The sequence below is a fragment of the Pseudoalteromonas luteoviolacea H33-S genome (assembly GCF_001625695.1).
In the GTDB taxonomy this organism is placed as follows: Bacteria; Pseudomonadota; Gammaproteobacteria; order Enterobacterales; family Alteromonadaceae; genus Pseudoalteromonas; species Pseudoalteromonas luteoviolacea_B.
The window spans coordinates 1-45,550 of sequence record NZ_AUXY01000068.1 but is presented as its reverse complement, the minus strand read 5'-3'; the positions used below and the strand labels follow the sequence as shown (position 1 = coordinate 45,550).

General features: G+C 43.5%; 40 protein-coding genes. 5 read left to right on the top strand and 35 right to left on the bottom strand.

Features of this window, described 5'->3' with window-relative positions; genetic code table 11:
- Positions 1–212 (top strand): hypothetical protein (locus N477_RS26455; protein ID WP_231102116.1); only part of this gene is annotated, 212 nt, incomplete at its 5' end.
- 29 nt (positions 213–241) lie between these two features.
- Here the strand turns inward: N477_RS26455 and N477_RS09920 are convergent.
- The 3 genes from N477_RS09920 to imuA are packed head-to-tail and all read right to left on the bottom strand — an operon-like array spanning position 242 to position 5,417.
- The gene (locus tag N477_RS09920; protein ID WP_063362036.1) at positions 242–3,310 is read right to left on the bottom strand and encodes an error-prone DNA polymerase; all 3,069 of its coding nucleotides are present in this window, start codon (positions 3,308–3,310) and stop codon (positions 242–244) included.
- Positions 3,310–4,722, bottom strand: a complete 1,413-nt coding sequence (locus N477_RS09915) for a Y-family DNA polymerase (protein WP_063362037.1) — start codon at positions 4,720–4,722, stop codon at positions 3,310–3,312. The genes N477_RS09920 and N477_RS09915 overlap by 1 nt, the downstream gene beginning before the upstream one ends.
- 5 nt (positions 4,723–4,727) lie before the next feature.
- Entirely contained in the window at positions 4,728–5,417 is a 690-nt protein-coding gene (gene imuA, locus N477_RS09910; protein WP_063362068.1) for a translesion DNA synthesis-associated protein ImuA, read from the bottom strand.
- 133 nt (positions 5,418–5,550) lie between these two features.
- On the opposite strand from imuA, the gene N477_RS09905 reads away from it, so the two are divergent.
- The 3 genes from N477_RS09905 to N477_RS09895 all read left to right on the top strand — a co-directional run bounded on the left by N477_RS09905 (position 5,551) and on the right by N477_RS09895 (position 10,247).
- A complete protein-coding gene (locus N477_RS09905; protein ID WP_063362038.1) occupies positions 5,551–6,246 on the top strand; it encodes an SOS response-associated peptidase family protein in 696 nt (231 codons plus the stop codon).
- Between the two features lie 147 nt (positions 6,247–6,393).
- Positions 6,394–7,923 carry a hypothetical protein gene (locus N477_RS09900; RefSeq protein ID WP_063362039.1) on the top strand — a complete coding sequence of 510 codons (1,530 nt, stop codon included), beginning with the start codon at positions 6,394–6,396 and terminating at the stop codon, positions 7,921–7,923.
- Positions 7,924–8,531: 608 nt separating this feature from the next.
- On the top strand, positions 8,532–10,247 hold the full coding sequence (locus tag N477_RS09895) for an alkaline phosphatase D family protein (protein WP_063362040.1): 1,716 nt from the start codon (positions 8,532–8,534) through the stop codon (positions 10,245–10,247).
- A gap of 56 nt (positions 10,248–10,303) precedes the next feature.
- Here N477_RS09895 and N477_RS09890 read toward each other — a convergent pair whose 3' ends face one another.
- The 13 genes from N477_RS09890 to N477_RS09830 all read right to left on the bottom strand — a co-directional run bounded on the left by N477_RS09890 (position 10,304) and on the right by N477_RS09830 (position 29,127).
- Entirely contained in the window at positions 10,304–11,512 is a 1,209-nt protein-coding gene (locus N477_RS09890) for an MFS transporter (RefSeq protein WP_063362041.1), read from the bottom strand.
- A 131-nt stretch (positions 11,513–11,643) separates the two neighbouring features.
- Positions 11,644–14,079 carry an ATP-dependent helicase HrpB gene (hrpB, locus tag N477_RS09885; protein WP_063362042.1) on the bottom strand — a complete coding sequence of 812 codons (2,436 nt, stop codon included), beginning with the start codon at positions 14,077–14,079 and terminating at the stop codon, positions 11,644–11,646.
- Positions 14,080–14,156: 77 nt separating this feature from the next.
- A complete protein-coding gene (locus N477_RS09880; RefSeq protein WP_063362043.1) occupies positions 14,157–16,004 on the bottom strand; it encodes a GGDEF domain-containing protein in 1,848 nt (615 codons plus the stop codon).
- On the bottom strand, positions 16,001–16,894 hold the full coding sequence (locus tag N477_RS09875) for a hypothetical protein (protein WP_063362044.1): 894 nt from the start codon (positions 16,892–16,894) through the stop codon (positions 16,001–16,003). The genes N477_RS09880 and N477_RS09875 overlap by 4 nt, the downstream gene beginning before the upstream one ends.
- Positions 16,895–17,131: 237 nt before the next feature.
- The gene (locus N477_RS09870) at positions 17,132–18,340 is read right to left on the bottom strand and encodes an ABC transporter permease (protein WP_063362045.1); all 1,209 of its coding nucleotides are present in this window, start codon (positions 18,338–18,340) and stop codon (positions 17,132–17,134) included.
- A 9-nt stretch (positions 18,341–18,349) separates the two neighbouring features.
- Positions 18,350–19,684 carry an ABC transporter permease gene (locus N477_RS09865; RefSeq protein ID WP_063362046.1) on the bottom strand — a complete coding sequence of 445 codons (1,335 nt, stop codon included), beginning with the start codon at positions 19,682–19,684 and terminating at the stop codon, positions 18,350–18,352.
- A 10-nt stretch (positions 19,685–19,694) separates the two neighbouring features.
- Positions 19,695–20,378, bottom strand: coding sequence for an ABC transporter ATP-binding protein (locus N477_RS09860; protein WP_063362047.1), 684 nt, complete (start codon positions 20,376–20,378; stop codon positions 19,695–19,697).
- A 318-nt stretch (positions 20,379–20,696) separates the two neighbouring features.
- A complete protein-coding gene (locus N477_RS09855) occupies positions 20,697–21,908 on the bottom strand; it encodes an ABC transporter permease (protein ID WP_063362048.1) in 1,212 nt (403 codons plus the stop codon).
- Positions 21,909–21,920: 12 nt separating this feature from the next.
- Positions 21,921–23,252 carry an ABC transporter permease gene (locus N477_RS09850; protein ID WP_063362049.1) on the bottom strand — a complete coding sequence of 444 codons (1,332 nt, stop codon included), beginning with the start codon at positions 23,250–23,252 and terminating at the stop codon, positions 21,921–21,923.
- A gap of 713 nt (positions 23,253–23,965) precedes the next feature.
- A complete protein-coding gene (metH, locus tag N477_RS09845) occupies positions 23,966–26,593 on the bottom strand; it encodes a methionine synthase (protein ID WP_063362050.1) in 2,628 nt (875 codons plus the stop codon).
- An 11-nt stretch (positions 26,594–26,604) separates the two neighbouring features.
- Positions 26,605–27,627 (bottom strand): homocysteine S-methyltransferase family protein, encoded by a 1,023-nt coding sequence (locus N477_RS09840; RefSeq protein WP_419555238.1) that lies wholly within the window; start codon positions 27,625–27,627, stop codon positions 26,605–26,607.
- Positions 27,628–27,685: 58 nt separating this feature from the next.
- A complete protein-coding gene (locus N477_RS09835; RefSeq protein WP_063362052.1) occupies positions 27,686–28,633 on the bottom strand; it encodes a homoserine O-succinyltransferase in 948 nt (315 codons plus the stop codon).
- 299 nt (positions 28,634–28,932) lie between these two features.
- A complete protein-coding gene (locus N477_RS09830) occupies positions 28,933–29,127 on the bottom strand; it encodes a hypothetical protein (protein ID WP_063362053.1) in 195 nt (64 codons plus the stop codon).
- A 233-nt stretch (positions 29,128–29,360) separates the two neighbouring features.
- Here N477_RS09830 and N477_RS09825 point away from each other — a divergent pair, with 233 nt between their 5' ends.
- Positions 29,361–30,248 carry a DMT family transporter gene (locus N477_RS09825; protein WP_063362054.1) on the top strand — a complete coding sequence of 296 codons (888 nt, stop codon included), beginning with the start codon at positions 29,361–29,363 and terminating at the stop codon, positions 30,246–30,248.
- A 158-nt stretch (positions 30,249–30,406) separates the two neighbouring features.
- Here N477_RS09825 and N477_RS25625 read toward each other — a convergent pair whose 3' ends face one another.
- The 19 genes from N477_RS25625 to N477_RS09735 form a co-directional block, all read right to left on the bottom strand.
- A complete protein-coding gene (locus N477_RS25625; RefSeq protein ID WP_081216468.1) occupies positions 30,407–31,417 on the bottom strand; it encodes a phage late control D family protein in 1,011 nt (336 codons plus the stop codon).
- Positions 31,418–31,423: 6 nt separating this feature from the next.
- A complete protein-coding gene (locus N477_RS09815; protein WP_039608581.1) occupies positions 31,424–31,636 on the bottom strand; it encodes a tail protein X in 213 nt (70 codons plus the stop codon).
- Positions 31,636–32,088 (bottom strand): phage tail protein, encoded by a 453-nt coding sequence (locus tag N477_RS09810; protein ID WP_063362055.1) that lies wholly within the window; start codon positions 32,086–32,088, stop codon positions 31,636–31,638. The genes N477_RS09815 and N477_RS09810 overlap by 1 nt, the downstream gene beginning before the upstream one ends.
- A 37-nt stretch (positions 32,089–32,125) precedes the next feature.
- A complete protein-coding gene (locus N477_RS09805) occupies positions 32,126–36,010 on the bottom strand; it encodes a hypothetical protein (RefSeq protein WP_063362056.1) in 3,885 nt (1,294 codons plus the stop codon).
- Positions 36,011–36,156: 146 nt separating this feature from the next.
- Positions 36,157–36,282, bottom strand: a complete 126-nt coding sequence (locus N477_RS26590; RefSeq protein WP_256370531.1) for a hypothetical protein — start codon at positions 36,280–36,282, stop codon at positions 36,157–36,159.
- A gap of 5 nt (positions 36,283–36,287) precedes the next feature.
- A complete protein-coding gene (locus tag N477_RS09800; protein WP_039608579.1) occupies positions 36,288–36,545 on the bottom strand; it encodes a phage tail assembly protein in 258 nt (85 codons plus the stop codon).
- Between the two features lie 3 nt (positions 36,546–36,548).
- Positions 36,549–37,064: a phage major tail tube protein gene (locus tag N477_RS09795; protein ID WP_023397066.1), complete on the bottom strand. Its 516-nt coding sequence runs from the start codon at positions 37,062–37,064 to the stop codon at positions 36,549–36,551.
- Positions 37,064–38,227, bottom strand: coding sequence for a phage tail sheath subtilisin-like domain-containing protein (locus N477_RS09790; protein ID WP_063362057.1), 1,164 nt, complete (start codon positions 38,225–38,227; stop codon positions 37,064–37,066). The genes N477_RS09795 and N477_RS09790 overlap by 1 nt, the downstream gene beginning before the upstream one ends.
- 168 nt (positions 38,228–38,395) lie before the next feature.
- Positions 38,396–38,731, bottom strand: a complete 336-nt coding sequence (locus tag N477_RS09785; RefSeq protein ID WP_063362058.1) for a GPW/gp25 family protein — start codon at positions 38,729–38,731, stop codon at positions 38,396–38,398.
- Positions 38,731–39,033 carry a PAAR domain-containing protein gene (locus N477_RS09780; protein ID WP_063362059.1) on the bottom strand — a complete coding sequence of 101 codons (303 nt, stop codon included), beginning with the start codon at positions 39,031–39,033 and terminating at the stop codon, positions 38,731–38,733. The genes N477_RS09785 and N477_RS09780 overlap by 1 nt, the downstream gene beginning before the upstream one ends.
- Positions 39,034–39,036: 3 nt before the next feature.
- Complete coding sequence (locus tag N477_RS09775) at positions 39,037–39,867, bottom strand: phage baseplate assembly protein V (protein ID WP_063362060.1); 831 nt, start codon at positions 39,865–39,867, stop codon at positions 39,037–39,039.
- 8 nt (positions 39,868–39,875) lie between these two features.
- On the bottom strand, positions 39,876–40,448 hold the full coding sequence (locus N477_RS09770) for a hypothetical protein (protein ID WP_039608574.1): 573 nt from the start codon (positions 40,446–40,448) through the stop codon (positions 39,876–39,878).
- A gap of 94 nt (positions 40,449–40,542) precedes the next feature.
- On the bottom strand, positions 40,543–40,770 hold the full coding sequence (locus N477_RS09765) for a phage tail assembly chaperone (RefSeq protein WP_063362061.1): 228 nt from the start codon (positions 40,768–40,770) through the stop codon (positions 40,543–40,545).
- Positions 40,771–40,772: 2 nt separating this feature from the next.
- On the bottom strand, positions 40,773–41,549 hold the full coding sequence (locus N477_RS09760; RefSeq protein ID WP_063362062.1) for a hypothetical protein: 777 nt from the start codon (positions 41,547–41,549) through the stop codon (positions 40,773–40,775).
- A gap of 19 nt (positions 41,550–41,568) precedes the next feature.
- A complete protein-coding gene (locus N477_RS09755) occupies positions 41,569–41,799 on the bottom strand; it encodes a tail fiber assembly protein (protein ID WP_063362063.1) in 231 nt (76 codons plus the stop codon).
- Positions 41,800–41,802: 3 nt separating this feature from the next.
- Entirely contained in the window at positions 41,803–42,504 is a 702-nt protein-coding gene (locus N477_RS09750) for a hypothetical protein (protein ID WP_063362064.1), read from the bottom strand.
- A 16-nt stretch (positions 42,505–42,520) separates the two neighbouring features.
- Positions 42,521–43,087 carry a phage tail protein gene (locus tag N477_RS09745; protein WP_063362065.1) on the bottom strand — a complete coding sequence of 189 codons (567 nt, stop codon included), beginning with the start codon at positions 43,085–43,087 and terminating at the stop codon, positions 42,521–42,523.
- Positions 43,087–44,391, bottom strand: a complete 1,305-nt coding sequence (locus tag N477_RS09740) for a phage tail protein I (protein ID WP_063362066.1) — start codon at positions 44,389–44,391, stop codon at positions 43,087–43,089. Before N477_RS09740 ends, N477_RS09745 begins: the two co-directional genes overlap by 1 nt.
- Positions 44,384–45,283, bottom strand: a complete 900-nt coding sequence (locus N477_RS09735; protein ID WP_063362067.1) for a baseplate assembly protein — start codon at positions 45,281–45,283, stop codon at positions 44,384–44,386. Before N477_RS09735 ends, N477_RS09740 begins: the two co-directional genes overlap by 8 nt.
- Positions 45,284–45,550 lie beyond the last annotated feature (267 nt).

Here is a 45,550-nt window from a genome sequence, read left to right as displayed (position 1 = left end):
TTACGCCATATACGAGTCCTGCCGCTTTACGCCAAATACGAATCCTGCCGCTTTATGCCAAATACGAATCCTGCCGCTTTATGCCAAATACGAATCCTGCCGCTTTATGCCAAATACGAGTCCTACCGCGTAATACTAATAAGAGCTCTCTCATTACATTTAATAAACGACCTTACTTAATTAAAAAAAACGCAATAAAAAACAAAAAATAACACGCTACTGAAATTAATTTTGAAAAAGTTTAATGAAAGTTCCTAGACTTGCTTTCAAAGCCTTGCAATAACTGGCTTTGGTCAATCAGCCTACCTGCAATAACATGAATAACCTCCCCTTCCTTTTCTAAAATTCCTTTAACTTCTAATAACTTTGCTCCCAAATAAGCCTGCTTTTGAGCCCGCGCAGTGCCAGCCCATACCACAACATTAATATTTCCCGTATCATCTTCAAGAGTAAAAAAAGTCACGCCCGCTGCGGTTCCAGGAGACTGCTTGCCTGTGACAACGCCTATTACAGTGACCAAGCTTTTATGCTGTTTTTTACAAAGCGCATTCATGCGCGTAAACGCACTCAGTTTGCCTTGCTCATCCAGTAAAGTGATAGGGTGTTTATTCAAGCTAACCCCAGTTGATGTCTGATCTTCCAATAAATCCTCAAATGCGCTTGGCGTTTGAATCTGCGAGGTTTGCAGCAATGGCAGGTCACTAAAGAGCGGCAGTGTCGCTTCTTGGTTCATCAACTGCCATCGAGCTTGATATCTATTATCGCTAAACTGTTTTAACGCATTGGCCGATGCAAGACGCTCAAATGTGCCTTTATCTACCCCTAACTCACACAAGCTCTGGATACTGGTAAAACCCTGTTTAGGACGTTCATCCACTATCAAGATTGCCATTGTTTGATTCAGCCCTTTCACTATTCTAAGCCCTAATTGAATCGCCCATTGCCCTTCAAACTGGCAAACCGTATGGTCATAACTTGATTGATTCACGCAAACCGGAAGAATTGTGACGTGGTGACGCTTTGCATCCTGAAGCAGCTGCGACGCGCTATAAAACCCCATCGGCAAACTGTTGAGTAAAGAGGTATAAAACATGGCCGGATAATAATATTTAAGCCAAGAAGACGCATACGCCAGCACAGCAAAAGAGGCAGAATGACTTTCAGGGAAACCATATTCTCCAAATCCACAGATCTGCTCAAAAATACGCTCCGCAAACTGATACTCATAGCCTCGCTCAGTCATACCTGTCAGTAACTTATCTTTAAACTGCATCAGCTCACCGGTTTTTTTCCAAGACGCCATTGCCCGCCTTAACTGGTCAGCTTCTCCCCCTGTAAATCCAGCTGCCACCATAGCTAGCTTGATCACTTGCTCTTGAAAAATAGGCACTCCCAAAGTCCGTTCCAAAACAGCTTTAACCGCCTTAGATGGGTAAGAGATTTTCTCTTCACCACGACGACGCTTTAAATAAGGGTGCACCATATCACCTTGAATTGGACCTGGTCGCACAATGGCAATTTGTACGACCAAATCATAATAACAACGAGGCCTTAACCTCGGGAGCATGCTCATCTGCGCACGAGATTCAATTTGAAATACCCCCACAGTGTCTGCTTTTTGTATCATCTCATAGACTTTGGGGTCATCTTGTAACCGAGTCAGTTTTGCAATACTCAAACATTGCTCGGTGTGTTTTTTAACTAACTCAAATGTTTTTCTAATCGCGCTGAGCATACCCAGTGCCAATACGTCCACTTTTAGCAGGGCGAGGCTTTCTAAATCGTCTTTATCCCATTGGATCACAGTACGCTCAGGCATAGATGCATTTTCAATCGGAACCAGATCATGCAAAGGACCTGCAGAAATCACAAAGCCACCCACATGCTGGGATAGATGTCTTGGAAATCCCATTATTTCATTGACCAGCTCAATAAACTGCGCACCTTTTAACGAGTCTGGCTCAAGCCCCAATTCAACAATTTGCGCCTGCCAATTCAGCCCTCGGTCACGGCGATTAACATTTTTAATAAAATATGTCAGTTGCGACTCGCTTATTCCCAGCGCTTTGCCCACATCGCGCACTGCGCTTTTAAAGCGATAAGTGATCACTGTCGCAGCCAATGCGGCTCGTTTTCGACCATATTTTTGATAAATATATTGAATCACTTCTTCGCGCCTTTGATGTTCAAAATCAACATCAATGTCCGGCGGCTCATTTCGCTCTCGACTAATAAAACGCTCAAAAAGAACTGCCACTTGCCGAGGGTCAACCGCTGTGATCTCCAAGCAATAACACACGACTGAATTCGCCGCAGATCCTCGCCCTTGATATAAAATACCCTGTGCTTTAGCAAACATCACAATGTCATAAATCGTCAAAAAAAAGTACGGATAATCGAGCTCTTCTATTAAATCCAATTCTTTTTCTATGGTCAGGGCAATGTCTTTTGGCACCCCTGTTGCAAACCGGCGCTTAACCCCCTGTTCAACCAACTCACGCAGATAATCCATCGCCGATTGGCCTTTTGGTACTAACTCGCTCGGATACTGATACCGTAATTCATCCAGACTGAACTCACATAGCTGGGCTATTTTGTTGGTTTCAGCCAGCCATTGCGGCTTAAATAACTTCGCGATTTTGTCTTTTGCACGCATCGCGCGCTCACAATTAACCAATAACTCTGCTTTGCTTTTTTCAACACTTTGATTTGCTTTGATAGCTCTTAAAACATCTTGTAGTGGCTTTCTTTTTGCAACATGCATGAGCACAGCCCCCACCGCACACACAGGCAAATCAAACTGCTCAGAGAGCATTTCGCAGTGCTGGGTATATCGTTTTTCAAGATTGCTTAGCTCTCTTTGAACACCAATCCAAGTGCGTTTTTGGTGATGGCGAGTAAGTAATTTTCCCCACTCCTCATCTGCTTTATTACCTGTCGGCAACCACAAAATAAAGCAGTGTTTTAATGACAATAAATCCCACTTTTCAAGTTGATATTCTCCTTTGCTCGCTCGGCGTCTGGCATTGCTAATCACTCGGCATAACTCGCTGTAAGCGACTTTACTTGGACAAAGCAATACGACCCTGAGCGACTCAAAACGCAGCACACTACCCACAATTAACTTTAAATTAAGCTCAGTGTTTTTAATTAAGGTATGTGCTCGAACGACACCCGCTAATGAACATTCATCGGTGATCGCCAACGCTGAATATCTTAGAAAATGCGCTTGCTTGACAAGCTCTTCAGGGTGAGAGGCTCCCTCCAAAAAAGAAAAGTTGCTCTGGCAAAAAAGCTCTGAGTATTGCATCAGCTAAATATCCCATGTATGAACCAGCGCTTTTGCCTATCTCTGAACACCCACAGCTGTCTAAATTGCATGTCTTGTGCAACAAAATAATCCCGTTCAATGTCATCACCATCCCACCAGCCAGTAGAGATCCGCTCAGGTCCTTGAAGTAAAACAACCTTATCATTGAGCGGTTGAATGTCATTGAGCAACAAGTTGGGTCTAAACAGCGGTGCGGTATGCTTAGATGGCTTTACTGATGCTGTATGTAAAACGGGTTCACTTCGAACTGTGGCGTACTCAGGGCGAGCATCAGATGTAGTTTGAATACCAAATACGGACTCTTCGCCGAGTTTTGCTTGTAGCATAGAAAGCAAGTCAGCACGTGTCATAGTGCCAACGCGCTCAGAAAATAAGTCATCACTGTGCGCCGGAGGCTCACAGAATGAGTCCACCTTTAAAGCCACAGCTTGTAACGGCGCTGATAATTGCGTGCGCGTTAATACCAACTGACATAACTCTTGCCATTTTTGTGCTCGATACTCTCCATGTGCACAGCCGATGGTTAAACAAAGCGGCTCTATATCTCGTTGTATTAATACTAATGCGATCGATGATGTCAGCTTATCGCGCAATTTTAAAAATACTTCTAGCTGTTTTAGTAATTTAAATAGAGGCTTTATCAGATAATCGAGATTTTCTAATTCATACAACAAGGTGACCTCTCGTTCAAATACCTCAGGTGGCTGATAAAACTCGACCGGGTGATGCAGCTTGCCTTGCAGTCGGCCAATATACTGCACCAATTCATTATCAAAACGCCGCCCCAGTTCAACCAAAGGGAGTTCAAAGAGGGCTTGCACTGTGTGTATACCAACTCGATTAAGTTGTTGCTTTTGACGTTCACTCAATGAAAGCGACGAAATAGGTAATTTACCAAGCTCAGTTGCCAGTTGTACTCGGTCGTCACAAAGCCGATTAAAACCCGATTGTGCGAGTAACTGAGCCGCCAGTGGTGAATAACCGAAGCTGTAGTGATACTGAACATTTTGCGTTTCAAGGCGGGTTTTAATAAGTTGCCAATAATGTGCTAAATCAGTATGTAAAGACAGCATGTTAGACACTTTGAGAAGTAAACCACAGGGCGTCGAAATATGAATTTCAGCGGTATCTAAATACAACCACTGAGCCAGCTCTAGCAGTCGCTTTTGCTCATAACAGGCTTTAAATTCATACACATTTAATGACGTACTCATTGATGAAGCGGCGCCAAGCCCCATCCCTTGCTTCACACCAAGTTCATGAGCTGACACATCTAATTGCACAACCGTATTGTTACTACCGGACACAATAATGGTCGGTGGGAGCTGTTCATCTTGAGCTAACAAACCATCTAACTGTAACTGAGGAAAATATAAATAAAGCCAAAGCACCGTAATTACCTGCTACCACTGTGCTTAAACGGCAATACCTGCCCATGCACAGGCTCAAAATGGCTAACAAGTTGCGGCCAAAGTAATGACCATGCAAGCATCATGTTAGGCTTTGCCCATCCCCCTTTTAACTTATTTACTTTGATATTTAACCCTGTAGAGCTAGGTACCAGCTGCATAGACAAACTGACAGGCAGTGCGCCACCTTGCACCATGCTATGACGTAACAGGCAACACATGCTTTGCCCAGTTTGCGCACTCAATAACAATCGTTTTGCTTGATGGATCTGTACTTCTTGGTGCCATAACAGCACACTGCTGCACACGCCACTTTTTAAACATTGCTCAGCCGCCCAAAGCGCTTCAATAGGATTGGAGGTGGTCACCCCCCATATTAATTCTGTAGATATATTTTGATGCATCAATGCATGTGCATTCACATTAGCGGGCGGGTTTATCATCACACACAAACGTGTTCGCGAACGAATAAAAGGCAATAGTAACTGCAGCTCACCAATGCCTGTTTCGCTTTGCATATCCACTACTCCAGGGAAAGGAAAGCCACCATCAAGGTGATTATCTAAGGCCTCATAGCCTGTGCTGTGCTTTTCACTCACGCATTGAGACAAGGGCGCATTATCGGTGCCTTGCCAAACAAGGTTCTGATGCTGTAAAAAATCAATTAAATTGGCCATATCACACACTTTGCTGTATATATATACAGTATTATAGATCATAACTAAAAGTGCAAGTATGATCATTTTTTATCATTCACCGCTAAACTCAAGTGAGTGTCACTGATGTGTGAAGTGGAGATGAGGAGTGAATATGTGTGGCCGACTCAATATCACTGACGACCCATTTGTGATCCAAATTCTATTGGATTTAGGCATTGAAAACCCAGCAGAAAAAATACAGTTTTCACGCTTCAAACGGGCGACAGATAAGATAAGTATCCTATATCAAGAAAATAATCAGCGTCAGCTCAGCGATGCCATTTGGTGGTTGTTACTATCAGAAACGGCGACAGGATTTAAACCTTCAAAATATACGTCTTTTAACAGCCGGTACGATAAGCTCAATGTGAAAGGCAGCGCTGCATACCATTCATATAGGTACCACCGCTGCATTGTGATTGCAAAAGGGTTTGGTGAAACCCAATATAGACATGGAAAACCAATCCACTATCATGACTTTCAAGCGTATAATGCAGCATTGTGCTTCGCTGGATTATATAAAAAGTGGCTGCATCCAATGACAGGCGAATACACTTTTTCTTGTTCAATTATTACTCTTCCACCTCACCCCAAGCTCACACATTTTCACGATAAAGCCAGTCCATTGATATTGCCACAACAGCCTGAACTCCTTAATAAATGGTTAGATAAGCGCTATCATGAAGTCAGTGCATTTTCCCACCTACTTATACCCTCTCTGCCACAAACACTCATTGCTCAGCAAATTGATAAACCAAGTTTGTATAACCCAGTTAGCGAAAAAATTTTTATAGAACCTGATAGATAGCATCTCTTTACTGTATAAAAAACATACTCACCATAAAAAAAACAATACTAAATCAGTATTTTTATTTTAAATTTAGAATAAATACTAAATATTTTATTTAACCTACCGACAAGTGCTTTGAAATTACAACTAAATAAGGAAAGGAAAATGAAAATTAAGCCTTTAGTGCTTGCTTTGGTCAGTATATGTAGCTGTCAATCTTATGCTCAATCAGTCGCCCACCTTAACTTTGAACAGTCTCTGGAGAATATAAAAGTAAACTATGGCGATGTGACGTCGATTACTAGGACAAATATCAGCCCGATATCTGGCGAATACAGCTTGCAAGTAAACGCACAAAGTCATTTTGAAATTGAGCGAGCGTTCGAGCTTAATCAAACATTTGTACAATCGACGCCATTCAAAGTCAGCTTTGACGTGCAGCTACCAGCGCTTGCACATGCGCAATTTGCTCAAGACATTTTATTCTATACCTCATTTACCATTGAGTTTAGTGATGGCAGCGAAATGCAAGTCTATGGCTCTGACGCACATGTTATCCCGCCACAAGCGCAAAGCATTCACTCTTTTGATGCTAAAACCACATTGCCAAAAGACAAAAAAATCAAACAAGTGTCCGTGCAATGGAGCATGCATCTACTCGAAGAAATGCCCGTCATCCTTGATAATATTTCAGCCATATTGGGTGAAAACCAAGGTGAAACCAGTACGGTGATCACCCACTTCCCAATTCAGGGTGACTTTGAGTCTGCTACACAGGCGCAGTTGAATCAGCATTTCAGTGGTGCTCCCTCACTCATTCACCATCCAACGACATCAGGTCAAAATGCGGTGCAAATTAATGCAGATGACAATGGCCGTTTTAAATTGAAATTTGAAAAAAATAATCTGTTTATTGTCCATTCAACACCTGAATATCTAGCCACATATATCACTGTACATAACCCTGGCAATGAATCACTTGCAGTCAATTTTTCTGGTCGAGCAGACTACACCAAAGCGTTTTCAGGGGCTGCGAATACCATCGCAAACTACAACACACTTGAACTCGCTGCAAACGAAACAAAACGCGTGCCTTTGGTGCTCGATTTTAGTGATGACTATGACACTTTAGCCATTTCATCTGTATATTTTGAGATTGAATCAAACGATCTCATTGTGATCGATGACATTGATATGTACAGTGCATCGACAAAAGTTGACGGGGCCATGCATCAGGTATTGAATGATTATGAATCTGGCCAAATTGATTTCACAACACGCTACCCGGATGACGTCTCAATCGCCATTAACCAAGACGCACCACTTTATGGCAACAAGAGCCTTGCACTCTCTCTATCACCATGGCGACAAGCAAGCTACTCACATTTTATCCCTTGGGGCCAAGCGGTGTTTGCAAGTCAGATCCACACGCAATTAGACCTCAATGCCACCCAAGCTGAGTATGGGAAACCAATCCAAGTGTGTACGGATATTTATTACCATGGCGGGGAACGTACGTCATTTTGTGAAGAGCGCATATTAGGTAATGGCAGCTTCCAAATAAACGAGCTATATCAGCTTGACCAGAGTAAAGCACTATATCGTTTACTAGTTAGAGTCAGATCATTTAGTAGCTCACCAGCTGAGGTAAATATTGATAATTTCTCATTAAAATACTGGCGTCATTTTCAATAAGTCTAGGTACTGAACAGGCAACACACGTAAAGATTTTGATATTTAAAAACAAAAAGCGGCACCGTAAGGCGCCGCTTTTTTTTAGCAAATTTCATTTCTTAACACGATAAATTCAAATTAACTTTGACTTATCGTACCCGCAACCACTTACACAATTGTGCAAAAATGCCTCTTGCCAATTTGAACTGAGTCCTCAATGGGCAAGTTAACGTTCTTGTTATTCAATTAAGCGAGTTTGTGATTTTTAGTTTTAACTTTATTTGCAAAATCCTTTTACTTTGCAACTTTGTAAAAGTACGCGGAAAATACAATTACCAGCTAAAAATACCCAAAATTGACGACAAACACAAGCAAACAAGGACCAAATAAAAAATAAAAATTGTTTATAAATAAAATAATAAAACTCAAATTTTCATAACCTTACAAACATATTTCCGCATTTTACAAGTCTAAAAAAAGACCTTAGACATAATTTTGCCATGTTTCTGACAACGCAGTTTCACTTTTGGGAAATACACTGCTTTTTGTCAAGCAGGAAGCACCCCACCTACATATCTCTAAGGGCCAAATCAACAGGGAGGACGAACAATAATTTTTTAGGAATTACAATGAAGCAATCTAAATTAGCATGCGCAAGCATACTTTTAGGGAGTATGAGTTTACATACCGTCGCCGCCCCTGAAGTACCTTATAAGCAGTGCCAATCCAACTTTAGCTACCAACTTGCTCGCTATCAAGGCACTACAGATAAGAATAATAGTAATAGCCAGTGGTGTTATTTAAAACAAGCTATCGATGGGCAAACTTGGGGCAATGTTCGCACTGAAACCATCCCAGAATTCAAAACAGTATCTGGAAAGTCATGCCTAACACCTTCCATATTTCAAGGTGAGCGCTTTTATGGGTGTGCGACCATTAACAATGATGAGCCATGGTGTTATACCGATGAACAAGGAAGTTGGGAAGCATGCGCTCCCGTTGAAAATGAACCGCTGTTATCACATACCCATCCTCAAGCAAGTAAACGTTTAGACAGAGTTGCACTGGGCTCGTGCTTTAAAACCAAAGGCGATATGCCTCAAGCGCTGGCTAAATTAATTTCACATCAGCCAGATTTATTTCTTTGGTTAGGTGACAACATTTATGCCGATACCACAGATATGGATACCATGCGGCAAAAATATGATGATAAAAAACGTAACATCGATTATCAAAAATTTTTGGCTGCTCAAATTCCTGTCATGGCAACATGGGACGATCATGATTACGGCGCGAATAACGACGGTAAACATTATCCTCAGCGTGTCGCCAGCCAAAAAGAATATCTTCGCCACTTTGATGCACCAGCAAATGATCCAAGGTTAAATGGTCAAGCTGGTGTTTACGAAGCAAAAATGCTTGGACCTGCAAATGAGCGTACCCATGTGATCACTTTAGATGCCCGTTATTTCCGCTCACCGACATTTACTAACTATGGTACGTGTGAAGGAGATAAAACCACCATATTAGGTGAGCAGCAATGGCAATGGCTTGAGCAACAGCTCAATACGCCGTCTGAGATAAAGCTCATCGCCAGTGGTATTCAGTTTTTACCACCGCTTTATCAAGGCCGCAGTCGAGACAAATATTGTGCATATGGTGATGGACAACAATTCGAACAAGCCATTGCTGAGCTGAATGAAACAGGCCTGTCGGGCACCAGCTACGAATCATGGGCAGAGGTGCCAACAGAGCGTGCTAAACTACTGCGTTTAGTACAAAAATCGATAAATTCAGGCAAGACCAAAGCGGTTATTTTCCTCTCCGGCGATCAGCATTGGGGTGAGTTGTTACAAAAAACAATTCCCAAAAGCGCAGAACACGGCGATGCTGTCACCGTCTATGAAGTGACCGCTTCAGGTTTTGGTCAAAATTGGCCATATCACATTGAAAACCCGTTAAGACTCCCTGTTTACGCGGATACCAAAGGCAATGGCCAATATGACCAAGCGTGTCAATTCCCATTTACTTATGGCGGAACCACCTACCGAGGCTGTACCACAAAAGATCATGACCAGCCTTGGTGTTACACCCAAGTGGATGACAATGGTAAAGGTATTGCTGGAGAATGGGGAAACTGTGCGCCTTCAGGTGCCACTATTCCTACAGGTCAAGTGGGTATTGTGAGTGATAACGTCAGTAACTTAACCACCAGCGACAGGCATCTGATTAATAAGTCGGGTAGCAACTATGGTATGGTTGATATCGACTGGCAAAACAAACAAATTAAACTGTCGATTCAGACCACTGAAGAAGAAGCCGTATCGACCATCATCAACTTCTAATACATAAAAAAGCTCCCATCACGGGAGCTTGAATCCTTGGCACTTTAACCTGCCCCCTATTCACTTGCACTTTCTGCTAACTTGTAAAGGTAAAGTGCTTTTACACTGGCAATTGCCATCGCAATGAACAACACAGCGCCACTGCCCCAATCAAGTAGTACACCACCAACAAGTGGCGCAAATGCAAAGCCCAATGAACATAAACCTGCCGCGCCAAAATAACTCGCTTTTAAATGGGACGGTGCCATACGGTCAATAGAAATATTGATATTTGAAAACATAATGGCTTCACTGAAACTCAATACTGCGATAGCACCAATCCAGCCCCAAAAGCCATAAACGGGATTTATCGCCATCATCACTTGCGATAAAACCAAAATACCACCGCCACAATATAAGCGAGACTGAATACTCCAATTGCGCATCACATGTAATAAAGGGAATTGGAAAATAACAATGACCAGTGAGTTGGTAATAATCAAACTTGAAACCAGTACTGCAAGTTCAGGAACCTCAGCGCGAGTCAGATACTGAACTAAGCTTGAATCGCCCTGCCCATAAACCAAATACACCAAGAATGTCGCCAATAAAACCCATAAAAAACGCGTGTCTTGACGCAAAATAGCAAGCCAAGATTTAAAGCTTGGTACATGAGCTTGCTGCGCACTGTCCTCGTTTTTCACCGCACCTGATTGCTTTAAAATTAATGCCAGTAACAGTCCTAAGTACGCAAATGCAGTGTAAATAAAGCTAAACTGTTCCCCATTGAGTCCAGCCCATAGACCAAACAGAGGGCCAATTGCTGCGCCCACATTCACTAAAAAGTACAGTAAATGCAAGGCAAGCTCCCTATCTTGGCCATTGCTGAGTTCATCACTTAACAGTGCTTTACTGGGCGCATCCCACAATGTTCTGGGCATACATGCAAAAAAAACAGCGAGGCAAAATGCCCATAGTTGCTCTGCTAATGCTAAGGCTGTAAAAGCGAGCACACCAACGCTGGCTGCCGTGTATAACAACGCAAACCGACCAAACCTATCCGCTAGATTACCCGTATAAAAACCAAGTAATACCGCAAACACCGCAGATCCTGTGAGCAGTACACCGACCTCTGTGGCACTTAAACCATATTTGCTGTAAAGAATTACCGCGAGAAAAGGCCAAACCATATAGTAGCTGGCTCTCACAAAAAAATTGCCAAGTAACATAACCCATACGAGCGGCGTGAATCGACCTATTTGCGAAGAGAATTGAGTGAGTTCCATCTGAATATCCTGTTGTTTATTATTTATCTTTTACGGCCAGACTAAAACCTCAAGTTAAGTTTAGGTAAAGGTGTTTTTTCGTTTTTTCTAAAAAAATTCCCCCGCAGATTAACAAACGGGGGAATGCGCTTTTACATACGGCTTTTAACTTTATTCGTGGCAGTCGCTGTCGCGGGGTCATCGGGCCAAAAATGCTTGGGGTACCTGCCCTTCATTTCCTTTTGTACGTCTTTGTAGCTTGATTGCCAAAAGTGTGCGAGATCTTGCGTCAATTGCAACGGCCTTTGTGCAGGTGATAACAGCGCCATCAAGACGCTCACTTTCCCCTCGCAAAGTGTTGGGCTTTGCAACATCCCGTAGACTTCTTGCATTTTAACTGCCAAGCGCGCGGGCCCCTCTAATTGATATTCAACTCGGATCTGAGAACCACTAGGCACCTTAATTCTCTCTGGTAACAACGTATTTAATTGTTGCTGCTTTTGCCAATCTAGGCGAGTAAGCAAGGCATTTTTCAAATCGAGTTTTTTAAGCTGATTATACTGTTTAACCTCACTCAAAAATGGCGCTAACCACTGTGATAAATCTGCAATTAAGTCTGACTCAGTGCTGGTTGGAAATGTATCTGGACAATGCTGTGCAGCCAATTGCATGCGTATCAGCAACTGCTCAACGTCGCCATAAGCAGAGAAGATGCTTAAGCCCTTTTCTTTAATAATTGACACCCATGCCTGTGTTCTTGCTGCTTCATTTAACGGTGATGAGCTCGGCTTAGCACTGAGCACCCATTGCCCTAAGTACACTCTGTCTTGATGTAAAAACTGGGTCTGCTTTTGATCAAACTCACAAACCGTTTTTTGCTTAAATAAGTAAGGTAAAACCGCTTCAAGTAAAGTCGGTTGGAACTCAGTTGCACTAAAAATGGTTTGACCTTGTTGACCGCCCAGCTCTGCAATGGCCAAATAGTCACAATCTTGCCAAAACTCATTGTGGGCGTTTACACCCGCACCATTTGCTAAAACAAACCCATTTCCACGTCGCTTTGCCAACCTATCAGGGTAAGCGAGCGCCACAACAATGGCCAAATGCTCAAGTGCGAGCTCATTGGTCTTATACGATATATCGGCACGCTTACACCAGTATTTCAACTGCTTAGTAAATGTTTGAGGCGCATTGTGGTGCAATTGATTGAGCGCAAGGCTGAGCTCCGGCGCACATTTCACTCGGCTATCTTGTAGCGCCATAAAATAACAGGCCAATAAAGTGATGCCGGGTAGTTGTGTTTCAAGCGCTTGTACTTTGAGCAGCATATGCGCAAACCTTGGCTCACTGCCCATTTGCTGCATGCGCTTACCAAGGGTCATTAGCTTCCCTTGATTGTCAATGGCCTCCAAATCTATCAGCAATTGCTCAGCTTGCTTGCGCTGAGCATCCGTTGGCATATCCAATAATGGTAAATCAGATATCTGAGTCCCCCATACTTTGGACTCTAAAATCAGTCCACTAATATCTGAGCTCAAAATATCCGGTTTATCATGTGCATCGCGCCGCTCAAACAGTGCTTGGCTACCTAAACGATACACCACGCCTGACTCTATTCGTCCTGCACGACCCGCTCGCTGCACTGCGGATGCTCGCGAAATGGAGACGGTTTTTAGTTCAGTCACGCCCGTTTTTAAATTGAATACGGCTGCGCGGCGCTTTCCAGAGTCGACGACAACTCGGATCCCTTCAATCGTTAGTGATGTCTCAGCCACATTCGTTGTCAGCACGATTTTACGCTCACCGTCAGGTGCTGGCGCAATGGCTGCTTGTTGTGCGCTTTTATCTTGCTCACCGAATAGGGTCGCTATATGCACTTTAGGCTCGCTATCTAACACGCCTTGCAATGCATTAGCCACGTGACGTATCTCTTTTTGACCGGGTAAAAACACCAAAATACTGCCATTTTCTTCTTTTAAAGCTTGGCGTATCACCGGGGCGATTTGCATCAACCACTGGCTTTCGTCTTTGACTGGAATATATTTTTGCTCGATTGGGAAACTGCGCCCTTCAGAGCAGATCAGCGGGCATTGTAAAAATGTTTGATAACGTTCACTATCAAGCGTTGCTGACATGACTAAAATCTTCAAATCATCTCTCAGCGCTGCTTGCGTTTCTAACGCAAATGCCAAAGCCGTGTCTGCAGCCAGTGAGCGTTCATGAAACTCATCAAAAATCAGCAGATCAATACCCGTTAGCTCAGGGTCTTGCTGTATCATTCGCGTCAGCATTCCCTCAGTGACAATTTCCAACCGAGTTTGTTCAGATATTTTGACTTCTTGGCGGATCCTCAGTCCCACTTGCTGACCTAACGACTCATTCAGCTGACCTGCTAAAAATTGGGCTATATTACGGGCAGCTAAACGCCGAGGTTCCAACATCACAATGCGTTGATATTGACCTGACTTCATTAGATTAAGAGGTAACCAAGTGGATTTACCAGCACCAGGTGGAGCTTGTAATAACACGGTTTCATGGGTATTGAGGTGGTCGACTAACTCGGAAAAAACAGCTTCAATTGGGAGCACAGCGGACTCAAGTTTTTACAATTTATAGATGCAACTAGTTTATCATGCTACTAGTCTTGTTATGCCAATTTTTACGCTTAATAGCTGGTTGACGCGATCACTTGACCACTATTTATCAAGCTTCGATAGTCTTCATTTAACTGTTTAATAGACGAGTTTAACGGCTGATTAAGGCTTTGTAACCCGACCCAAGCATTGCGATGCTCTTTTTTCGCCATATATAAGCCATTATCAGCAAGTTCAATAACTTGCTCCCAACTCAAAGCATTATTCACACCATTCGTCAGTGGGTACGGCGCAAACCCGATAGAGCAAGTGACTTGAATAGGCTGCTCATTAACCACAAATGGAAAACACTCCACTTGTCTGCGAACTCGCTCTACTGCCTCTATGGCCTCATTGTGCGTCATATTCGGCATCACGATTAGAAACTCTTCTCCGCCCCAGCGGATCACCAAATCACTTTCTCGGGTGCACTGCTTTAAAATATCGGCAACCGTTTGCAGCACAATATCCCCTGCTGCGTGGCCATAGGTGTCGTTTACTCTTTTAAAGTGATCGATATCCAGCAAGCAAAATATCATTTCTTGTTTGTCGCTGTTCATAGACACGTCGGGCTTAATTTGAGCATCAATCACACTAAAAAAGTAATGACGGTTATTTAACCCTGTTAAGCTATCAGTAAAACTCAAAGCTTGCAGACGCTTATTTCGCTCCGCAAGCTCTTCTGTGCGCTCTGCAACCTGTTGTTTAAGTGTGATGAGATAACGCTTGTTTTGCCAGCGCCAATAACCAAAACCAACCACCAATGCAATTAACAACAGACCAAGTACGCCTCGCTGCTGCGCAAGATGTGCATTATCAATTTGCTGCTGGTGCTGAATAAGTTGTTGCGCTTGAAGGGTATTGTCTTTTTCCAATACGCTCAACTGCTGCTTTTGTGCCGCGAGTGAATACTGGGCCTCTAGCTGCAAAAGCTTATTGTTACGCTTTTGCAAATTAAGCGCTTGCTGAGACAATGCAAAGCGCTTTAAATACAGATGCGCTTGCTCAAAATCACCGAGCTGTGCATACGCCCCTGCTAAGATATTTTGCAACAAGGATTGCTCAGTTAAAAAGCGAGTACCAAAGGTGTCATTCAATGCCTGTTTAGCTGTATCAATGGCCAGCGCAAAATCTCCTGCTTGCAAGGCTGCCGTTGCCCCCATCAATTTATAACGGACCCGTAAATGCAAGTTACGTTTAAGTACCGGCTGCTTTACTAAGTCAGAATTGATAAGTTGACGGGCCTTTTGATACTCCCCAATACTCAAATGTGCCCAAGCTCGTGCTAACGCGAGTTTGCTTGTCAGCAATGTATATTCAGTTAATGTAGCATCACTTAAAGTCATCAGCGCTTGGCGGTAGCTGCCTTTGAGTAAATATAACGACCCCTGCCAAAGCACATACTCACCCATTAACGCGTGGGCTTTATCGGCTGCAACCTGTTTTGTTATTAAAAAATAAGCTTGGTCAAGCAGCTGCTGAGCATAGCGGAATCGTTCCAAATCCATTTCAAGCTGTGCCATCGCAAGGTAAATTTGTACTTCTAAAGTAGGTAAGTTTAGAGGTTTAGCGATATTCAGTGCATCATTATGCAAGACCAAACTGTGCTTGTAATCTCCGAAGTGTTGGCGAATTAACCCTTCTAACAATAAAGACCGCGCTTGTAAGTCTTTTGCACCCAGTTGCTTTGACTGCTCTCTGAGCACTCGCACTTGCGGTAATAAATTAAGATCATAATCTTCTTTGAGGCTATCTGTTAAATGCATCAGCATTTTTGACAAGTCTTCACGCTGTGAGGAATTGGGCTCTAGACTTATATTTGCCCAAGCCCCAAAGCTCAACACACAGCACCCCAATAAAAAGTACAGACTTTGTTTCATCGTGCTGCCTGACTCGGATACAGCATTTGCTGATTCACATATTGCCAGTCCTCAACTAGGTGATTAATAAACCCTGACTGTTGCAGCGCTTTATCCAACACGCCTTGAGCACGTAATATTTTTAAGCCGCGATTGAGCGCAGCAAAAATCATTTCGCCCTGCGGATGATTCTTGCTTACGATAAAATGACGAGAATCAGGCAACATCATTTTAATATTTTGAATAGGCACATACTCTCGGCCTTCAAAGTTGAGCAACAGATCTTGGCTGACACTAAAGTTAATAAGCATGGCATCCACAACCTCCGTTTCAACCATATTCAGCATAGTCTCCCAAGGACCTATGAAGCTCACAATATTAATATCTGTGTTATTTAAAGCACGCCAATCAACCCGCCACCTTGGATTAGCGACCACAGTTAATTGCTCTAGCTGCTCTTGTGGCAAGTTTTGCAAAGCCACATTGCGCCTAGTCACATACAAACCGGCCTCGTACTGGCCAAATTTAACCAGTGCATCACTCACATAGAGCGACCCTCTATAATTAATAATATCTTCATGCCAAACACTGCGTGCCAAAATTAGGCTATCTCCCGAAATCATATCCGAAAATTCAATGATATTTACCGACGGTTTAGGATTAAAAACCACCTCACGGGTTTCTCCTCCCAAAAACAGCGCTTGCTGGAGCAAGACCATTTCAATAATTTCAATATGGGAGCCTTTTGTCGTGGGATAAAATGATTTGACGTCCAGAGGGGAGCGGCCATTAAGAAATTCATTATAACGCTGACTGAAGTTTTCACTGCTCATAATATCAACAACTAATTGATTATGAGCATAGAGATGACACGTATATAAACTGAGTATCCCCCAGATCAGCCACTTCATGTTTACCCCGCAATTTCTTACCAACTCTTCTAAGAGTATACTAAAACCAACGGCTAAATGTTAACTTAAAGCAAACACAAAAATAAGCTTTTTTTACTACTTTATAAAATTAGACTCAATAACAAGCACATAAAAACCAAACTCATTCATTCGTCTCGTTTAATAAATATTGAAATAGATTATTGATAAGCCACTCTATCAAAGAAAACGAATTACTTTGATAGAGTGTGAGGAGAATTAGACAGAACGCGTTGCCGTTGCAGGGGAAATATTAGCTGCACTATACGCTGTAGGGATCACTGCGACTAGGCTAGCCACCAAGACACTTAAGCCTCCATAAAGAAAATACTCAAATGGTACTGAGTCCACTCGGAAAATTTCCATCAGTTTGACATTTAATAGCACAGCCATAAGACTGCCTACGATTACACCTGTGCCTGCAACCAAAATACTTTCAATAACGTAATACCTCATAATATGAGATTTACTTGCACCTAATGCTCTTCTTGTGCCAATTTGACGACGGCGTTTCATCAAGGTAAAACGTGCTTGTCCAAACACGCCTAACATAGTCAACATTATCAGCCCCACCGTCACGCTCATAAGAATAATGAGTGATGACTCCATACCCTTATAGCCTTTTTCTCGCGTGTCCTTAAACTTCTCCAGATCTGTAACAAATCGACCAGGTAGCTGCATCAGTAAGCCATTAACATCTTCCATTGCTTGTTCAAGTTGGCCTGGTTTTGCTTTAATCATAAGCTTACCTTCATTAGCATAATGATAAGTTGGCAATACGATGCTACGCTCATTCCCAGTCCAATCAGGCCATACAGCAACCAGCTCCTTGATTACACCGACAACCTGATAAGGTTGTCCATTAATATACACTGTCATACCTGCTGCCCCAGCCCAATCCTCTCGTGATATCCACTTGGCCAAGCCTTGTGTCACTAGGATTGAATTTGGACGTTCGTGGTAGTCAAGTTGCGCAATTTGTACTTCGCTATCTTCAAACCCTCGACCAGCAACGATCTCTAGACCAAGCGTATCGATAAACTCTTTTGAACCAGTATAAGTACCCGCCTGAGCGATATAACTGTCTGGATCTATCGTCGCGTTTATCGAGTCAAATAGCCCCCAGCTAGTCAGTGGGATTGAATTCACGGCAGTCGCATTATCAACACTATCTAGAGTTTGAATTGCCAATAAATCTTGTTGTATCCGCGCTGCATTTTCATCAGGGGCAACTGGAAAATTTGTTCGTAGGGAAAACAGGACTTCTTCGTCAAGACCGCTTGGCACTTTCAGCTCATGTAATTTAGATACCGCCATAAAAGAGATATTTATCAAAATAGTGAAAGCCACCGCAATTTGCATGATCAATAGCATTGGGCCGGTTTTATTCTTCCATAACGTTTTAAGTATGGGTGCGAGATCCTTCATCTTACGCTCCTATAAACTTTTAAGTTGACTGGATAATTGAACTCGAACTGCACGATAAATCGGCCAAAGTCCAAATAGTAAAGACGTCCCAACTGCAAGCAAAATAGTACTCACCATTAAGCTAAAATTCATCGTCATCACGTTTGCATGATACTCTGGGTACATCTCCGTCAAGACTGAAAGTCCCAGCTGCGCCAGTATCAAGCCTATCACTCCTCCAAAGAAACCTAGCAAAGCAGACTCATAGCCAAATTGTATTGCTATGTTTTGCTTTGTGGCACCGACAGCACGGCGTAAGCCAACTTCGCCCCCCTTGCCATGAAACTTAGTAATCATTAAGCTCATTACATTGCACAGACAGGCAAATAAAAATGCTAACGCAAAACCTATCCCGATTTTATTTTCTTCACTGACCGCCCCTTCTTCTTCTAAAAACTCTGTTACAGACATGAGTCGATTAGGTTCAGGCCGGTTAAAGCGTCCCATTTTTCTTTGCTCCTCAGTGTAATCCTCCATAAACTCGAAATATTCATGCTTTTGTTCTTCAGTTTCAAACTCTAGCCAAAGCTTTATCCAGACACATTCAGAGAGCATGACTTCTTGTAAAGTTGAGGTTGGCCCATCCCCCCAGCAATCCCAAGGCATAGACGTTGGCGAAAAGAGGTTATTTCTCATTTGTGATTCGAAAGGGACAAAGTAGGGTGAAGTCGATTTATACATTTCGTGCGCGTTGACATAAAATCTAGGTGTCGGTTGCCAGTCGTCTATGACACCCACTACTCGATACAAATGTGAGCCGACAATAACATGTGCACCAGTTGAATCAGCCCCCTGAAACAAGCGATCATTTTCTCTTTTTGATAATACGATAACAGACTCACCTTGTGTATCAGCCTCTTCACTCCAGGTTCCCCCATAAATGAAAGGCGCACCAAAAACACTAAAAAAATGACGACTCGTAGAACGGACTTCATGCAATTGTGCTGTTCTTACATCAGCATCTTCAACTCTTATCGTAGCTGCAAAGTTTGTAAAAGGGACATGTTTATCGGCTCTGTCAGCAGCGATAAGCGCCATAGTATCTCGGTAAGTCAGCATACTAGGAACGTCTGGCTCACCATTTCTTCTATGACTGATTGGCTCAGCTGGATCCCAAGCATTTAAATGCACCATAGCGACACGTTCACTTTTGTGAGGTAGAGGATTTTTACCCATCATATATCCTACCGTGATAGTGATCATGGCGGCAGCTATCCCAATGGCGATTGTACCCACCATCAATAAGCTCAGCAGAGGCGTTTTTTTCAAACTGAGCCAAGCTAACTTAAAGTAATAATTACCCATTAGCCTCCCCCTATGCAGTCATTGCAACTTTTTGCTCGCTTAGGTGGCCATCTCGTATCTCTACAATTCGACCCGCTTGCTGCGCCTGCTCCATGTCATGGGTCACCATTAAAATACTGGTGCCTTGTTTATTAATATCTTTGAGCAGAGACATAATGCCGTCTGCCATTTTTGAATCGAGATTTCCGGTCGGTTCATCGGCAAGTAAAAATGAAGGGCTGCCTGCCAAGGCTCTTGCAATCGCAACACGTTGCTGTTGGCCGCCCGACAACTGTTGAGGGTAATGAGATTTACGTCCGGCAAGACCAACCTGCTCTAACGCATTTAACACTCTTTCTGAGCGTTCTTTCGCGTTAAAATCTCGATATCTAAGCGGCATTTCAACATTGTCAAACAGATTGAGCTCTGGGATAAGGTTAAAACTCTGAAAGATAAACCCGATTTTTTGATTTCTTAGCGATGATTTTTGTTTATCAGATAATCCGGTGGTCTCTTTTTCATCTAAAAAGTATTGCCCCTCAGAGTGCTCCTCTAGCAAACCCGCAATATTTAAAAATGTCGTTTTTCCGGAACCAGAAGGCCCAACTACAGCAACAAACTCCCCTTGCTTAATCTCAAGATCAAATGGCTGCAACGCCTGTGTTTTGATCGTATCAGTGATGAAAGACTTAGCAACTCCCCGCATTTTTAACATGGCATTTCCTTTAACTCTATATTAATTACTTTACACTACTTAGCTATTACTCCTGACGCCGAAGCACAAAGAAAGCAATGCAGTAACCTGATTTTTATAGCTTTATTTATCTTCATTATTCCATTGGGACATTTAGTACCCAAAAAACAAACTGAATTTATTGTAAAACAAATCAGATAAAATAAACACAAAATTAATATAAAATTCACCAAAAAAATCAATGATACAACACGCTAAGCAGGGAATAAATTTACTAATATTTCACCATCAAAGGTAAGCAGGTAAGAAGCTCACATATAGCAAGCTTCTTGGTGGAAGTTACACAGCTCGTGTTGCTTCTGCTGGGGAGACGTTTGCTGCTCTTACTGCCGGCTGAATTACCGCAACGAAGCCTGCAACAAAAATAATAATTCCACCATATATAAGATACGGCATAGGAACTGGAGATAGTTCAAAGTGTTCAACAATTAAGTTGTTCGCCAAGATTGTCAGCACCATACCAATAGCAATACCACATACAGTTAAAACCGTATTCTCAAGGGTAAAATAGCGAATTATCTCCGCTCTGCTCGCACCAAGCGCACGTCTAGTACCTATTTGTTTTCGGCGCTTTAAAACCGCGAATCTGGCTTGACCAAAAACCGCCAGCATGGTGATGAGTGATAAGCCTATTATGACCGCCTGTAACGTCGTATAGGCCGCATTTTGTGCTTGGTAGGCAGTTTCCTTCAACTCATTCATCGATTTTAACTCATCTATATAGCGCGTTGGATCCTGCATCAACAATTCCACTACATCCCGCATACTGTTCTCGAGCTGTCCTTTATGCGCTCTGACCAGCACGTTCATATCACTCATCACGAAAATGGTAGGATAGATCACATTATTATTCTTCTGCGGCCAAAAATTCCAAGGGCCAACCAAATATTCTACGATCCCGCGAACATTTTGCGGTGATTGATCCAGATATACCGTTTTCCCAAGTGCTTTGTGCCAATCTTCGGGGTACAGTTCTTGCGCAAGCGCTTTTGTAATTACAATGTCTACAGCTCTATCTGCGGTAAAAACACTCACAACATCTTCATCGACCGGCGAAAACCCCTCTCCGGCAATCAAATTTAGTCCCATTGTGTCGATTATTTGATGCCCGCCGGTAAAAAATGCAGCTTTCGTTATATAGCCTGTCTCATTTGGGTCTACCCTAATTTCAAATCCACCACCTCGATGGGAAAGCGGAATTGAACTCACGGTTGTCACTTCTGCAACACTATCAAGTGCTCTGATTGACTCTAAGTCTCTATACAGACTTGCCACTCTTTCCTCCGTATTTTCGCCGTTGAGTGACATTTGAAATGAGAAAAGGCTATCTTCTGCTAAACCACTTGGGTTATTAAGTTCTGTGCGCTTTTCCACCATCAAATAAATCGAGTTGACCAAAATTGTAAACGTAACTGCAACTTGTAAAATAAGTAGCAACGGGGTCATTTTTGAGTGTAAAAGAGACTTGATAATGGGTTTAAGATCTTTCATTTTCGTCCCTTTTTATAAACTTTTTAACTGACTAGATGGTTGGATTTGACATGCTCTATATATTGGATAACCACCAAATAAGATACTCGTCGTAACAGACATTAATATCGTTATCATCACAAGTTCAACATTCATTGTCATCAACTGAGCATTCAAATGACTATATACTTGCGCGGTCACTGATAAGCCAATATTGGCCAGAACTAGCCCCACAACTCCACCAACAAAACCGATGATCATCGCTTCAAAACTAAACTGCCACGCAATATCCTGTTTACTCGCCCCTATAGCGCGCCTCAAGCCAACTTCAGACCCCTTACCATGAAACTTTGTCATCATTAAACTCATACAGTTCAATAAGCAAGCGATTAAGAATGCACCTGCTAGCCACACAGCAATCTTACTATCACTGCCAACGATTTTACTGTATTTAATAAACTCATTCACATCTAACACACGGTTCATTTGCTCTCTGGGAAAGCGCCCTAATTCTTGTTGCTCCATCGCATAATTATTTACAAAGTTTAAGTAATCGCCGCGTTGTTCTGCCGAGTCTAATTCAACCCAAAAATACAGCCAGACACATTCTGAATTAAGCACAGAGCTCAGCTCACTTAAGTCATAGCTGCCCCAGCAATACATACTGGTATCTTTTGTCGATAACCATTCATTATTTATCTGAGCACGAAAAGGAATAAACATATCTCGAGCTTCCGCAAACATTTCTGGCCCCTCTAGATAGAACCTGGGTATTAATGGCCAATCATCCAAAACCCCCACCACACGATGCAAACGACCACTAATTAATACTTCTTTACCTATAGAATTCTGCCCGTCAAATAATCTCTCATTGCGCTGTTTTGATAAAATCACCACTTGTATCCCTTGTTCATCATCAAGTGACGTCCATGGAGCGCCATATAAAAAAGGCGCTTCGAACATGTCAAAAAACTCACGCGTTGTAGGCCTGATATAGGTAGATATAGCTTCATTAATAGGCTGTGTAGAGCTGCGTGCCATTGCTTTATGGCTGCTAATAATGGTCTGATTCACGCCAGCTTTTTGCCTATATAAATTCATCGCATCTTGGTATGTGACGAACACAGGAATATCTTCCTTACCATCTCGCATCCGAAACATTTGCTCCTGACTCCATGAGCTTAAATGCACCGTGAACAAGCGGTCGCTCTTACTTGGAATAGGGTCCTTATTCATCATGTAGCTGACTGTATAAGTAATCATGGTTGCTGCAATGCCGACTGAAATCGTCGCAATCATCAAAAAGCTTAAAAGAGGCGTTCTTTTTAAGCTAAAAACTGCAAGCTTTATATAATAGAACAGCATACTCACTCCTAATATCTGTTAACTTTTTTTATATAACAAGACGGAAAAGCGTACTCACCAGCTAACACTGAGTTGTATGTAGGTAATAAAGTTTGACTTTGAGGCGTATTAGACGAGTTTTCAGACATGAGACTTAGCTTGTGTAACATTATTATTGTTCCTGATAATTCCTTGATTCTTTGTGAATTAATCCATTAATCCCTTATGAGTAGGTTACTCTACTTTGCTTCCAACCTCTCCCAAAATAGTAAAAATCACTTATTTGTTAAATAAAAGGTTGGAAAACAGGAAAGATACATAATAATCACCAAAAAGTCACCACATCAACCCTTCAATTGTTAATTTTCAGTTGAAAAGTAACTTTTCAGGCAAATAGTACCTAAGGTGCAATGCTGGTAAATTTAATGTTGAATAGATAAATCATGCAGCGTTTTATGCTTAGCCATTCAAATCGTCCTCCCCTGTCAGTTCGTCAGCTGAGTAACTGTGAATTGAGTTACGAGAGTACGTGCTATGGCCGATTATTAATGTTGCCCACCTGATAGTTGAGATGGTTTAAAACTTGTAAATTCGCTTTAGCCCTCAACTTTCACAACCTCAAAGCTAAGACCTGGATTGATTTAATTACTGAAATAAACCACTTTTAGATAATAAGGACGTAGAGTATGAAAGTGCGCTAGGTAACAATACAAAGCGCACATGAAGAATAATGATTAATTGTCATAACCTAAATTAGGAGATAACCACCGCTCGGCTTCTTCTAAAGACATATCACTTCTGCGAGCATAGTCTTCAACCTGATCTTTTTGAATTGCGGCAACGGCAAAGTACTTTGAATCAGGGTGTGAGAAATACCAACCTGAAACCGCAGCGCCCGGCCACATGGCATAAGAGCTAGTTAATTTCATATTGATACGGTTTTCAACATCCAGTAGCGCCCAGATTTTTTTCTTCTCTGTATGCTCAGGACAAGCAGGATAACCTGGTGCAGGACGAATACCTTGGTAATTTTCACGGATAAGTTCTTCGTTGGTCAGCGATTCACCCGCCGCAAATCCCCAGTATTCTTTTCGCACCTGTTCGTGCAAATATTCAGCAAAGGCTTCTGCTAATCTGTCAGCAACCGCTTTAACCATGATCTTGTTGTAGTCATCTTGCTGCGCATCAAACGCATCCGCTAAGTCATCCTCTTCAAGCCCCCCTGTCACCGCAAATGCGCCAAAATAATCATCTATACCTTTTGGCGCAACATAGTCTGCTAAACAATAATTCGGAAAATCCGTTTTTTCTGTTTGTTGACGTAGCTGACAAGATTTTAAAATGACTTCTGAACGAGACTCATCAGTGTAAATTTCAATATCATCATCCACACGGTTTGCAGGGAATAAACCAATGACGCCAAGCGGTTGTAATTTGCCTGTTTGCTCCAAGTCATCGAGCATGGCATTGGCATCAGCAAATAACTTTTTAGCTTCTTCACCGACAATGTCGTCTTCTAAAATACGCGGATATTTACCCGCTAAAGACCATGTCATGAAGTAAGGCGTCCAATCTATGTATTTACGCAATGTAGCAATGCTGACATCTTTAAACTCAGTAATACCCAACTTTTTAGGTTTTGGTGGGGTATAGTTATCCCAATCCAGTTTTGTCGCATTGTCACGCGCACGGGCGAGCGTCACCGGCTTTGAACGCGGCTTTTTACGCGCTTGTTGCTCACGCACTTTGACATATTCATTGGCTGTTTTCTCTAGGAACACAGGTTTTTGAGTATCACTTAGTAGGCTAGACACCACCCCAACAGCTCGGCTGGCATTGTTCACATAAATAACGCCTTTGTCATACTGAGGCTCAATCTTCACCGCAGTATGGGCTTTAGATGTGGTTGCCCCACCAATTAATAATGGAATATCAAAGCCGCGACGTGTCATTTCTTTCGCCACATGTACCATTTCATCCAGTGATGGAGTAATAAGGCCAGATAAGCCAATGACATCTGCTTTTTCATCAATGGCCGTTTGCAAGATCTTTTCAGCAGGGACCATGACACCTAAGTCAACCACTTCATAGTTATTACACTGCAACACAACCCCCACAATATTTTTACCAATATCGTGAACATCGCCTTTTACGGTAGCCATAACGATTTTACCGTTACTTGCGCCCTCTTCTTTTTCCGCCTCAATAAACGGGTCAAGATAGGCTACAGCTCGCTTCATTACACGGGCCGATTTAACCACCTGAGGCAGGAACATTTTACCGGCACCAAATAAGTCACCGACCACATTCATACCATCCATCAGTGGTCCTTCGATCACTTGGATAGGCTTATCAAAGCTTAAACGACACTCTTCTGTATCTTCATCGATATACTCAGTGATCCCTTTTACAAGGGCATGCTCTAACCTTTTCGCAACCGGCCATGTACGCCACTCTAAATCCTCTTTTTTCTCAGCTTGAGCCATACCAGAGTATTTAGGGGCAATATCCACTAAGCGCTCACCTGCATCTGGATCAGTATTGAGGATCACATCCTCAACAGCGTTTCTCAATTCAAGTGGAATATCGTCATACACCGCCAATTGACTGGCGTTGACTATCCCCATATCCATCCCAGCTTTGATGGCATGGTACAAAAAGACTGAGTGGATAGCTTCACGAACTGGGTTGTTGCCTCGGAACGAGAACGATACGTTAGACACACCGCCTGATACCTTACAGTGCGGTAGATTTTGCTTTATGCGGCGCGTGCCCTCAATAAATTCAACGGCATAGTTATCATGTTCTTCAATACCGGTGGCAACGGCAAAGATATTCGGGTCAAAGATAATGTCTTCTGGCGGGAAGCCAAGCTCATCCACAAGAATTTTGTACGAGCGCTGGCAAATTTCAAACTTACGATCTGCCGTTTCAGCCTGACCGACTTCGTCAAACGCCATGACAACAACAGCTGCACCAAAACGCTTTAATACCTTGGCCTGATGTACAAAAGGCTCTCTGCCCTCTTTCAACGAGATAGAATTTACAATGGCCTTACCCTGAATACATTTCAGACCAGCGACGATGACATCCCACTTCGAGGAGTCAACCATAATAGGCACTTTTGAGATCTCAGGCTCAGAGGCAATCAAGTTTAAAAACTTCACCATCGCCATTTTTGAGTCCAACATGGCTTCATCCATGTTGATATCAATCACCTGCGCACCGCCTTCAACTTGCTCTCTGGCAACTTCAAGCGCTGTTTCGTAATCTTCTTCTAAAATGAGGCGTTTAAATCGCGCTGATCCTGTGACATTGGTTCTTTCACCAACGTTAGTAAATACAGCAGTAGATTGCGTCATAATGATACTTCCTAATTCAGATTACAGGCTTCAAGGCCAGATAAACGCATGCGTACTTCAAGCTCAGGGAGCTTACGCGGTGACACAGTAGCCAAACCACCCGCAAAGGCTTTAATATGCTCAGGTGTCGTACCGCAGCACCCGCCAACTATATTGATAAAGCCTTCTTTACCCCAGTCAACAATCTCCTTACTCATATCATCGGCTTCTAAATCATACTCGCCAAATTCATTCGGTAAGCCCGCATTAGGGTGCACGGACGTAAAGGTTTCACATACGCGTGATAGCTCTTCAACATAAGGACGCAGTAGATCAGGTCCTAACGCGCAATTTAAACCAATAGAAATCGGCTTGATATGACGAATAGAGTTATAAAATGCCTCTGTGGTTTGACCTGACAAAGTACGACCAGACGCATCAGTAATAGTGCCTGAAATCATTACAGGTAAGCGGATCCCAGCTTGCTCAAATGCCTCTTCTACGCCATAGGCAGCCGCTTTGGCATTGAGCGTATCAAAAATCGTTTCAATCAAAATAAGGTGCGCGCCGCCCTCAATTAAGGCAAGGGTTGATTCAATATACGCTTCCACCAGCGCATCAAAGGTCACGTTACGATAACCCGGATCATTTACATCAGGAGAAATAGAACATGTTTTTGACGTCGGACCAAGTACTCCGCCTACATAACGCGGTTTACTTGGATCTTTGGCGGTAAATTCATCACAGACTTGACGCGCTAGTTTTGCTGACTCGAAATTAATTTCACGGCTTAAACTTGCCATGTCATAATCTTCCATCGAAATGGTGGTCGAATTAAATGTATTAGTTTCGATAATATCAGCACCGGCTTCTAAATATTCACGGTGAATTTGCTTAATCACATCAGGCTGCGTGAGGCTCAATAAATCATTGTTGCCTTTGATCAACACATGCCAATCTTTAAAGCGCTCACCACGGTAATCTTCTTCCTCAAACTTGTGTTTTTGGATCATGGTACCCATGGCGCCATCTAAAATGACAATACGCTCTTGCATGGTTTTTTTCAGCGCTTCAGATACGGCTTGGCCATCGATAGGCTCAAATGGCACACTGTTATTCGGCATAATTGTTAGTCCTTACGTCTTGGCTAACGAGATTAATATCGTACGGAGTCGTTTGGTAAACATAATAGTTTAACCAATTTGAAAATAATAAAAAGGCGTGACTTTGCCACGTTTTCGATGGCTTGGCGTCAGCATCATTATTTGGAAAATAGTTTTCAGGCATAGGGGCATCCGGACCATTTCGCAGGTCACGCAAATATTCTTTTTGCAGTGTATCAGCATCATATTCAGGGTGCCCAGTAATATACACCTGACTGCCCGTTTTATTTTTAAGCAGGTATGCCCCCACTTTCTCGGACCCCGCAAGGACAACAAGGTCATCATTATTATTAATCTTATCAATGTCGATATGGCCGTAACGAGAATGCGGCACTAAAAACTCGTCATCAAACCCGCGTGTCAAAGCGCCGTGATCAAAATACACTTGATGTTTAAATACACCACATAGCTTTTGCTCTTTAAGATCTCGCTTTAAACCATGATGATGATACAAACCGGCATGAGCCGCCCAACAGGAAAATAAAGTTGAGGTTACGTGGTTTTCAGCCCAGTCAAAAAACGCTTGTAGTTCTTGCCAGTAGATTACATCCGTATATTCCAAATGTGCCAATGGTGCACCAGTCACAATCAAAGCATCGTAGTTTTCGTCTTTTACTTCAGAAAAGTAACGATAAAACATATTTAAGTGCTGTTCGGAGTTTTCCGAACTACGATGCGTATCGAGACGCAATAAATCAACATTGACTTGCAGTGGGGAGTTGGCCAACAAGCGAATAAATTGAACCTCTGTTTCTACCTTATTTGGCATTAGGTTCAATATGGCTAAACGCATCGGACGGATCTCTTGAGACATGGCGCGGCTTTTTGGCATCACGAAAACATTTTCATGACGCAGCCTCGCAATCGCGGGTAACTCGTCTTTAACAGTGATCGGCATGAGATCCTCCCCTAATTGGATAAAACTGACACTACTATAGTGGCTGACATTATGAACGAACGCCATAAAATATCAACTTCTAGATGTTCAGACGTCCAAATGTAGGGCACTTCTAAATGGCAATATCAGGAGGACTGAAATAAACCGAAATAAAAGTTATGAGAAACAGAGAGACATGGCTCAAAAAAAGCCAATTTAAAGAAGGGGTAAGCTACATTTAGCTTAGTTGGTAGGAAGGAATTAGAAGAAAAGAATATAGGGTGCTCAAGCAATAAGCACCCTGTCATGCAAGTAGATGATCAACTGAAATAGCCATAACCTAAGACGACACTCGCTATCAACCCTGTCGCTGCAAAAATGCCATATTCAATACCCACTTTTAAACGCTGCTCTCCTGCAAATTGCTTTGACTCCGTCATCGCCATAATGATGCATGAGATAAACATACAAAAGCCCAAAATAATTAAATTAATTTGAATTGCATCTAGGATCATTTCACTCTCCAGCACAAGGCCATAGGCCGATTTAAGCACACGACTATTTCAACACCGATGAGTGTAGCAAATTAAGTTCTAAAGTTTCAATAAAAACTGAAAGTTTATTTTTGAGTGGGAAATACAAAGAAGAGAACAAGATAATCACAGACGATTAAACTCAATTTTATTGCATATATAAACAAATTAATTACAGTACCGCCACATTAGCAAACAAGTAACTAAGTAAATTTGTGGGTATTGGAGAGATCGCTGCATTTTGTGCAGCTGCAGTATGGGCATTTTCGACTCTGCTCTATAAACGATTTAGTCATCATCTAAATCCATTAGAATTAAATGTCGCAAAGGGCGTTATCGCTACTGCATTAATGGCAGCCGTACTCCTTTTCACGTGGGATACGCAATTACCATCTAGCCATACGAGTTGGGGGTGGTTGATTGCCAGTGGCATTGTCGGCATTGCCATTGGTGACAGCGCTTATTTTGCAGCACTGCGCAATATTGGCCCTGCCCGCACACTGGTGATTGAATCACTCGCACCAGCCATTGCAGGACTACTCAACATCGTTTTGCTAAGTGTTTATCTCTCAGCAACGGCTTGGCTAGGTATTATCATAACAACGATTGGCGTCATGATCGCGGTAAAACCAAGCCAAAAATTGCCAAAACTAGATAAAGATATCTACCGAAAAGGCGTGCTCTTTGCACTTGCAGCAGCCACTTGCCAAGCGGCAGGCATGGTGCTTTCAAAAGGGGCACTTAATGATGACAGTATCAGTAGTCTTTGGGCTGCAATGATACGACTTGCTTCAGGTACCTTAGTCGTCGCCATGATAGTTGCCCTACTCAAACAAGCATCACTTACTCGCTCTATTACGCTTAAAGGAATTGATGGCAAAGCCTGGTTATTTGCTGCGGTGTTTTTCGGCACCTTTATCGGACTATGGCTGCAACTTATCTCAGTCAACAATACAGATCCGGCGACTGCACAAACCATTTTTTCAGCAGCTCCTTTAATGGTAATGACCATGAGTTTAATCCGAAAAGAGCATGTTACACGTGGGATGATATTTGGTGGGATAACCGCATTGAGCGGTATTATTTTACTTTTGAGGGGATAAAGATTTAGGAAAGAGGCCATCTCAGCCGGTTTATGCATAGAGCAATGCACGTGAGCAAACCGGTAAGATGGCCTTGGAGGTAGGAGGTTTGGAAGGAAAAGCACCGCATGATCAGCAGTGCGATATGAAATATTTAATATAAATGAGGTTAAAAAAGGTTATTCAGATAAAGTTTCGCATTGCAAATAGGACAAAAAGCCATACCCATTGATGACATGCCTAACCTCTTTCACAAACCAAGACTTATCAAGCGCGCTTTGTGTACCTTGTACTTCAACCACAGCGCCCGCCACAATATCTGGGTTGCCATACACCACCATATCCGCACTCACATGTGCTCGATTAAGCTGTGCCAGCTTACTATCCGCGGCATGTTGCGCACTCGCTTCATCTGCGTAGGTATATGGTAAAGTCAAACTAGGTGAGCCACCGCCTGCTGAAACCGTTTGTAACTGCGCGATATCCAAATCATGATATTTAGCAACCACTTCTTTGGTTAAGCGGTAATGCAATGTATTGAACTTCCAGTCAACAATCCATTTGGGCTCAAGGGTTACTTGCGGCAAAGGTTGTCCCGACAATGATCGCCCAGTGCCCTTTTTCATGAACACTAGGTTGTCATTGATGATTTTCATCACCGCGTCATGCTGAACAGCGAGCTTGCTCATCAACTGCATATCGCTCTCACTTTGCTCAATGTGTGGCAAAGTGATGCTATCAAGCGCTGGGGCGATACGGGGGGTGAGTCCATATTCTTGTGCAATCTCAGAGATCAGGCTACCAAGCGTCAATGGGTTATCAGGATCGCTGGGCCAAGATTTTAGCTTAGCCGCTTTTAAGTTCTGATCCCAAAACACTTTATTACCCACTAGCTCCAGCGCACGTACTGGGCCCACAATCTGATATTCACCGACTTCAAACTCACCAAGGACAACACTTGGGGCTTTTCCGTCTTCGGTGCCTTGCTTGTAGCCCATCGCGATTTCAAGCTTATCGGTCGGTTCTGGTAAGGTGATAGGCGCTTTTTCAAGGTTGTCGAATTTAACCACGCACATGTCACTTAGCAGCCCAGTGCGAAGCGTCACACTGACTTCAGCGATTCTATCGCGTAGCTTTTCTGCAACCTCATTACCATTGGCTTTTACTGAATATTGTGGCTGTAACTCCATCGCCAATTACTCCCAAATATTGATCTCACGTTGTACTTTTGGCTTAGGTACATCCGGTAAGACAATTTTAATATTTTCAGGGTAAATAGGTCCCAAGTCGGCAAGGCCATAGTTGGCTTCAAGTACACGCTCTACCATCCCTGAACTGCGACCATAATGTCGAAAGCAAATCAAATCGAGACAGTCACCATCTCGTGTAATGTAACTTACTGCACTCATTATTTATTTCCCTCATTACCATCGTAGCGTGACAGACGCATGCTAAATTGGATCTCTCTTGGAATACCGTCATTCAAAAATAGCGTGCGCGTCTCGTTGATTGATTTAATTACCCACTTGCCAAGTACTCGCCCCACACTCGGACTAGACTTACCGCTTTCTTCTACATATGTCAGCGTAAGAGGTACACCTTTGGTTGCCTCTTCTCGCATAAAGTCAAGCTGCTTTAAGCCGTTTTCAACCAGTTGCGGAAAGATAGTTCCGTCAAGCTCTAAAGTTTGCTCACCAACCCCAATAAATTGCTTTACCGGGCTATTTTTATCGGTTTGTGACTCAAGGTCTTTCCAGCGATATTCGGTATTAAACTGTAATTTTTGAAACGCCGCTGTACTGACAGAAAACTTATATTCGCCCAGCTGCATCATGTAATTGGCATGATTGATCTTTGCCATCGAAAGTCCTCGTATGAAAGCTTAAGGGGCACTCCCCTTAAGCTACTTCGTTATAATATCGAGCACGATAATCGCGCATCGCTTGTTGCTGCTGTTGATCTAGCACTTGCTTCACTTGCTGTGCTATCTCATGTGCTTGCTGTTCAGACTGTGCATTCACCGTGATATTTGCATTCACAGTAATGTTGCCAGCGACATGTTGTGCTTGCACATCACTGCTGATTTGCGAGTTTGATACACCCGACTCAGCAAGGGCCTGAGGTGCAGGCGTTGATAAAGGGGGTTTGGTCTTAGCAGCGTCAGTCTGTTGCGGTTTTTCATCACTAAACAGGTTAGCGAAGAAATCTCCTCCGACTTGAGACATCACAGCATTCGTTAGATACCCGGCAACTGGACCTAGGAATTTGCCATATTTTGGCACCATGCCAACAAAGTGAGATACAACCTCAGAAGTCACCGCACCGGTCGCAGTACCGCCGATTGTGCGTGCTTTTTCCTCTGTTGATAAGTCATCATTAACCGCCGCTTGATAAATAGTGTGACCATTTAATGCATGTCCGAACATTTGCCCTTGCTGAGAAGCCTTGTTCCACTTCCCATTTGGCTTACCCGAAGCTTGCTCAACCGCCGCCATAGTGCCAGTAAACATGTTAGCTTCATTGATGACATTGTCTTTGACAAATTGCAAAGGAGAATTCGCAGGCTGCGACGTATTGTCTGAGGTTTTTGCTACTGGCTCTTTAAACTCGGTGTCAGCTTGGTTTTGTGCCAAAGTGTTTGATACTGGGACAGACTCATCTGCTTTGGCTGCTTCCTCTTTAGGGTCATCTTCGAAGAGCCAACCGCCCAATGTATCACCGAGAGAGGAGCCAAGAGATTCACCGCCAAATGCACCGATAGCACCACCAATAATGCCACCGATCGCTGTACCAACAACAGGTACCACGGATCCAATCGCAGCCCCCGCAGCAGCGCCAGCCAAGGCACCGCCAGCAGAACCAATAGCGCCACCTACAGCACTGGTTTTTTCACGCTTACTTAAAGAGTCATCGGTCAAAGCGGAGTATGCATCAAAGCCACTCATTGCAACTGTTGCAGCTGCATTTAACCGACCAACACTTTTTAAGCTATTTTTCGCAAAGTTCGCTATGCCACCGCCTTTTTGGCTGAAAAACTTACCCAACTTCGAGAAAATTGCGTCATTAGCAGCCTTAGGCGCTTTAGATGACTTTCCAGGTTTTGACTGGTTAGTCGATTGCTGTTTAGATTGCTTATCTTTATCGTGCTGCTTAACGGACTCTGTTTTACTGTCTTGGAGTTGCTGATCTGCCGGTTTTGCTTTGCCACCGTCCAAAATTTTCAATACAGGCTTGGAGCGCTTTTTACGCTTATCCTGCTTTTTCTCAGGCGTCTGATTTAGCTTCGTTTCTTTGCCGTTATCAGCAGCATCGTTATCAACGTCCGAGGTCTTACTTTGCTTACTCTTTTTATCTCGCTTGGATTTCTTTTTACGCTGTTTTTTGGAGCTCTTCTTCGATTTCTTCTTCGACTTTTTAGACTGTTCCCCTTCCTCTCCATCACCTTCAAATAGTGATTCAAGACCTAGCTCGCCGAGACCAAACTCAGCTAATAAATCGGGAACAGCGCCAGTCAATGACGATAGGTCGCCATTTAAAATACCTTTGAAATCGAGCTTCTCAATCAGCGCAGAGTGCTTTGTGAATAAACTTGCTGCATCTTGCAGCCCAAATGCATTAAGCAGTTGCGGTGCTTGCTGCATCAATGAGCTTAAATCACCCTCCAAAATCGCCTTAGTGTCTAGCTTTTGTAAAGCTGGTAGCGCCGCATCTAACGTTGCACCGATCTCATCTAAACCTACCGCCTTTAATAAACCTGGCGCTGCTGACATCAAGCTTGAAACATCACCACTGGCAATGCCTTTCAAATCAAGCTGTTGTAGCGCAGGCAATGCTGCACCTAACGTTTCGGACGCTTCATCTAGCCCAGCAGCTTTTAACAAGCCTGGTGCCGCTGACATCAAACTTGAAACATCACCACTGGCAATGCCTTTTAAATCAAGCTGCTGTAGCGCAGGTAAAGCCGCTCCGAGTGTCTCGGATACCTCATTCAAACCAACCGAGGCTAGCAAATCAGGCGCTGCTGACATCAAACTTGAAACATCACCACTGGCAATGCCTTTTAAGTCAAGCTGCTGTAGCGCAGGCAGCGCTGCACCTAAAGTCTCGGATGCTTCATTCAAACCAACTGAGGCCAATAAATCGGGCGCCGCTGACATCAAGCTTGAAACATCACCACTAGCAATACCTTTTAAATCAAGCTGTTGTAGCGCAGGTAGAGCTGCTCCGAGTGTTTCGGATGCTTCATTCAAACCAACCGAGGCCAATAAATCGGGCGCCGCTGACATCAAGCTTGAAACATCACCACTGGCAATGCCTTTTAAATCGAGCTGCTGTAACGCAGGTAAAGCCGCTCCGAGTGTTTCGGATGCTTCATTCAAACCAACCGAGGCCAACAAATCAGGCGCCGCTGACATCAAGCTTGAAACATCACCACTGGCAATGCCTTTTAAGTCAAGCTGCTGTAATGCAGGCATGGCTGCACTGAGCGTGTTTGAGACCTGCTCAAAGCCAGCTGACTTTAATAATTCAGGCGCAATGCTCACAACTTGACTTAAGTCGCCGTCGATAACGCTTGCCAAGTCCAACTGAGACAAGGCCGGAATATGCTGTGCTAAAGATTGCGTCGCCGCAGATAAATCAACCGCTTTGAGTAATTCAGGCGCCGCACTTTGCAGCGTACTTAAATCACCTTGCATCACCGCCGCGATATCGACTTGCTCAAGCGCTGGCAATGCCTGCTCTAAAGTTTGCGCGGCACTGGACATATCCAATGCATTGAGCACTTCAGGTGCCGCATCAACTAAGCTAGATAAGTCACCATTGAGTAGCTCTTTAACATTAAGCGCTTCAACAACAGGCAATGCGCCTTCGAGTGTTTTAGCTGCTTCTGATAAGTCAAACGCATTCAACAGCTCAGGCGCTGCACTTGCTAAGCTTGTTATATCGCCCTCAAATACCTCTTTAAAATTAACCGAAGAGATGGCAGGCAACGTTTGCTTAACCACATCACTGGCTTTATCAAAGCCAAACGTTTCAAGCACCTGGGGAGCATTTTGGATCAACGTATTTAAATCTTCGTTGAAGGTCGCACTACTGGTACCTTGTGCAATGCCCTGCGTGGCACTGATGATATCGCTACCCATTTGCGCAATACCCAGTGCATCAACCATAACGGGTGCAGCTTGGCGCAATGCATCAAGCTGCAAATCTAAAGTATTTTGCGCATCCGTATTTTGCACTTGCGCGGTTGCCGTGGCTAAAGACTCACTCAATGCGTTAATAGGTAAGCCATCATAAAGCTGTGGCAGTGCAGCCTGCAGCTGTGCAAGCTCATTGCTTGCTGCTGTTTGTAATTGCTGAAAATCTAACGCTGATACTTGCTCTGCCAGTGATTTAATGGCACCGCTCAAACCTGTGCCATCACCAATTTTGGCATCCACTTGCGCTTTCAGTGTCTCTGCTTGTTGCTCATCTTGAGCCCCTTGCAGCATCTGTGCACTGTGCGTAACCGCATTATTTGACTTTGCTTGTGCGCTGGAAAATTGCGTCAAATGGGTTGAGATTACCTGACTGGTATTGCCCAGTAATTCATTGACATTAACATTGGCTAATTGCCCTATCACAGCCTCTAATGCGCTGGTATCTAATGGCTTTTTAGCTTTAACCAAATTAGCAAGCAAACTGCCTAATTGAACATTTGGATCAACCTGATCCTGCTTAGGTAGGCGGTACTTTACTTTGTTCTTTGAACGGTCTTTTGCAGACAATCCTTGATGTTTCATAATCATACCTAGGAAGAGAAATAAGCGGGAATGTGTGGATTGCACAGCGCAACGAACGGCACTGTGCCAAGGTTGATAGCTCAAGACCCTAAAACTGCGCTTAAGTCCTTGAGCTATCAAACTTGCGCTGGTGAAAAAAAGGCGGGTTACCCCGCCTCTGTTGCTTCTTTATAATCAACCGCTGCTTCAAACCACTCGATGAGTTCGTCTTCAGTCAGCCCGTTGAGTTCTTGCAAGCCCCACCCTGTGTACTTAGCCAGGGCAATCACCATTGCTTTTAGACGCTTGGGCGGGATACGAGAAAAGCCTGGAGCGCCTCGCGTAACTTAACAAAGTCGCTCCAATCTAGCTCTTCGATGATATCTGGAGACACTTCACACAAATGTGAGAAGTAACGGATTTCACTTTCAGATTCGCTAATATCCGCTTTATCAACCATTAACCGATCGCGCACTTTAGGTCGTCTCATTTTTAGTTCTGCATACTCATGCCCATCGACCGTAACAGGGAAAGTCAGTTTAATGATTTCAGTCATAGATTAAGCTCCGATAGTCTTGCGTAGGTTAGCCATGTGATCAACACCCGCGATTTCGCGAATATCGTTGTACAGGTCAATGTTGTAGATAACTTCGTTGTTCACTTCTAACTTGTACTTTTGAACAGCGTATTGCAGCGTCATTTTCGCTTCTTCGCCGTCTTTCCAGCTACCCATGTCTACTTCTTTGAAGAAGCCATGTAATGTGACAACGACAGGCTCTGGTGCAGCGCCTTGCTTTTGAATAGCGCCACGTGCAGTCAGATTGATTGTTCTGCCAGTACCGCCCCAATCACCAAGAAGCTTAAGTACATCTGCGTTGTACTCTAGTAACGTGATTGAACCTTCAAGCTTTTCAAGTTGACCTACATCTAGCTCGATTGGCGCTTGGAAACCTGAAGTCACTTCACGTGTTTTAACTGTGACTTTAGGAAGCGAGATTTCGTCCGCAATGCCAAGGTAACCCTTACCATCTACAAACAGCTTTGATTTCTTTAGGATTTTAGGAGACATTGCCATTATACGATTTCCTCTAGGTAGTTGTTAGTTAAGATGCTCTTGAACGTGATGTGCTCAGCAGGTGTTGGCGGAGTGAAATCAAAGCTGAAGTACACTTTACCCGCTTGAATATTTTCAGGCGTGTTAAGGTCTTCATCAGCCCAGATTTGACCACCTAGGATAGCGCCTTGCGCTTTTAAGCTATCAAGGTAAGCTTGAACGCTTTCTGTCACATCTTTGATGTAAGTTGACGTGATGTTGCGGTCAACAGCCCACATATGTGCACGAAGTAGCGAGTCGTTAATCATATCCGCTGTACGAACAACTGATAGGAAAGCCCACTTAGGGTCTGTCGCACAAGTACGGTTACCCCATAGTTTGAAACCGTTTTGGCGAATGATTGTAGATACTTCTTTTTCATTTAATAAGTTTGCACGCGCATTCTTATCACCAAGCTGGAAGTCTACTGGACGTGCAGTACCTACAATACCGTTCATAGCCGTGTTACTTGGGCTCCACCAGAATCCACGGTCATTGTCAGATTTAGCAATCATACCCGCAACACGAGCACTTGCAGGCTCATTTACAACGGCACCTTCTTTGAATACTTTCACCTGAGGGTCAACCACAAACACACGACGAGATGAGCAATCACCACGATATGCGATCGCATCGGCATCATTTGTATTTGGACCATCCGCAATGATCACAGCGCGAAGACGCTCTGCAATACCAACTAGCTCTGCAACAACAGGGTTAGCTGCGCCAGATGGACGCTGATGAGTAAAACCTGGAGCAACTAGAATACGAGGTGTAACACCTAATACAGACTCAGCACCTAAGAAAGCGTATGCACCTTCATAACTGCCATCAGCAGCAACACCGCCTTGAATGTTAGTCATGACTGCATTGTCATCATCGCCGTCGACACGAACAACAACCACAACCGCACCGGCTTGATCAAATACACCATCAATCGCAGCAGGCAATGTGCCTTGCTCACCTAACAACGCAGCTTCCGCACGTTTACCAGCAATTAAAACCGGTGTGTTAAGAGGGAACTTTTCAGTATTTGCTTGTGGAGCAGTACCAATCAGACCGATTACTGAGCTTTTTACTGTTTTAATTGGGCGCGTACCAGACTGCGCCTCGATGACTTCTACACCGTGTAGAAATTGCGACATAGATATCTCCTTTAAAGGTATGTCAATTAGCTAATAAAAAAGCCATGTGACCGAGCTTGAAAATTCAAGTCAGTCGCATGGCTTAAGTTGATTAATTTTTTATCTGTACCAATCAGTACAGAATGAAGTTAAGTGTGAAAAGTTGACTGATATGCCAACCAATATAAATTAGAGCAAGATCCCTTCTATCGTCACCGGCTCATTGTTAATAAGGTAAAGACCTTCAATGGTAATATCGACTTGGCCCTGACCTGCAGGATGCACCGACACACCTTCAAGTCGAAAGCGTGGCTCCCACCTATCTAATGCATTGGCAATCGACATGGTAATATCACCAACTAGGTTGTGAGAAAACGGTCTATCGACGAGTTCAAATAACCCACAGCCATAATCACGACGCATAACTCGACTACCGAGCGGCGTTGTCACAATGTCGCGAATACTTTGCTTTAAATGCTCAACGCCACCTAACGGCTTACCCGTTTGCGCGTTCATTCCAATCATCATTTATCTCCTACCGTGAAGCTGCCCACACCAATCGCAATTTTACCGCCACAGTTTGTTGGGTCCCCTAACCTAGCAACCGCTTTGCCGCCTATGGTAAAATTGGGGGCGCCCGCTTGCACAACCTTTCCTGAGTGGTTAACTTTTGGGTCTGGCATATAAACGTGCACACTGACACTGTCTCCTTCACGAAGTACATCAATACCACCCACTGTAAACTTGGGACCTGAAGCAGAAATCACGCCGGGGGCATACCCACCGTGAATATCTGTGATAGCACCATCAACTGAAATAGCAGGCATATGCTAGCCCTCCTGTGCTTTGATTGCTGAACCGTCTAGCTTCATTACCCCACCAGCTTTGACTGTCATTGCAGCAGCGGTTTTAATGGTGGTATCGGCTGTTGAGTCTAATGTCATTGCGCCTTGCTTGGTCTGTATAAACATATCGCCTTGCTCTGCAATCACATTGGTTCCTTCCTCTTTAGAGGTAATATTGACGGATTTCCCTGTCAAATTTAGCGCTTCAGTTGCGGTAATTGAGATATTTTTCTTACCATTAATGTCGGTTTCACCATGCACCAACACGTTGGCATTTTGCTTACACTCAATATTCACTTCGCCACCGGAAAAGATATTTATTTGGGCAGGGTTATCACCTTGAGATTCTGGCACAAAAATATCGTAGGCATGTTTTTCTCGATCATATTGAACAATAGCACCATCTTGATAGTGAGTACGCTGGACATGCTCACGGGACTCCGTTGGTACAGCACTTAGGCTTTGTACTAACTCATCACCAGTTGCACTGGTCGCATCCACCACATGGTTCATTTTGAAATGCGGTTGCTCATGACCATTGGCATACAAACTCCCCAATACAATGCCTTGTGCCATATCTCCACTGGGAGCGAGTACTAATACTTGCTCACCCACTTCTGGGGCTTGCCATGTCATGTCTTGGGCAGCTTGATTGGTCAGCCAAGGTAATTTTGCGGTCAACCACTCACCGATCCGCACTTTGACCCTCGCCAAATCAAAGTCAACTTCTTCAACCGTGCCGATTGAAATCAATTTGGCAAAGCGATGCTGCATGTCAGAGACAGCCAGTTCGGACTGCTGTTGATTTGCTAACATAATCGCTCCTAAGTTGTGGTAGGTGCTTTATTGATCAGCTTATATTCTCCCCCTTTGGGCCCCAAATACACTTCGGTAATGGCAGGTCCAGGTGGGTCGTCTGGGTATTCCACTTGATAATAAAAATCCCAGTAAAGCTGCGCTTTTGCCAGTGTTGAGCTGACTTGATGACTAAACGATATATCGCTTTTTTGGGCGATAAAGTGCTGCCAATGGATGGGCATTTCGTCCACCATCACAAGCGCCTCACACTGGGTTATCAACTGGTCAAGTCGTTGCAGCAACTGTGCGTTGTCGGCATCTTCCAACTCAATGTCTAGCTGTAACTGCAACACTCGTCTATCGAGTGAGTTTGGACTGAGGTTTTTGTTATACGACGGTCCATATGTGACGCCTTTGTCGGCGCCTTTCGCCTGCAGTTCACTGGCTTGACGTTCGCCGAGCAGCTTGACTGTCAGTTGGGCTTGCTGCGTCAGATCTGGGTAAGGTTGTGCGGCTTTTAAGAGCCCCACATGTGCCACCCCTTGAAGTCCAGATGATAAGCATTCAAGCACCTTATTAATTAAGGTACATCTTTGCATGAGGTTATTTACTCTTTGAAGTTAAGACTTATGATGGTTATGACTCGAAGGAAAAGGCGAGTCGAGATGGACGAAATGCCCAAATTTAAAACTATTAGCCCAAAGTAGGCCAAACGACTTCTGAAGGCGTTGTAAAATGAGTCGGTAAATCACGCAGTGCTTGGCGATAATCACTGAGCTCAGTGGGCACAGATTGCGTATTTTCCAGTGCGCGTAATACCAATAAATCTGACTCTACCAACAAATTATCACGTTTGGATCTCACCGTAACCCAGGTAACATCTTCACCATGCGGCTCTGTTACTATGTTTTCATAGTCCATGCTTATTGCTCCCAAGAAGGCTGATTATGAGAAACCCGTTCAGCACATGGGCGGCCATTCACTGAGGTATATTCACACGTTGCGGTGAATGCACGCTCAGAACCACAGTGCGGTCGAGTATCAACAAACAAAGAGACACGCGCAATACCATTACCATATCCTTTGTTTATTCGCCTGAAAAATACCGTAAGTGTTTTGCCCACATCAGCTTTAGTAATATCAATAAACCTAGGCGCTTCACCAGGTTCAGAAATAAATAACTTCAATGCAACATCATGCATAATGTGCTTCACTTCGATACGCGCAGAAACGCAATCATGAGAAGACGCGCCATGTATCACCAAGTGGTCATAATAAGACGCCATCCCTCTGTGCGACATTAAAAAGTCACATTTAAATGAATCGCCATTTGAGCCGAAAGAGTTACCAATGTGCTGCGCATCAAACTCTATCAAATTAACGTAGTATGGGTCTTTTGGCGCTGCGCAGTACTTATAACCGTCATCTGGGCCATCTGCGGCAGATGTGTAGCCTCCAGCTGACAAGTGCTGTTTAAAAGAAAAACGCTTGGTTAAGCCTTCTTTGTAGACATTCAATCCATTAATGCTCTCAACCATGCCAGCTTTAAAGCTTTCATACTGTGCATCAAGCTCAGCCGATTTTGATGCCAATGCATGATTAATTTGGCCCATTTGATTTTGAACGGTATCGCATAGTTCGTTCGCACGCTCAGAGACATTTGTGAGACGCTCTGTGATAGTTAAGTTGTTACTCGACATAATGATCTCTTATTCAAATCTAAGATGCTTTAAGTACGTCTGGTTTTTGTGGCCAAACTACACTTTCAGGGCTATTGAACTCTTGTGGAATATTTCTTAACGCTGCACGATAGTCCTTAATTAGCAGCGATTCCTGCTCAGAAAATGGGTGGTCATTAACCTGTGTCCAATCCGTTTCTCTTAATAAGGAGTTACGAATATTTTTAATTTCTAACCATTGCTTTGCTGTAAACAGTTCATGTTCCGTCATCTTTTATACTCCTAAAATAAAATTATTCGCTGCAACATGTGGCTGAACTTCAGTGATTGGTGCCAAGAAATAATCTGTGCTAGCAATACGTTCTACCACTTGTGTTTCTGACTCAATAATTACTGGTCCTTTGCTGTATTGACCATTTAAGTAAAACTTATAAGACCAGCCGCCGCGTAGCCAAACAGAAGATGTATACGGTGTTGACGCAGCCGCTATTTTGCCAACGAATGCTCGGTGAGAGTAAAAGTGGTGAAATTGCTTAGCAAAGGTAAAGTCGCCACCATTGGACCAGTTTTGCAACTGCACAAAATAATCCAATATGCCGCCACTAGTAATATCGTCATGCACGTATCGTTCGATACGTAAATCCAACATCTTGCAATGATGAAGTGCCACAGGGTAAAACTTTGTGTCGTCTAAATGCTTTAGGTCTACAGGAACAATGAAATCGCTTTTAGACAGTGTTTTTTGGTAACGGTTATCACCCGACTCAATAAAGTCGTCCATTTTTCCTTGATACTGACTAATCGAGCTAGCAGCTTGCGCATCAAACTGTGTCTTTTTAGCTTGCAATGCATCCTGCTCTGCTTTTAATGTATTTTTTATGTTATTGATCTGCGCATCTACGGTATTGCACAGCTCGTTAGCCCGCGTGGCTACTTTTGCCAAGCTCTCTGTGATGGTTGTATGTTCGTTTGACATCAGTCTTCCTTAATTCCTATTGCCCGTTTTCTAAAGCGAGTAATCGTAGTTCTTGTTTTAATTGTCGGTGCATTGTGTCTAGCTGCACCAAGGTTAAATCTGCGAGTTCGTTATCAAGTAATACATTAAAGTTATCGATGCCAGGCTTCACCTCCACGCTATCAGATGGCAACTGAGCAAGGCTCAACGTCACACTTTGTAGAATTTTTACATCGGGGGTTCTATAACCTAATGTTCGATTAGGCTCAGAGTACACACCTAAAAGAATTAAGTTGTCATCGCTGCCCACGGGCTCATCGATTTGGATAAATACACCCACTTCGCGAATGGCGTATTCGGGTGCTGACATGGCTTTATCAAACAGTGCAACCACGGTGACTTGGTGGTTCTCATCTGTTTCGTAATTGTCATCCCGAATTGGCTGAAGTTCTTTAAGGTTGCGCAGACTTGTTTGGGTTTGCGACGGCGTATAACTTGCGTCACCAAATGCCATATGGCTGATCTGTGCTTTTTTACCATTGGCTTTCGCTGCTAATAAAGCATCTAAGCCAACTTGGGTAAACTGCAGCGTTAATGCAGACATTAAGCAGCTCCTTGTAAGTTAAAATGTTGATAAATAATTTGTCTCGTAACACTGAATAAACCCTCATTCCCAGTGCTGTGAGGAGGTAAAACAGTTTGGCCTGAGATGTTTAAATGGTGCGATTGATTCGTTTTAGACAGGCCAAGTACCCCATAGAGGCCTTTACTATTGCCTGGTTTTATGCCGCTCCCCGCAACTTGCCAACTACATAATGTATGAGAATTAGTTGCACCAAACGAATGATATGCCCCACTAGGTTTTGGCGGCTTGACGCTCTGGCCTGCTATTGCTAAATGCCTAGCAGAACAACTTGCATTCACAGCAAAAAAACCTGCACCACCTGTACTTCTTGGGGGGACAATCCCCTGACCAGCAATAGCTAAGTGTTTGACGCCTCTACTTTGAGCTGCTCCAAATACCGCGTTTTTTTGCATTGCTTCATTGGGATTCACACCACTGCCAATTGGTGCATCCATACGCTGTAAAATAGTTGACGGCATGGCGCAAATTGCGCCTAAGCGTTCGTTGTAAGAAAGCCCCAACTGCACATCCACATGAATAGAGCCCCGTTTAACTGCTTCAATAATCCGGCGCACTCGCTTTAACATTTGGGGGGTCAGCATTCCTTGCTGCTGCTCATCCAAATTACTATTGATAAGTGCCCACACTTGCACAGTGCCTCGGGACAACGCTTCTAAATTGTCTCCTTGCCACCACTCTTTAATTTCGGTTTTAATATTTAAACTATCGAGCGCTTTTTGCAGCGCGTAAGGCGTGCCTTTCACTTGGTGTACGGCGAATGCGTCATTAATCACTTGGCGCTTTAAGGCTTCGCTCCACGCCTCGTCCCACTCATCCACAGATACGGACCAAGCTAACCAAGGCAGCAGCGCTACCGGGCACAAAAAAGGGTCCCAAACACTGGCAAGCAACAAGCGACTATCGTTTAGCACGCATGCTGATTTAACTTGAGCACGCTTTAGGGCATCAGCCTCATCGGACTGCCAGTTTTCAATATTAAGCTGCTTTGCAAATTCATCGAGCTGCTGTGCATCACAAAACTCTGGGTGATCCACCAGCACTAACAACTGCTTTGTATTGCATTGCAATAACACATCTGGATTTGCTAATACCGTATTGGGTTGCATGCCACAAAGCTTTGCTAGCCAAACTAATTGCGCATCACTTCGAGTTGAAAGCGCTAATAAAGAGAGCAATAGATTGCGAACAGCTTGATTGTCTGGAAATTGCCGACTGAGTATCTTTACCAGCTCACTGGCATTGGTTGGGATCAGTTTATCCATAGACATTTTCCATCAATATCGAAATAGACTCGCAATAAGGTGCTTCAGTCGCCTGACAAACAATATCGTCAACTGGACTCAGTAAGGTCACGTCCTCCACCCCCGATTGGTGCAGCGCAGCATAAATACCCGCCCGCGTGACTTTTTTACCAAGATAATGCCGTGAATCACAATACGCTTGTACTGCTTGCTCAGCCGCGGCAACAAGCGCACTGCCGGATGGACCATGCAAAATAGAGAGCTCCGCTTTCACCGAAAATGGTTTTACTTGTGCCTTATGCACCGTCACTCTATCCCCTAATGGGCGTACTTTCGATGCCACTTTGTCGATACCTACTTGCTCATTGTCTTGTGCAGAAAAGTAGTCCTTCACCTTATCAATTAACCCGTCATTCGGCTGGCCGGTATCAAGGTGACTCAAAATGGTCAGTTCAATATCACAAGGAGCTGGACTGAGTACTGCAACATCTTTTATCTGCGGATCGCACGACATTGAGTGATAAATGTAAGACTCACGACTGCCGGCCGTATTAAGGCCATCAAATGCCAATTGAATGCGCTGCCTAAAATCAGCATCAGATTCAGCTGGCGAGGTGTTGCGTGCTAAGTTATACCTTGCTGCAATGGCATCTAAATCATGCCCTTGTGCTGAGGCCAACATAGTGCCCTTTACTGCATCATTGAGCTTTTGTTTTTGTAATACTTGTTGATACGCTAAAGTTTGCAACAGCAAAGCAACAGGGTCACTTTCTAGAGATAAAGCCGCTTGATACTGTGGGTTTTGCAATAAAAACTGGGCTTTGAGTTGCTCATACTCTTGTTCATAATCAAGCGTTGCAATAACGTCTGGAACAGGGACTTTCGATAAGTCTAATTTAGTAAAGCCACTCATAATCTTCCTATCTAAAATAAAAAACCCGCACTCATTTAAGTACGGGTTTTGATTCATGGGATAACTGTGTAAAGCTCTTTCAAGCTTAAGGTCATTTTACTGATTTTAAGAGGTTGAGACAGGTCATTTATGACCGCCTTAAAACCGCTAAATTTGTGCTTTATACAAAAAACGCCAGGTGCTGATTTATCGAAATAAAAAAGCGACATGGCGTTGAAACTGTTAGGTCTTTTTTCAGCTAGATGTGAATCTTAAGCTGTTTAAGCT

What these genes read in the sequence shown, in the direction of transcription:
- N477_RS09920 (WP_063362036.1), bottom strand. Translation starts at nt 3,310, where the DNA reads ATGCAATACTCAGAGCTTTTTTGCCAGAGCAACTTTTCTTTTTTGGAG.
- imuA (WP_063362068.1), bottom strand. Translation starts at nt 5,417, where the DNA reads ATGGCCAATTTAATTGATTTTTTACAGCATCAGAACCTTGTTTGGCAA.
- N477_RS09905 (WP_063362038.1), top strand. Translation starts at nt 5,551, where the DNA reads ATGTGTGGCCGACTCAATATCACTGACGACCCATTTGTGATCCAAATT.
- N477_RS09900 (WP_063362039.1), top strand. Translation starts at nt 6,394, where the DNA reads ATGAAAATTAAGCCTTTAGTGCTTGCTTTGGTCAGTATATGTAGCTGT.
- N477_RS09895 (WP_063362040.1), top strand. Translation starts at nt 8,532, where the DNA reads ATGAAGCAATCTAAATTAGCATGCGCAAGCATACTTTTAGGGAGTATG.
- N477_RS09890 (WP_063362041.1), bottom strand. Translation starts at nt 11,512, where the DNA reads ATGGAACTCACTCAATTCTCTTCGCAAATAGGTCGATTCACGCCGCTC.
- N477_RS09880 (WP_063362043.1), bottom strand. Translation starts at nt 16,004, where the DNA reads ATGAAACAAAGTCTGTACTTTTTATTGGGGTGCTGTGTGTTGAGCTTT.
- N477_RS09875 (WP_063362044.1), bottom strand. Translation starts at nt 16,894, where the DNA reads ATGAAGTGGCTGATCTGGGGGATACTCAGTTTATATACGTGTCATCTC.
- N477_RS09870 (WP_063362045.1), bottom strand. Translation starts at nt 18,340, where the DNA reads ATGAAGGATCTCGCACCCATACTTAAAACGTTATGGAAGAATAAAACC.
- N477_RS09865 (WP_063362046.1), bottom strand. Translation starts at nt 19,684, where the DNA reads ATGGGTAATTATTACTTTAAGTTAGCTTGGCTCAGTTTGAAAAAAACG.
- N477_RS09860 (WP_063362047.1), bottom strand. Translation starts at nt 20,378, where the DNA reads ATGTTAAAAATGCGGGGAGTTGCTAAGTCTTTCATCACTGATACGATC.
- N477_RS09855 (WP_063362048.1), bottom strand. Translation starts at nt 21,908, where the DNA reads ATGAAAGATCTTAAACCCATTATCAAGTCTCTTTTACACTCAAAAATG.
- N477_RS09850 (WP_063362049.1), bottom strand. Translation starts at nt 23,252, where the DNA reads ATGCTGTTCTATTATATAAAGCTTGCAGTTTTTAGCTTAAAAAGAACG.
- metH (WP_063362050.1), bottom strand. Translation starts at nt 26,593, where the DNA reads ATGACGCAATCTACTGCTGTATTTACTAACGTTGGTGAAAGAACCAAT.
- N477_RS09840 (WP_419555238.1), bottom strand. Translation starts at nt 27,627, where the DNA reads ATGCAAGAGCGTATTGTCATTTTAGATGGCGCCATGGGTACCATGATC.
- N477_RS09835 (WP_063362052.1), bottom strand. Translation starts at nt 28,633, where the DNA reads ATGCCGATCACTGTTAAAGACGAGTTACCCGCGATTGCGAGGCTGCGT.
- N477_RS09830 (WP_063362053.1), bottom strand. Translation starts at nt 29,127, where the DNA reads ATGATCCTAGATGCAATTCAAATTAATTTAATTATTTTGGGCTTTTGT.
- N477_RS25625 (WP_081216468.1), bottom strand. Translation starts at nt 31,417, where the DNA reads ATGGAGTTACAGCCACAATATTCAGTAAAAGCCAATGGTAATGAGGTT.
- N477_RS09815 (WP_039608581.1), bottom strand. Translation starts at nt 31,636, where the DNA reads ATGAGTGCAGTAAGTTACATTACACGAGATGGTGACTGTCTCGATTTG.
- N477_RS09810 (WP_063362055.1), bottom strand. Translation starts at nt 32,088, where the DNA reads ATGGCAAAGATCAATCATGCCAATTACATGATGCAGCTGGGCGAATAT.
- N477_RS09805 (WP_063362056.1), bottom strand. Translation starts at nt 36,010, where the DNA reads ATGAAACATCAAGGATTGTCTGCAAAAGACCGTTCAAAGAACAAAGTA.
- N477_RS26590 (WP_256370531.1), bottom strand. Translation starts at nt 36,282, where the DNA reads ATGGTGATTGCCCTGGCTAAGTACACAGGGTGGGGCTTGCAAGAACTC.
- N477_RS09800 (WP_039608579.1), bottom strand. Translation starts at nt 36,545, where the DNA reads ATGACTGAAATCATTAAACTGACTTTCCCTGTTACGGTCGATGGGCAT.
- N477_RS09795 (WP_023397066.1), bottom strand. Translation starts at nt 37,064, where the DNA reads ATGGCAATGTCTCCTAAAATCCTAAAGAAATCAAAGCTGTTTGTAGAT.
- N477_RS09790 (WP_063362057.1), bottom strand. Translation starts at nt 38,227, where the DNA reads ATGTCGCAATTTCTACACGGTGTAGAAGTCATCGAGGCGCAGTCTGGT.
- N477_RS09785 (WP_063362058.1), bottom strand. Translation starts at nt 38,731, where the DNA reads ATGATTGGAATGAACGCGCAAACGGGTAAGCCGTTAGGTGGCGTTGAG.
- N477_RS09780 (WP_063362059.1), bottom strand. Translation starts at nt 39,033, where the DNA reads ATGCCTGCTATTTCAGTTGATGGTGCTATCACAGATATTCACGGTGGG.
- N477_RS09775 (WP_063362060.1), bottom strand. Translation starts at nt 39,867, where the DNA reads ATGTTAGCAAATCAACAGCAGTCCGAACTGGCTGTCTCTGACATGCAG.
- N477_RS09770 (WP_039608574.1), bottom strand. Translation starts at nt 40,448, where the DNA reads ATGCAAAGATGTACCTTAATTAATAAGGTGCTTGAATGCTTATCATCT.
- N477_RS09765 (WP_063362061.1), bottom strand. Translation starts at nt 40,770, where the DNA reads ATGGACTATGAAAACATAGTAACAGAGCCGCATGGTGAAGATGTTACC.
- N477_RS09760 (WP_063362062.1), bottom strand. Translation starts at nt 41,549, where the DNA reads ATGTCGAGTAACAACTTAACTATCACAGAGCGTCTCACAAATGTCTCT.
- N477_RS09755 (WP_063362063.1), bottom strand. Translation starts at nt 41,799, where the DNA reads ATGACGGAACATGAACTGTTTACAGCAAAGCAATGGTTAGAAATTAAA.
- N477_RS09750 (WP_063362064.1), bottom strand. Translation starts at nt 42,504, where the DNA reads ATGTCAAACGAACATACAACCATCACAGAGAGCTTGGCAAAAGTAGCC.
- N477_RS09745 (WP_063362065.1), bottom strand. Translation starts at nt 43,087, where the DNA reads ATGTCTGCATTAACGCTGCAGTTTACCCAAGTTGGCTTAGATGCTTTA.
- N477_RS09740 (WP_063362066.1), bottom strand. Translation starts at nt 44,391, where the DNA reads ATGGATAAACTGATCCCAACCAATGCCAGTGAGCTGGTAAAGATACTC.
- N477_RS09735 (WP_063362067.1), bottom strand. Translation starts at nt 45,283, where the DNA reads ATGAGTGGCTTTACTAAATTAGACTTATCGAAAGTCCCTGTTCCAGAC.